The organism is Bradyrhizobium semiaridum (assembly GCF_020329505.1).
In the GTDB taxonomy this organism is placed as follows: domain Bacteria; phylum Pseudomonadota; class Alphaproteobacteria; order Rhizobiales; family Xanthobacteraceae; genus Bradyrhizobium; species Bradyrhizobium semiaridum.
In genome coordinates this window covers 228,985-285,857 of sequence record NZ_JAGKJJ010000006.1, presented here as the reverse complement: position 1 = coordinate 285,857, position 56,873 = coordinate 228,985, and the positions used below count along the sequence as shown (strand labels likewise).

50 protein-coding genes (2 of these 50 only partly in view) are annotated in these 56,873 nt (G+C 65.0%); 32 read left to right on the top strand and 18 right to left on the bottom strand.

Annotated features, from left to right (window positions below; translation table 11 throughout):
* The 7 genes from J6500_RS10165 to ligA form a co-directional block, all read left to right on the top strand.
* A protein-coding gene (locus J6500_RS10165; protein WP_225712553.1) for a cell division protein FtsQ/DivIB crosses the window boundary here: on the top strand, nt 1–209 show its final stretch. The gene continues 802 nt to the left of window position 1, outside the view; only the last 209 of its 1,011 coding nucleotides appear in the window; the start codon falls outside the window, past its left edge; it ends in the stop codon at nt 207–209.
* Nucleotides 206–1,522: a cell division protein FtsA gene (ftsA, locus tag J6500_RS10160; RefSeq protein ID WP_225712552.1), complete on the top strand. Its 1,317-nt coding sequence runs from the start codon at nt 206–208 to the stop codon at nt 1,520–1,522. The genes J6500_RS10165 and ftsA overlap by 4 nt, the downstream gene beginning before the upstream one ends.
* Before the next feature lie 88 nt (nt 1,523–1,610).
* Nucleotides 1,611–3,395, top strand: a complete 1,785-nt coding sequence (gene ftsZ / locus J6500_RS10155) for a cell division protein FtsZ (RefSeq protein WP_225712551.1) — start codon at nt 1,611–1,613, stop codon at nt 3,393–3,395.
* Nucleotides 3,396–3,744: 349 nt separating this feature from the next.
* Nucleotides 3,745–4,707 (top strand): UDP-3-O-acyl-N-acetylglucosamine deacetylase, encoded by a 963-nt coding sequence (lpxC, locus tag J6500_RS10150; protein WP_225712550.1) that lies wholly within the window; start codon nt 3,745–3,747, stop codon nt 4,705–4,707.
* Nucleotides 4,708–4,957: 250 nt separating this feature from the next.
* Nucleotides 4,958–5,866: an outer membrane protein assembly factor BamD gene (locus J6500_RS10145; protein ID WP_225712549.1), complete on the top strand. Its 909-nt coding sequence runs from the start codon at nt 4,958–4,960 to the stop codon at nt 5,864–5,866.
* Nucleotides 5,867–5,879: 13 nt separating this feature from the next.
* Nucleotides 5,880–7,550, top strand: a complete 1,671-nt coding sequence (recN, locus tag J6500_RS10140; protein ID WP_225712548.1) for a DNA repair protein RecN — start codon at nt 5,880–5,882, stop codon at nt 7,548–7,550.
* 7 nt (nt 7,551–7,557) lie between these two features.
* Nucleotides 7,558–9,705, top strand: a complete 2,148-nt coding sequence (ligA, locus tag J6500_RS10135; protein ID WP_225712547.1) for an NAD-dependent DNA ligase LigA — start codon at nt 7,558–7,560, stop codon at nt 9,703–9,705.
* 23 nt (nt 9,706–9,728) lie between these two features.
* Here the strand turns inward: ligA and J6500_RS10130 are convergent, their stop codons facing one another.
* Nucleotides 9,729–11,006: a multidrug effflux MFS transporter gene (locus J6500_RS10130; protein ID WP_225712546.1), complete on the bottom strand. Its 1,278-nt coding sequence runs from the start codon at nt 11,004–11,006 to the stop codon at nt 9,729–9,731.
* A 257-nt stretch (nt 11,007–11,263) separates the two neighbouring features.
* On the bottom strand, nt 11,264–13,096 hold the full coding sequence (locus tag J6500_RS10125; protein WP_225712545.1) for an aminopeptidase P family protein: 1,833 nt from the start codon (nt 13,094–13,096) through the stop codon (nt 11,264–11,266).
* A gap of 213 nt (nt 13,097–13,309) precedes the next feature.
* On the opposite strand from J6500_RS10125, the gene J6500_RS10120 reads away from it, so the two are divergent.
* Entirely contained in the window at nt 13,310–13,495 is a 186-nt protein-coding gene (locus J6500_RS10120) for a hypothetical protein (protein ID WP_225712544.1), read from the top strand.
* Nucleotides 13,496–13,624: 129 nt separating this feature from the next.
* Here J6500_RS10120 and J6500_RS10115 read toward each other — a convergent pair whose 3' ends face one another.
* Nucleotides 13,625–14,509, bottom strand: coding sequence for a 50S ribosomal protein L11 methyltransferase (locus tag J6500_RS10115; RefSeq protein WP_225712543.1), 885 nt, complete (start codon nt 14,507–14,509; stop codon nt 13,625–13,627).
* 168 nt (nt 14,510–14,677) lie between these two features.
* On the opposite strand from J6500_RS10115, the gene J6500_RS10110 reads away from it, so the two are divergent.
* On the top strand, nt 14,678–14,842 hold the full coding sequence (locus tag J6500_RS10110; RefSeq protein WP_225712542.1) for a Flp family type IVb pilin: 165 nt from the start codon (nt 14,678–14,680) through the stop codon (nt 14,840–14,842).
* Between the two features lie 204 nt (nt 14,843–15,046).
* Here J6500_RS10110 and J6500_RS10105 read toward each other — a convergent pair whose 3' ends face one another.
* Nucleotides 15,047–15,949, bottom strand: coding sequence for an IS1 family transposase (locus J6500_RS10105; protein WP_225712541.1), 903 nt, complete (start codon nt 15,947–15,949; stop codon nt 15,047–15,049).
* Nucleotides 15,950–16,056: 107 nt separating this feature from the next.
* Here J6500_RS10105 and J6500_RS32200 point away from each other — a divergent pair, with 107 nt between their 5' ends.
* The 4 genes from J6500_RS32200 to J6500_RS10085 all read left to right on the top strand — a co-directional run bounded on the left by J6500_RS32200 (nt 16,057) and on the right by J6500_RS10085 (nt 18,473).
* A complete protein-coding gene (locus J6500_RS32200) occupies nt 16,057–16,353 on the top strand; it encodes a type II toxin-antitoxin system RelE/ParE family toxin (protein ID WP_225712540.1) in 297 nt (98 codons plus the stop codon).
* Nucleotides 16,353–17,501, top strand: coding sequence for a helix-turn-helix domain-containing protein (locus tag J6500_RS10095; RefSeq protein ID WP_225712539.1), 1,149 nt, complete (start codon nt 16,353–16,355; stop codon nt 17,499–17,501). The genes J6500_RS32200 and J6500_RS10095 overlap by 1 nt, the downstream gene beginning before the upstream one ends.
* Nucleotides 17,502–17,510: 9 nt before the next feature.
* Complete coding sequence (locus tag J6500_RS10090) at nt 17,511–18,017, top strand: hypothetical protein (protein ID WP_225712538.1); 507 nt, start codon at nt 17,511–17,513, stop codon at nt 18,015–18,017.
* 249 nt (nt 18,018–18,266) lie between these two features.
* Entirely contained in the window at nt 18,267–18,473 is a 207-nt protein-coding gene (locus J6500_RS10085; RefSeq protein ID WP_225712537.1) for a hypothetical protein, read from the top strand.
* Between the two features lie 76 nt (nt 18,474–18,549).
* Here J6500_RS10085 and J6500_RS10080 read toward each other — a convergent pair whose 3' ends face one another.
* A complete protein-coding gene (locus J6500_RS10080) occupies nt 18,550–20,151 on the bottom strand; it encodes a phytoene desaturase family protein (protein WP_225712536.1) in 1,602 nt (533 codons plus the stop codon).
* A gap of 196 nt (nt 20,152–20,347) precedes the next feature.
* Between J6500_RS10080 and J6500_RS10075 the strand changes: the two genes are divergently transcribed.
* The gene (locus J6500_RS10075) at nt 20,348–22,609 is read left to right on the top strand and encodes a spermidine synthase (protein WP_225712535.1); all 2,262 of its coding nucleotides are present in this window, start codon (nt 20,348–20,350) and stop codon (nt 22,607–22,609) included.
* A gap of 27 nt (nt 22,610–22,636) precedes the next feature.
* On the opposite strand, the gene J6500_RS10070 is transcribed toward J6500_RS10075, so the two are convergent.
* Entirely contained in the window at nt 22,637–23,224 is a 588-nt protein-coding gene (locus tag J6500_RS10070; protein ID WP_225712534.1) for a TetR/AcrR family transcriptional regulator, read from the bottom strand.
* A 158-nt stretch (nt 23,225–23,382) separates the two neighbouring features.
* Here J6500_RS10070 and J6500_RS10065 point away from each other — a divergent pair, with 158 nt between their 5' ends.
* Complete coding sequence (locus J6500_RS10065; protein ID WP_225712533.1) at nt 23,383–23,937, top strand: DUF308 domain-containing protein; 555 nt, start codon at nt 23,383–23,385, stop codon at nt 23,935–23,937.
* Between the two features lie 29 nt (nt 23,938–23,966).
* Here J6500_RS10065 and J6500_RS10060 read toward each other — a convergent pair whose 3' ends face one another.
* Entirely contained in the window at nt 23,967–24,806 is an 840-nt protein-coding gene (locus J6500_RS10060) for an alpha/beta hydrolase (protein ID WP_225712532.1), read from the bottom strand.
* A 249-nt stretch (nt 24,807–25,055) separates the two neighbouring features.
* On the bottom strand, nt 25,056–25,838 hold the full coding sequence (locus J6500_RS10055) for a L,D-transpeptidase (RefSeq protein WP_225712531.1): 783 nt from the start codon (nt 25,836–25,838) through the stop codon (nt 25,056–25,058).
* A 287-nt stretch (nt 25,839–26,125) separates the two neighbouring features.
* On the opposite strand from J6500_RS10055, the gene J6500_RS10050 reads away from it, so the two are divergent.
* On the top strand, nt 26,126–26,458 hold the full coding sequence (locus J6500_RS10050) for a hypothetical protein (RefSeq protein WP_225712530.1): 333 nt from the start codon (nt 26,126–26,128) through the stop codon (nt 26,456–26,458).
* 112 nt (nt 26,459–26,570) lie between these two features.
* Here J6500_RS10050 and J6500_RS10045 read toward each other — a convergent pair whose 3' ends face one another.
* The 5 genes from J6500_RS10045 to J6500_RS10025 form a co-directional block, all read right to left on the bottom strand.
* On the bottom strand, nt 26,571–27,332 hold the full coding sequence (locus J6500_RS10045; RefSeq protein ID WP_225712529.1) for an ABC transporter permease: 762 nt from the start codon (nt 27,330–27,332) through the stop codon (nt 26,571–26,573).
* Nucleotides 27,329–28,252, bottom strand: coding sequence for an ABC transporter ATP-binding protein (locus tag J6500_RS10040; RefSeq protein ID WP_225712528.1), 924 nt, complete (start codon nt 28,250–28,252; stop codon nt 27,329–27,331). Before J6500_RS10040 ends, J6500_RS10045 begins: the two co-directional genes overlap by 4 nt.
* A 155-nt stretch (nt 28,253–28,407) precedes the next feature.
* Nucleotides 28,408–29,067, bottom strand: a complete 660-nt coding sequence (locus J6500_RS10035; protein WP_225712527.1) for an OmpA family protein — start codon at nt 29,065–29,067, stop codon at nt 28,408–28,410.
* Nucleotides 29,067–29,480 (bottom strand): hypothetical protein, encoded by a 414-nt coding sequence (locus J6500_RS10030; RefSeq protein ID WP_225712526.1) that lies wholly within the window; start codon nt 29,478–29,480, stop codon nt 29,067–29,069. Before J6500_RS10030 ends, J6500_RS10035 begins: the two co-directional genes overlap by 1 nt.
* A gap of 63 nt (nt 29,481–29,543) precedes the next feature.
* Complete coding sequence (locus J6500_RS10025; RefSeq protein WP_225712525.1) at nt 29,544–32,147, bottom strand: ATP-dependent helicase; 2,604 nt, start codon at nt 32,145–32,147, stop codon at nt 29,544–29,546.
* A gap of 278 nt (nt 32,148–32,425) precedes the next feature.
* On the opposite strand from J6500_RS10025, the gene J6500_RS10020 reads away from it, so the two are divergent.
* On the top strand, nt 32,426–32,599 hold the full coding sequence (locus J6500_RS10020; RefSeq protein WP_225712524.1) for a DUF1328 domain-containing protein: 174 nt from the start codon (nt 32,426–32,428) through the stop codon (nt 32,597–32,599).
* 29 nt (nt 32,600–32,628) lie between these two features.
* On the opposite strand, the gene J6500_RS10015 is transcribed toward J6500_RS10020, so the two are convergent.
* Nucleotides 32,629–33,147 carry a thioesterase family protein gene (locus J6500_RS10015; RefSeq protein WP_376707786.1) on the bottom strand — a complete coding sequence of 173 codons (519 nt, stop codon included), beginning with the start codon at nt 33,145–33,147 and terminating at the stop codon, nt 32,629–32,631.
* Between the two features lie 126 nt (nt 33,148–33,273).
* Here J6500_RS10015 and J6500_RS10010 point away from each other — a divergent pair, with 126 nt between their 5' ends.
* From J6500_RS10010 to J6500_RS10000, 3 genes are all read left to right on the top strand, one after another.
* Complete coding sequence (locus tag J6500_RS10010) at nt 33,274–34,698, top strand: FAD-binding oxidoreductase (RefSeq protein ID WP_225712522.1); 1,425 nt, start codon at nt 33,274–33,276, stop codon at nt 34,696–34,698.
* Nucleotides 34,699–34,801: 103 nt separating this feature from the next.
* A complete protein-coding gene (locus tag J6500_RS10005; RefSeq protein ID WP_225712521.1) occupies nt 34,802–35,194 on the top strand; it encodes a hypothetical protein in 393 nt (130 codons plus the stop codon).
* 214 nt (nt 35,195–35,408) lie between these two features.
* A complete protein-coding gene (locus J6500_RS10000; RefSeq protein ID WP_225712634.1) occupies nt 35,409–36,953 on the top strand; it encodes a glycoside hydrolase family 17 protein in 1,545 nt (514 codons plus the stop codon).
* Between the two features lie 13 nt (nt 36,954–36,966).
* Here J6500_RS10000 and J6500_RS09995 read toward each other — a convergent pair whose 3' ends face one another.
* From J6500_RS09995 to J6500_RS09985, 3 genes are all read right to left on the bottom strand, one after another.
* Nucleotides 36,967–38,646, bottom strand: coding sequence for a SulP family inorganic anion transporter (locus tag J6500_RS09995; RefSeq protein WP_225712520.1), 1,680 nt, complete (start codon nt 38,644–38,646; stop codon nt 36,967–36,969).
* A gap of 194 nt (nt 38,647–38,840) precedes the next feature.
* Complete coding sequence (locus tag J6500_RS09990) at nt 38,841–39,572, bottom strand: cytochrome c biogenesis CcdA family protein (RefSeq protein ID WP_225712519.1); 732 nt, start codon at nt 39,570–39,572, stop codon at nt 38,841–38,843.
* Nucleotides 39,573–39,975: 403 nt separating this feature from the next.
* Entirely contained in the window at nt 39,976–40,719 is a 744-nt protein-coding gene (locus J6500_RS09985) for a FadR/GntR family transcriptional regulator (RefSeq protein WP_225712518.1), read from the bottom strand.
* A gap of 217 nt (nt 40,720–40,936) precedes the next feature.
* Between J6500_RS09985 and J6500_RS09980 the strand changes: the two genes are divergently transcribed.
* The 11 genes from J6500_RS09980 (at nt 40,937) to J6500_RS09930 (ending at nt 55,768) form a co-directional block, all read left to right on the top strand.
* Complete coding sequence (locus J6500_RS09980; protein WP_225712517.1) at nt 40,937–41,968, top strand: TRAP transporter substrate-binding protein; 1,032 nt, start codon at nt 40,937–40,939, stop codon at nt 41,966–41,968.
* A 4-nt stretch (nt 41,969–41,972) separates the two neighbouring features.
* Complete coding sequence (locus J6500_RS09975; protein ID WP_225712516.1) at nt 41,973–43,829, top strand: TRAP transporter large permease; 1,857 nt, start codon at nt 41,973–41,975, stop codon at nt 43,827–43,829.
* A gap of 12 nt (nt 43,830–43,841) precedes the next feature.
* Nucleotides 43,842–44,819 carry an NAD(P)-dependent oxidoreductase gene (locus J6500_RS09970; protein ID WP_225712515.1) on the top strand — a complete coding sequence of 326 codons (978 nt, stop codon included), beginning with the start codon at nt 43,842–43,844 and terminating at the stop codon, nt 44,817–44,819.
* A gap of 161 nt (nt 44,820–44,980) precedes the next feature.
* A complete protein-coding gene (locus J6500_RS09965) occupies nt 44,981–46,177 on the top strand; it encodes an ABC transporter substrate-binding protein (protein ID WP_225712514.1) in 1,197 nt (398 codons plus the stop codon).
* Between the two features lie 22 nt (nt 46,178–46,199).
* Nucleotides 46,200–47,057: a branched-chain amino acid ABC transporter permease gene (locus J6500_RS09960; protein WP_225712513.1), complete on the top strand. Its 858-nt coding sequence runs from the start codon at nt 46,200–46,202 to the stop codon at nt 47,055–47,057.
* The gene (locus J6500_RS09955) at nt 47,057–48,856 is read left to right on the top strand and encodes a branched-chain amino acid ABC transporter ATP-binding protein/permease (protein WP_225712512.1); all 1,800 of its coding nucleotides are present in this window, start codon (nt 47,057–47,059) and stop codon (nt 48,854–48,856) included. The genes J6500_RS09960 and J6500_RS09955 overlap by 1 nt, the downstream gene beginning before the upstream one ends.
* Nucleotides 48,837–49,583 (top strand): ABC transporter ATP-binding protein, encoded by a 747-nt coding sequence (locus J6500_RS09950; RefSeq protein WP_225712511.1) that lies wholly within the window; start codon nt 48,837–48,839, stop codon nt 49,581–49,583. The genes J6500_RS09955 and J6500_RS09950 overlap by 20 nt, the downstream gene beginning before the upstream one ends.
* A 224-nt stretch (nt 49,584–49,807) precedes the next feature.
* Nucleotides 49,808–53,047, top strand: a complete 3,240-nt coding sequence (locus tag J6500_RS09945; RefSeq protein ID WP_225712510.1) for an adenylate/guanylate cyclase domain-containing protein — start codon at nt 49,808–49,810, stop codon at nt 53,045–53,047.
* Between the two features lie 7 nt (nt 53,048–53,054).
* Nucleotides 53,055–53,651, top strand: a complete 597-nt coding sequence (locus J6500_RS09940) for a hypothetical protein (protein WP_225712509.1) — start codon at nt 53,055–53,057, stop codon at nt 53,649–53,651.
* On the top strand, nt 53,652–54,290 hold the full coding sequence (locus J6500_RS09935) for a hypothetical protein (protein WP_225712508.1): 639 nt from the start codon (nt 53,652–53,654) through the stop codon (nt 54,288–54,290). It abuts the gene before it with no gap.
* Between the two features lie 185 nt (nt 54,291–54,475).
* Nucleotides 54,476–55,768 carry an MFS transporter gene (locus J6500_RS09930; RefSeq protein WP_225712507.1) on the top strand — a complete coding sequence of 431 codons (1,293 nt, stop codon included), beginning with the start codon at nt 54,476–54,478 and terminating at the stop codon, nt 55,766–55,768.
* A gap of 6 nt (nt 55,769–55,774) precedes the next feature.
* Here J6500_RS09930 and J6500_RS09925 read toward each other — a convergent pair whose 3' ends face one another.
* Entirely contained in the window at nt 55,775–56,386 is a 612-nt protein-coding gene (locus J6500_RS09925; RefSeq protein ID WP_225712506.1) for a TetR/AcrR family transcriptional regulator, read from the bottom strand.
* A gap of 164 nt (nt 56,387–56,550) precedes the next feature.
* Here J6500_RS09925 and J6500_RS09920 point away from each other — a divergent pair, with 164 nt between their 5' ends.
* Nucleotides 56,551–56,873, top strand: the 5' portion of a protein-coding gene (locus J6500_RS09920; RefSeq protein WP_225712505.1) for a cytochrome P450. 910 nt of this gene lie beyond the right edge of the window; 323 of the gene's 1,233 nt are visible here — the first part of the coding sequence; its start codon is at nt 56,551–56,553; its stop codon lies off the right edge, out of view.

Here is a 56,873-nt window from a genome sequence, read left to right as displayed (position 1 = left end):
TCCGCCTGCCCGAATACGACGTCGGCAACGCGCTTGCCGCGCTCTCCAAGCTCGACAAGGAGGAGCGGCTGTTCTCGCGCGATATCGTCGCCGTCGACATGCGCCTGCCCGACCGGCTGGTCGTGCAGCTGTCCGAGGAGGCCGGCAAGGCCCGCGACGAACTGTTCAAGGACAAGAAGACCAAGAAGAAAGCCGGTGACTCCGCATGACCGGCCTCGATCGCAACCTGACCCCAAAGACCCGCCCGATGCCGAAGCGCACCGCGTTGGTGGCTTCGCTCGACGTCGGCTCAAGCAAGATCGCCTGCATGATCGCGCGGCTGAAGCCGTCCCCGCCGAACGAGGCGCTGCGCGGCCGCACCCATGCGGTCGAGCTGATCGGCTACAGCCAGATCCAGTCGCGCGGCGTCAAGTCCGGCGCCGTGGTCGATCTCACCGAATGCGAGAAGGCGGTGCGCCATGCCGTGGCGCTCGCCGAGCGCATGGCCAAGGTCCGTGTCGAGTCCGTACTACTGTCGGTCTCGGGCGGCCGGCAGCATGGTCAACTCGTTGAAGCCGCTGCCGATATCCGCGGCGGCTCGGTCACGGCAGACGATATCAGCCGCGTCACCTCGGCCGGCATGCGCCACGCCACCGGCTCCGGCCGCACCGTGCTGCACGCACTGCCGGTCGGTTACGCGCTCGACGGCGTCAAGGGCATCCGCGATCCCAAGGGCATGGTGGCGCGGCAGTTCGGCGTCGACATGAACGTGGTGACGGGCGATGCGACCGTCGCCAAGAACTTGATGCTGGTGGTCGAGCGCTGCCATCTCAACGTCGAGGCGATGGCATCGAGTCCCTATGTCGCAGGTCTCTCGGTGCTGACCGACGACGAAGCCGATCTCGGCGCTGCCGTCGTCGAGATGGGCGCGGGCACCACCACAATCGCGACATATTCGGGCGGACGCTTCGTGCATGCGTCGGGATTTGCGCTCGGCGGGCAACACATCACGATGGATCTTGCGCGTGGCATCGGAGCGTGCATTGCGGATGCCGAGCGAATCAAGACTTTATACGGCACAGTGCTGACCGGCGGCTCGGACTCGCGCGAGCTGATGTCTGTGCCCGCCGCAGGCGACGACCGGGAGACGCCGCAAATCGTATCCCGCGCCACGATCGCGAATATTGTCCGGCATCGTGCCGAGGAGATTTTCGAAATGGTCCGTGACCGGCTCGCGGATTCCCCGTTTGCGGCAGAGCCGCGGGCGCGGGTCGTGCTGAGCGGCGGCGCCTCGCAGCTCACCGGCACCGTGGAGCTCGCCACCCGCATCCTGAACCGCGAGGTCCGGATCGGCCGTCCGCTCGGCTTCGGCCGCCTGCCGAACGAGGCGAAGGGCTCGTCGTTCGCGGTGCCGACGGGCCTGCTCGTCTATCCGCAATACGCTCATCTTGAACATGTCGAACCGCGGCGCACGCGGCAGCTCAGGACAGGGACTGACGGTTACTTCGGAAAGGTCGGACGATGGCTTCGCGAGGGCTTCTGATGACCGCACCCCGGCTCATTGCATTTTCACCAACTCCCGCGGCCTGCGGCCGGGGCGAACCCACGCGCGCGTAACGAGAGAGGCAACCATGGCACTCAATCTGACCCCCCCTGACATCAGCGAGCTGAAACCGCGCATCACCGTCTTCGGCGTCGGTGGCGCGGGTGGCAACGCCGTCAACAACATGATCACCGCCGGCCTGCAGGGCGTCGACTTCGTCGTCGCCAACACCGATGCGCAGGCGCTGACCATGTCAAAGGCGCAGCGCATCATCCAGATGGGCACCGCCGTCACCCAGGGTCTCGGCGCCGGCTCGCAGCCCGATGTCGGCGCCGCCGCGGCGCAGGAGGTCATCGACGAGCTGCGCGATCATCTCAGCGGCGCCAACATGGTGTTCGTCACCGCCGGCATGGGCGGCGGCACCGGCACCGGCGCCGCACCCGTGATCGCCAAGGCCGCGCGCGACATGGGCATCCTCACCGTCGGTGTGGTTACCAAGCCGTTCCACTTCGAAGGCCAGCGCCGCATGCGCACCGCCGAGTCCGGCATTGCCGAACTGCACAAGGTGGTCGACACGCTCTTGATCATCCCGAACCAGAACCTGTTCCGGGTCGCCAACGAGAAGACCACCTTCGCCGACGCCTTCGCGATGGCCGACCAGGTGCTCTATTCCGGCGTCGCCTGCATCACCGATTTGATGGTCAAGGAAGGTCTGATCAACCTCGACTTCGCCGACGTCCGCGCCGTGATGCGTGAGATGGGCAAGGCGATGATGGGCACCGGCGAGGCTACCGGCGAGAAGCGCGCGCTGACCGCGGCGGAAGCCGCGATCGCCAACCCGCTGATCGACGATTCCTCGATGAAGGGCGCTCGCGGCCTCCTGATCTCGATCACCGGTGGCAAGGACCTCACGCTGTTCGAGGTCGACGAAGCCGCAACCCGCATTCGCGAGGAAGTCGATCCCGACGCCAACATCATCGTCGGCGCCACCTTCGACGAGTCGCTCGACGGCATCATCCGCGTTTCGGTGGTTGCGACCGGCATAGAGCAGGCTGCAATCGCCCGCGCCCAGGCTCCGGCCGCGCCGGTGGCCGGCGGTTCGCCGGAGAGCCGGCTGGCCGACCTGACCGCGCGCCTGCGGGCCGACAATCAGCGCCTCGCCGATCGCGCCCAGAAGCTGGAACCGCCGACCGGCGTGACGGTGACCCCGATTGCCGCGCAGGCGCCCGCCGCCCCCGCGCAGCAGCGCCCGGCCGGCAATGTCGAGCGCGCCGCGCTCGCGGCGATCGCCGCCGCGGTCGCCCCGGACAGCACTCCGCCGATGCAGCAGGCTTCCTACGGCGACGTCACCGTGCGCCCGATCGCGCAGAAACCGAGCCTGTTCCCGGACCACGATGTGACCCAGGCCGAGCAGCACGAGCCGATGCCGCCTGAGACCTTCATCCCGCAGCCGGCGGAACGGTCCCCCGTCCGCACTCCCCGGATGCCGAAGTTCGAGGACCTGCCGATGCCGGCCCAGGCCGAGATCCGCCAGGCCAGCGGCGGCGAAGCCCAGGAGGAACATCCGCAGAAGACCCGGCTGTCGCTGCTGCAGCGCCTCGCCAATGTCGGCCTCGGCCGCCGCGACGAGGAGAGCGAGCCGCCCATCTCTGCGCGTTCCTTCGCCCCGGTGATGCCGCCGCTGCCCGACCGCAAGCAGGCCCGGAGCGTTGCCCAGCAGATCGCGGCGAACGAATCGCCGGTGTCGGAATATGCAAAGCGCCCGGCTCCGCAGGGATTGGACGCCCATGGCCGCCCCGCACCTGTTGCGCCGGCGCCACAGGGCGACGACCATCTTGATATCCCGGCCTTCCTGCGCCGGCAGGCAAACTGAAGTTTGTTACAACTTTGGCGACCAACGAGGCCCCGGCGGGAACCGCCGGGGCCTTCGTCTTTGGGCCAGACAGGGGTCTTCGGCGTCGAAACAAGCAACTGATTTTAAATGATTAATTATTCTTTCTGTGGTCAGGTGGCGGTCCTTGTGAGGCCCTGTGCGCTGCCGCAATTTGGTTAACCTTGGGCGTGAATGCGGCGGAGATGGGGTAACAATCCGTAAAGAAGCGTGAGTTGGCGCGGTTCGGGGCTCTGACTATGGTCTGCCGTGACTTGGGGAGCTCAAGCGAGTCGGCCTTGGGGAAATTGGCCTCTCGAATTGAGTGAAGTCGGGTAGTGGGCATTATCGAATGAAGTTCAGCCGTCAAACCACGCTTCGGTCGCAAGCCACCGTGACGGGCGTCGGCGTTCATTCTGGTCTTCCTGTCAATCTCACGCTGGGCCCTGCACCTGTCGATGCAGGCTTTATTTTTGTCCGCACCGGACTCGATGGTGCCGACCGCGAAATTCAGGCCACCGCCGACGCCGTGATCGCAACCGACTTTGCGACGGTGCTGGGTGACCGCGAGGGGCCGCTGGTTTCAACCGCCGAGCATGTGCTGGCCGCGCTGCGCGGCATGGGCGTCGACAACGCGACCATCGAGGTCGATGGCTCCGAAGTTCCGATCATGGACGGCAGCGCTGCGCCCTTCGTCGCCGCGATCGAGCAAGCCGGCATCGTCACCCAGCCCGCCATCCGCCGCTTTATCCAGGTGCTGAAGCCGGTGCAGGTCAAGATCGGCGAATCCGTCGGTGAGCTGCGTCCGTTTGCCGGCGGGTTCCGCGCCGAAGTCGAGATCGATTTCACCAACCCGGTGATCGGCCGCCAGACCTTCTCCTTCGACCTGTCGCCGGAAGGTTTCCGCCGCGAAGTCGCCCGGGCCCGTACCTTCGGCTGCATGAACGACGTGGCGAAGCTGTGGGGTGCGGGCTTTGCGCTCGGCGCCAGCTTCGACAACACCGTGGTGTTCGACGACACCCGCCTCCTCAACACCGAGGGCCTGCGCTACGCCAACGAGTGCGCTCGCCACAAGGTTCTCGATGTGATCGGCGATCTGTCGCTGGCCGGCCTGCCGCTGCTCGGCATCTATCGTTCGAAGCGCGGCGGTCACAAGCTCAACCATGCGGTGCTCAAGGCGCTGCTGGCCGACCGCAGCGCCTGGCGCGTGGTCGAGGCAGAGACCGCACGGCGCCCCGCGCGCAGCCACGTCGAAGCCGGCGCCGGCACGGTGGGCGGCCTGGTCGCCCCGGCCTACGGCCCGGACGTGTCCTGATCCGTCGCCACCGAAGCGCTCTGTCCCGATTTCCGTAGTATCCACAGCAGGGTGGCGGCTGGGCCGGCCGCCTTATTCCGGGCGAAATGGCGACGTAGTCGATTGGGCAACGACTGTTTTTCGGCTAAACCGGCCTGCGGTTGCTCGATACGCAGCCAATGGCACGGACTATATTGCGTCCATGATCGCGGTTCATGGATGGAGTGGGCTCCGCCGTTAACCGCATCAAAGGCGTCAGGTCTTATACTTCATGTCGGCAACGCGTATGACGCTCGAACCACGCCACCTTTTTGACGTCCCCGGCCTTTCGCGGGCAGCGCGCGCGCTGCGCTTCGCGGCGGGCCTGATCGTGCTGGCGCTGCCGCTCTCAGGCTGCGGCACCGGTGCGCTGTGGGACAAGTTCATGGCCAAGGACGACACGTTCGTCGATGAGCCCGCGGACAAGCTCTACAATGAGGGCTTGTACATGATGAACGAGAAGAAGGACACCAAGGCCGCCACCAAGAAGTTCGAGGAAGTCGACCGCCAGCATCCCTATTCGGACTGGGCGCGCAAGTCGCTGCTGATGTCGGCCTATGCCGCCTACCAGGGCGGCGACTATGACGGCTGTATCGGTTCGGCGACCCGCTACGTCACGCTGCATCCGGGCAGCCCGGACGCGGCCTATGCCCAGTACCTGATCGCGGCCTCGCATTACGACCAGATCCCGGACATCTCTCGCGATCAGGGCCGCACCGAGAAGGCGATCGCGGCGCTGGAAGAGGTGGTGCGCAAATATCCGACCTCGGAATACGCGACCTCCGCCAAGGCCAAGCTGCAGGCCGCGCGCGATCAACTCGCCGGCAAGGAAATGTCGGTCGGGCGCTACTACATGCAGAAGCGCGACTTCACCGCGGCGATCAACCGCTTCAAGACCGTAGTCACGCAGTATCAGACCACGCGCCATGTCGAGGAGGCGCTGTTCCGCCTCACCGAGGCCTATATGGCGATCGGCATCGCCGGCGAGGCGCAGACCGCCGCCGCCGTGCTCGGCCACAATTTTCCTGACAGCCGCTGGTACAAGGACGCCTATAATCTAGTAAAGTCCGGCGGTCTCGAGCCGAGCGAGAATCAGGGTTCCTGGATCAGCAGGACCTTCAAGAAGATAGGCCTCGGCTAGGAATTGTCCTCGCATGCTGGCGCGTCTGTCGATCCGTGACATCGTCCTGATCGAACGGCTCGATATCGAATTCTCCCGTGGCCTTGCGGTGCTGACCGGCGAAACCGGCGCCGGCAAATCCATCCTGCTCGACGCCTTCGCGCTGGCGCTCGGCGGCCGCGGCGACGCGACGCTGGTGCGCCACGGCGCAGAGCAGGGGCAGGTCACCGCCGTCTTCGACGTGCCGAAGGGGCACCCGGCGGCGAAGATCCTCGCCGAGAACGGCCTCGACGATAACGGCGAGATGATTCTGCGCCGCGTCCAGCTCGCCGACGGCCGCACCCGGGCCTTCATCAACGACCAGGCGATCAGCGTGCAGACCCTCAAGGCGGTCGGCGCGGTTCTGGTCGAGATCCACGGCCAGCACGACGAACGCGCGCTGGTCGACGCGGCCACCCATCGCCAGCTGCTCGACGCCTTTGCCGGGCTCGAGAAGGACGTCGCGGCGGTGGAAGCGCTGTGGGATGTCAGGCGCACCGCCAACGTCGATCTCGATGCACACCGCGCCGCCATGGAGCGCGCCGCCCGCGAGGCCGACTATCTGCGCCACGCCTCGCAGGAGCTGAAGGCGCTGGCGCCGAAGGAGGGCGAGGAGACCGAGCTCGCGGGGCGCCGCACCACCATGATGCAGGGCGAGAAGATCGCGACCGATTTGCGGGAGGCGCAGGAGGCGATCGGCGGCTCGCATTCGCCGGTGGCCTCGCTGTCGGCCGCAGTGCGGCGGCTGGAGCGCCGCGCCGCCAATGCCCCCGCGCTGATCGAGCCCGCGGTGAAGGCGATCGACGCTGCGATCAATGCGCTGGAGGAAGCCGACCAGCATCTCAACGCCGCGCTGGCCGCGACCGATTTCGATCCTGCCGAGCTCGAGCGTATCGAGGAGCGGCTGTTCGCGCTGCGCGCCGCCTCGCGCAAATATTCGACGCCGGTCGATCTGCTGGCTGCGCTGGCCACCCAATATGCGGGTGACGTCGCACTGATCGACGCCGGCGCCGACCGGTTGAAGAAGCTGGAGGCGGCCGCCCGGGAGGCCGACCAGCGTTACGGCGCGGCGGCGGCCAAGCTGTCGGCGGCCCGGATCAAGTCGGCCGAGAAGCTCAACAAGGCCGTCAATGCCGAGCTGGCGCCGCTCAAGCTCGAGCGTGCCAAATTCATGACCCAGGTCGAGGCCGATGCGGCCTCGCCCGGGCCGCAAGGCATCGACCGCGTCGAGTTCTGGGTACAGACCAATCCGGGCACCAGGCCGGGACCGATGATGAAAGTCGCCTCCGGCGGCGAGCTGTCGCGCTTCCTGCTGGCGCTGAAGGTCGTGCTGGCCGATCGCGGCTCGGCGCCGACGCTGGTGTTCGACGAGATCGATACCGGCGTCGGCGGTGCGGTGGCCGATGCGATCGGCTCCCGCCTGGCGCGCCTCGCCGGCAAGGTGCAGGTGATGGCGGTGACGCACGCGCCACAAGTCGCAGCCCGTGCCAGCCAGCATTTGCTCATCTCCAAGGACGCCCTCGACCGTGGCAAGCGCGTCGCCACCCGCGTCAACGCGCTGGCCGCCGACCACCGCCGCGAAGAGATCGCGCGCATGCTGGCCGGTGCCGAGATCACGGCGGAGGCGAGGGCCGCGGCGGAGCGGCTGCTGCGGGCGGCGAGCTAGCTCCGCCATGGCCACCAAGACGAAGAAAGCGCTGGTCGACGTCGGCGAGCTCACCAAGGCCCAGGCCAAGGTCGAGCTGACGCGGCTGGCGCTCGAGCTGGAAGGTCACGACAAGCGCTACTACCAGGACGACGCGCCCAGCGTCACCGATGCCGAATACGACGCGCTGCGGCAGCGCTATAACGCGATCGAGAAGCGCTTTCCGGAATTCGTCACCGCGCAGTCGCCGTCGCAGAAGGTCGGCGCAGCGCCGTCCGGGCGCTTCAGGAAAGTTCGCCATTCGCTGCCGATGCTGTCGCTCGACAATGCGTTCGCAGAGGAGGACGTGGTCGATTTCGTCGGCCGCATCGCGCGCTTTCTGAAGCTGCCCGACGACAAGATCGATTTCTCGGCCGAGCCGAAGATCGACGGGCTCTCGATGTCGCTGCGCTATGAGGGCGGCGAGCTCGTCACCGCCGCCACGCGCGGCAACGGCGCCGAGGGCGAGGACGTCACCGCCAATATCCGCACGCTCGAGGATGTGCCGCAAAAGCTGAAGGGCCGCAACATCCCTGATATCTGCGAGGTGCGCGGTGAAGTCTACATGACCAAGAAGGCCTTCCTCGCGCTCAACGAGCGGCAGAAGGCGGCAGGCGACACCATCTTTGCCAATCCGCGCAACTCGGCGGCAGGCTCGCTGCGGCAGAAGGATCCTAGCATCACCGCCTCGCGGCCACTCGGCTTCTTCGCCTATGCCTGGGGCCAGATGAGTGCGCTGCCGGAGGGCACCCAGAGCGGCATGATCCACTGGTTCGAGCGCTGCGGCTTCAAGACCAATCCGTTGACCAAATTATGCCACTCGGTCGAGGAGCTGATCGCGTTCCATCGCAAGATCGAAGAGCAGCGCGCCGAGCTCGACTATGACATCGACGGCGTCGTCTACAAGGTCGACCGCATCGACTGGCAGGAGCGGCTCGGCTTCGTGTCGCGTACGCCGCGCTGGGCGATCGCGCACAAATTCCCGGCCGAGCGTGCCATGACCGTGCTGCGCGACATCGAGATCCAGGTCGGGCGCACCGGCTCGTTCACCCCGGTCGGCAAGCTCGAGCCGGTCGGCGTCGGCGGCGTCATCGTGCAGAACGTCACGCTGCACAATGAGGACTACATCAAGGGCATCGGCAACAAGGGCGAGGTGCTGCGCGAGGGCCGCGACATCAGGATCGGCGACACAGTCGTGATCCAGCGCGCCGGCGACGTGATTCCGCAGGTGGTCGACGTCATCATCGACAAGCGGCCGAAGAGCGCCAAGGAATTTCACTTTCCCAAGAAATGCCCATGCCCGCTGCACACCGACGTGGTGCGCGAGGAGACCGCGACCGGCGAGGAAGGTTCGCGGCTGCGCTGCAGCGGCGAGTTCGCCTGTCCCTACCAGAAGATCGAGCACCTGATCCTGTTCGTGTCGCGCCGCGCCTTCGACATCGACGGCCTCGGCCAGAAGCAGCTGCAGTACTTCTTCGACGAGGGCTGGGTGAAGGAGCCCGCCGACATCTTCACGCTGCCCAAGCGCAACGCCAAGCTGAAGCTGGAGGAGATCGAGGGCTACGGCGAGACCTCGGTGCGCAACCTGTTCGCCGCGATCGACAGCCGCCGCAAGATCGGGCTGGAGCGATTCATCTACGCGCTCGGCATGCGCCATGTCGGCGAGACCACTGCGCTGGCGCTGGCCCGCGGCTACGGTTCGTGGGATGCGTTCCACGACGCTTGCCTCAAGGTCGCCAAGGGCGACGAGGAGGCGATTGCCGAGATGGATGCGCTCGACCAGATCGGCGACACTGTGATCAAGAGCATCGCAGACTATTTCGGCGAGAGCCACAATCGCGGCATCGTCGAACGGCTGACTGCGGAGCTCGACGAGATCGTCGACGCCGAGAAGCCGAAGAGCAATTCGGCGGTCGCCGGCAAGACCGTGGTGTTCACGGGATCGCTGGAGAAGATGACGCGCGACGAGGCCAAGGCCACCGCCGAGCGGCTGGGCGCCAAGGCGGCCGGCTCGGTGTCGAAGAAGACCGATTATGTCGTCGCGGGGCCGGGCGCCGGCTCGAAGCTCGCGGAAGCCCAGAAGCACGGCGTCACGGTGCTGACCGAGGACGAGTGGCTGAAGCTGATCGGGGAGTGAGGGCACGCGGGACGACCCGCCGCTCACATCATCCCGCTCTCTTCCTCCTCCGCCTTCTCGATCAGTTCCTCGCTCACCACCAGTTTCCGCCGCGGCACGATGAAGATCATCGTGGCGGCGCAGGCGAGCGAGATCGCTGATATCGCCGCCATCAGCGGCAGCGTCGAGGTGGAGTGGCCGCCGAGATAGGCGCCGAACTGCGAGATCAGTGCGCCGATGCCCTGCTGCAGGAAACCCATCGCGCCCGAGGCGGTGCCGGCGGCTTCGGGGCGGACGCTGATGGCGCCGGCTGCGGAGTTGGCCATCACGAAGGCGTTGGCGACCATCACGATCATCTGGGTGCCGAACAGCCAGAGCGGCGCCTGGTTCAGCCCGAAGATGCTCCAGGTCAGGTTCAGGAGGCTGCCGCCGACCTGCAGCGCGAGGCCGAACCATATCAGCTTCTCCAGCGAGTGGCGCGGCGCGAACCGCACGCACAGGAGATTGCCGACGAAGTAGCCGAAGCCGGTCATCGCGAACCACGCGCCGTATTCGGCGCTGGTCCGGCCCATTTGCGTCACCACGATGTAGGGACCGCCGCCGGCAAAGGCGAAGATGATCTGCGAGGCCAGCACCTGGCACAGCAGATAGCCGACGAAGGCGCGGTTCGTCATCAGTCTGCCGAGGTCGCCGCGAAAGCTCGACGTGTCGGCCCGATCACGCCTGGTTTCCGGCAGTGCCAGCGCGATGAAGATCGCAGTGATCAGCGACGCCGCGGTGATGAAATAGAGGATGGCGCGCCAGCCGAACGTGGTCTCCAGCAGGCCGCCGGTGAGCGGGCTGACCATCTGCGCGATCATCAGCGCGGCGACCACGAGGCTGATCATGGCGCCGACCCGCTCGCGAGGATAGAGATCGCGGATGATGGCGCGGCTTATCACCATGCCGCTGGCGCCGCCGAGCGCCTGGAAGAACCGCGCCGCGATCAGCTGCGGCAGCGTCTCGGCGAATACCGAGCCGATGCCCGCAGCCACCATCAGGCCAAGGCCGGCGAGCAGCACCGGGCGGCGCCCGAACCGGTCGGACAGCGGCCCCATGATCAGCTGTGACAGCGCGATGCCGACCATGTAGAGCGACACCGTCATCTGCGCGATCGAGATGTCGCGGCCGAACGTCGTGGCGAGCACCGGCAGCGCCGGCACCAGCATGTAGAGCGAGATCGGCGCCACGCCCGTCATCACGACGAGCATCAGCAGCATGACCTTCGATGTCGCGATGTTGTCTGTGGCCGCGTCGGGCGGCTTGCCCATCACGCCGTGCATTCAGGTCCGGTCCAGTGTTGTGAATCGACTGTAGCGATCCCGGCTGCGCGGAATACGGGTGTTTCGGCATGCGCCCATGCCGAAACCGAAAGGCGAGGCGGAAATTTCGTCTCGCGCAACAAGCCCCACTGTCGTCCTCCGCGTAAGCGGGGGACCCAGTATTTCAGAGGCAGTCGTTGTTGAGCCGATAGGTCCCGGCGTACTGGATCCCCCGCATGCGCGGGGGATGACGCCGAGTGTGTGGATGCTTGTGCGTGCTATGCCTTCAACTCCGCCGTCGCGTCATCCAGCCACAGCTTCGTGGCGTCGTCGTCGAGCTGCGGCCGCACCGTCCGATTCACGCGCGCGTGGTAGTCGTTGAGCCATGCCAGTTCGCCTTCGCTCAGCATGCTGACATCGATCAGGCGGCGGTCGATCGGCGCCAGCGTCAGCGTCTCGAAGGCGTTGACCGGCTTCTCCGCGCCTTTGATGTCGGTGCCGATCACGAGCTCGAGGTTCTCGATCCGGATGCCGTAGGCGTCGGTCTTGTAGTAGCCGGGCTCGTTGGACAGGATCATGCCGCGCTTCAGCGGCGTGGTGCCGAGTTTTGAAATGCGCGCCGGCCCCTCGTGCACGCTGAGATAGCTGCCGACGCCGTGGCCGGTGCCGTGCTCGAAATCGATGCCGGCCTGCCAGAGATATTGCCGCGCCAGCGTGTCGAGCTGGGCGCCGGTGGTGCCGTCGGGGAAGATCGCGCGGGCGATCGCGATGTGGCCGCGCAGCACGCGGGTGAAGCGGTCGCGCATCTCCTCGGTCGGCGTGCCGATCGCGATGGTGCGTGTGACGTCGGTGGTGCCGTCCTCATATTGCGCGCCGGAATCGATCAGCAGCAGATCGCCGGGCTCGATGCGCCGGTTGCTTTTGCGCGTGACGCGGTAGTGCACGATGGCGCCGTTCGGTCCGGTGCCGGAAATGGTCGGGAACGAGACGTCCTTCAGCGCGCCGGTGTCGCGGCGGAAGCTCTCCAGCGCCTCGACGGCATCGATCTCGGTCAGCTTGCCCGACGGCGCTTCGCGGTCGACCCAGGCGAGGAAGCGCGTCAGTGCCACCGCGTCGCGCTGGTGTGCGATGCGCGTGCCCTCGATCTCGGTGATGTTCTTCACCGCCTTCAAGAGACTGACCGGATCGTTGCCGCGCACCGGCTTGCCGCCGGCGCCTGCGATCAGGCGGCTTAGTGCGTCGGCCGCGGTGGCGCTGTCGAGCGCGATCGAAGCGCCGCGCCTGGCGAGCTCGGTGAGTTTCGGCGCCAGTGCCGCCGGCTCCTCGACATCGGCCGACTGCTCGAGGTGGTCGTGCGTCGAGTTCGACAGCTTGCGGTGGTCGATGAACACCACGGGCCGGCCGTCCTTCGGCACCAGCGCGTAGGATAGCGGCAACGGCGTATGCGAGACATCCGCGCCGCGGATGTTGAAGGTCCAGGCCACCGCGTGGCTGTCGGACAGCACCAGCGCATCGACGCCGAGCTTGCTGATCTCGAGCCGGATCCGCTTCAGCTTCTCCGCCTCGATCTCGCCGGAATACTGCGCACCGTGGATCGTGACCGGGCCGAGCGGCGGAGCCGGCCGTTCCGTCCAGACCGCATCGATGGGGTTGCCGTCGACCGCGACCAGCTCGGCGCCGGCTTTGGCACAGGCCGCGGCCAGCCGCTCGGCTGCCGCAGATGTGTGCAGCCACGGATCAAATCCGAGGCGGTCGCCGGCGCCGAGATGCCGCGTCAGCCAATGCTCCGGCGGCGGTTCGACCAGCGGCTCGATCTCCCAGGCCTTGCGGTCGACCTGCTTGCCAGCCTGCAGGGTGTAGCGGCCGTCGACGAAAACCGCGGCTTCCTTCGTCAGCACGATCGCAAGCCCTGCTGATCCGGTGAAGCCGGTCAGCCAGGCGAGCCGTTCTTCCGACGCCGCGACATATTCATTCTGCTGCTGGTCGGCGCGCGGAACCACGAAACCGGTCAGCTTGCGGCGCGCCAGCTCCTCGCGCAAGGCGCTGAGGCGCGCGGTTAGCGCGACGCCGCTCTCGGGTTCCTCGAAGGTCTGGAAATGGGCTTCGAACATCGCCTTCGCACTCTCTTTCGGTGGATCGCGTCAGACGCCGCGCTCCGGTTGGTCCGGATCAACGCGGCCAGCACGATCACATTTTGGCATAACTTATGCTTGAATCGTGGCACCAACACCAGAAATGACGGAACGGCTTGACGCGCAAGCGGTTCGTCAAAACGTAACGGGAGCGCCCAGGAGTGTCTCAACTCAATGCCGAGGAGATGCACCATGCCGGCCTTCAGCTTTGAGAAGATTTCGCCGCCGGTCCGCCGCGGCCCGATCGCACCGATCGAACAGAAGCAGCGCGGCGTGATCGTCCAGATGCTGGACCGTTTCGTCGAGGCCCGCATCAGGCGCACGCTGAAGCGCGACAAGCCGGCCGACATCAGCCGCGACCCGCCAGCCTCCAAATAGCCGATTGCCGTCACCCGTCGAGATCGGACGCCTTTATCGCGGGCGCGGCGTTGGTGGGCTTCGTCAGTTACTCGATCGCCATCACCTTGCAGCAGAACGTGCAGTCGCCGCACTGTCTGCCGCTTGCGGTCATTGCATCCTGCGCAGCAACAAGCTGCTCCAGCCCTCGATCCTGAGATGCCGGAGCGGCACCAACCCGCGGGCGCGGTAGGCAGCGATCACCGCCGGTGCCTGGTGGGTCAGGAGACCTGAGAGAATGACTTGCGCCGACGAAGCAAGGTGCCGCGCCATCGGTCCGGCCAGCTGCCGGAGCGGGTTGGCCAGGATGTTGGCGAGCACCAGATCGAACGGGCCGTCCTCGGCAAAGCGCGGCGCGGCAAAGCCGGTGGCGCGGATCACGTCGACCAGATGCCCCGATCCGTTCAGCCGTGCGTTTTCGTCGGCAACCTGCACCGAGGGTGGATCGATGTCGCTCGCCAGCACCCGGCCATGCAGCGCTTTGGCAGCGGCGATCGCCAGCACGCCGGTGCCGGTGCCGAGATCGAGCACGCGGCGGGGCTGGTAGGCCTTCAGCACGTGGTCGAGCAGCAGCAGGCAGCCGCGGGTGGTGCCGTGATGGCCGGTACCGAAGGCGAGCGCCGCCTCGATTTCAATGCCGAGCTTATTGGGCGGTATCCTGTGCCGGTCGTGCCGTCCGTGGACGACGAACCGCCCGGCCGGGACCGGAACCAGGTCCTCCAGGCTCGCCTTCACCCAATCCTTCGCCTCGACGCAGTCGAAGATCAGATTGTCTGCGACGTTCTGTCGCACGAACTGTCCGACAAGGTTTCGAAGCAATTCCTTGTCCGGCGGCTCGGCAAAATGGACCGTGACATCCCAGCGGCCATCCGGCCGCTCGAAGGCAGCGAAGGCGGCCTGATCCTCGAAAAACGTCTCGGAAAGCGCGTCGATGACGCGTTTTGCCGTCGATTCATCCGGAAGGGTGATGCTGGCGCGATGTGTCGAGGGGGTCATTGCCTGCCGGTAGGGCGGTTTTGGCTAAAATTTCAACTTTGATTCAGTCGATTATCGCGAAAATTGACCCCTGCTCCGTAAAATCAACCTTAGATTTTGCCGTACTATTACGGTTCCGGAACCGGAACTGATCCGGCGTCCCATGCGAACCAAAGGGCAGGGCTTATCATGAAGGCTATTTTCGTTAGGTTTTTGCAGGACGAATCCGGCGCCACCGCGATCGAATACGGCTTGATCGCCGCGGGCATCGCTATCGCCATCATCGCCGCGGTCAACGGCGTCGGCACCGCGCTGAGCGGCAAGTTCGATACGATCAGCAGCTCGCTGAAATAAACAGACCACCAGGCGGCGTTCTCGGAGCACCGGGCGACCTTGTCGCTCGGTGTTTTTCTTTTGGCTGGCCGCCGATTGTTCAGTGGATGTCCACAAAACCATCCCGGCGTCTATCAACCGCTTGTCGACAATTTGTCGATCGAGTTGTCCGCCCGCGCTGCACGGCATTCAAGGCGCGTTGTCCCGCAGGAATCCGGTAGTGTCTCAGTTTGAATTCACAGGGTCTTCCCCAGAGCCTTCCACAGCCCGCTTCCTGTAGGGACCGCGCAAACCGGGCGCAGTCCGCTTGTCGATCAGCGTCACGGCATCTTCCATCTTCATGACGTGATCGACCAAGCCCGACGCCATCGCCGGGGTAGCGCCAAGCGTCTTATGAACTCGGCAGAAGTTGTAGAAGAAGAAGTACAGCGCCAGCGCGTGGCAATGGTTCTCGAACTTCTTTGAGAAGGCATTGGTCAGGCGGGTGAACCGGCGCATGGACATGCGCATGGTGAGGTTCTGGCGCTCGGCAAATGACGTGTTGATGAGGTTCGGGTCCGGGTTGCCCATGATGGGGTTCTTGATCGCACCAATGCACTTGGGCGGGCTATAGCGGCCGGGACCGGCGTAGTCCGTCGCGAAAATCTTGTTCAGCATCGCGTAGTCGGCATCAAAGCCCGCGTCCAAGACGGCCTTCAAATAGGCCTTGTGGCCGTCCGTGGTGAGCTGGACGCGGTTGGCAAGTCGCGCCTTCAGGTCATGCATGAAGGCCGTTCCAGTACGCGCGCCACGGTCGCCAACGTGCCAGGAAACGATCAGCTTGGAGTCGGCATCAATCGCCGTCCACGTCCACACGTCGCCAGCATCGTCCGGAGCGGACTTGGCGAACTTGACGTTCTTGGCCTTCGCATAGCTGAACGACCAGATTTCATCGCACTGGACAGCCTTGGAGGGCACGTTACGCACGGTCGCGTCGTGGAAGGCCGCACAAGCCTCCCCGGCGTCCACCAGCAACTTCGTTACCGTATTGATCGACACGCCGGTAACTCGGCTGATCGACCGCATGCTGCTGCCCTCGCAGAGCATCGAGAGGATTTGGACGCGGGTTTCGACCGAAAGCCTGTTCATGCGTCGATCTGACCAAAAAAATCCGATTTTGTCAAGCATAAAGTTCATTTTAAGCCATTGCATTAAACGGCCTTGAACTATATAAGAATCAATGTCATACGGCGCGGATGGATATTGTGTTCGCAGACCCAATATTGGCGCTGATTGAGACGGAAGACGCGGGTCAAACGCGGCTTCCTGTCCCCGTCATCAAGTCCGCTAGGCGGAAATTAACCCTTATTCGTGCCGCGCCAGATGATCGTGCACTGAGGAACTGGAAAAGCTTGCACTACGAAAAACTGAAGGGGGATCGTGATGGCTATCGGTCAGTTCGGGTCAATGAGAAGTACCGGATCGTATTCTCACTCGATGAAACGACTAGGCCGCCCACCGTCACGATAATCGCTGTTGAGGATTATCACTGATGGCACACATCAAAATCGCGTCCGTGGACCATCCCGGCACATTCATTACGGAGGAGCTTGAGGCCCGTGGTTGGTCTCAGGTCGATCTGGCGTACATCCTTGGAATGTCGGTGCAGCAGCTCAACCCGCTTCTCACCGGCAAGGCCAATATCACCCCGGACTTGGCTGCCGCGCTGGGTGACGCCTTCGACATGCCCGCTGAGTTTTTCGCGAACTTGCAGAAGCTCTATGAACTGAATCGGGTCAAACCCGTCGATCCGGGCGTGCGCACGCGCGCATCATGGGTATCGCATTTCCCAGTTCGGGAAATGATAAAGCGTGGATGGATCGAAGACACCGAGCCTAGTCTGCTTGATCTGCAAATGCTCCGGTTCTTCGGCAAGAACCGCGTGGAAGACATCCCATTTGTCGGCGCCGGTCAAATCGTGGCTCATGCCGCTAAAAAGAGCAGCGGATACGAGAACACGACAGCCATACAATACGCTTGGCTGCATCGGGTAATGACGATCGCAAAGATGCAGGAAGCCCCGCTCTATTCGGAGGATGCTCTTCGAAAGGCTTTGGTGCGCATCAAGGCGCATTTGCAGGACAAGGACGATTTAAAACATATTCCGAGTATCTTGCTATCTTGTGGCGTCCGGTTTGCGCTGGTTGAAGCTCTGCCCAAATCAAAAATCGATGGCGTATGCGTTTGGGTTGATGGCCAGCCCGCTATCGGGATGACCACACGTCTAGACCGCTTCGACAATTTCGCTTTCGTGCTGCGCCATGAGCTTGAGCACGTCTTACAGGGCGACGGCCGAGAGGAGTCGTTTGCACCGGTGGACGAAATAGATGCCACTCATTTTGACGACAGCGCCGATAAGCCGGATGAGGAAAGACGGGCGGATGAAGCCGCAGTAGAATTTTGTATCCCAAAAGCGCAGTTGAATTCGTTTTTGGCCCGAAAGGGCGCGTTCATCTCCGAGCAGGACGTGATCGCGTTCGCCGCTCGCTTGGCAATCCACCCGGCGATTGTGGTTGGGCAGATTCAGCACAAGCGACAGAACTACGCTTGGCTTCGAAAGTACCAAGACAGCATCCGAAGCCACTTGATGGACTGGGAATTCGTGGATGGTTGGGGGCGACTGGTCCCGACCGGACTATAGGAGGCCAGAATGGCTAACTTCGACGATCAATTGCTGCGTGCATGGGATGAGTGGGAAGAAATCACTGGCGAGGCCGCCAATGATCCGGACGACTTTATAACCTGGGCCGTTGAAAATAGGCGGCTCGCGCCACGCCCGCAGGACGTGCGCAAATTTCTGCGAAAGCAGGTCTCACGGGTTTTGAGGCAAGCCACCCGCACTGATGAAGCAGGATTCTCATACAGAGCCAAGCAGTGCGTTATGCTCTTGGAGGACGACGGGCGTCAGCATCGCTTATGGTTTGATACTGACAAGGGCGGAACCCCGAACCTGCGGCAGAAGGCAACACGTCAGCGGCGGGATGGCATTGCGAGCGATGTCTACCGCGCCATCTGCGACATGGAGCACATGAACAAGGTGTTCCCCGACGACCCGCAACTATCTTTCTTCCTTGATTTTGCGGATGACGTTGCCGAGCGGCGGGCGGCCGATCTATTGAATAGGGATAGCGAAGACGATCAGGATGAGGCGGCTTAATGCCCCGTGGACCAAAGGGAGAGAAACGCCCCGGCGACGTGATCGGAGCCGCCATCATGGTTGGCCGGATCGCCACCGGAGAGATTGAAGAACCGGCCGGGAAGGCCCCTAAGCGCGCTAAGGGCGGCCGAAAGGGTGCCAAGGTTCGCGCACGGGCGCTCTCCCCTCAAGAGCGGTCAGAGATCGCCAGAGCTGCGGCAGCGGCCCGGTGGAAGAAAGGGTAGCTGTAAAACCGGCAGGGCGACGGCTATGGCCACCTTGGACGAAATGATTGCGCTGGCGGAAAAGCACGTTGAGAACGGTCGCCGGATCGTGGCCAAGCAGCGTGAGCGGGTTGAAAGCGGCAATAGCTACAACATCGCTCAGGCTCGGGAACTGCTGGAGCACTTCGAGCGGACGCTAGCGATATTCGAAAGCGATCTGAAACGGCTCTTGGATCAGCGAAATTCAAACTGAGACACTACCAGGAATCCGGCGGCTTATCCACGACTGATCCACCGCTTCTGCACAAAGCTGTCCACGGGCTTGCGCGTCACCCGAACAGCGCGCGATGGTCGGCAAGGATCGTGCGCGCGGCATTGTGGCCGGGAGCGCCGGTGACGCCGCCGCCGGGATGGGCGCCCGAGCCGCAATGGTAGAGGCCCCTCAAGGGGCCGCGGTAGTCGGCATGACCGAGCATCGGCCGTGCCGAGAACAACTGGTTCAGCGTCAGCGCGCCGTGGAAGATGTCGCCGCCGACGAGGCCGAACTGCCGCTCGAGGTCGAGCGGGGACAGGATCTGGCGGCCGATCACGCTGCCGGCAAAGCCGGGCGCGTAGCGGTCGACGGTCGCGATCATGAGGTCGGCGACTTCATCGCGATGGTCGTCCCAGGATTTGCCGTCAGGCAGTTGCGGCGCGACGTGCTGGCAGAACAGGCTGGCAACATGCCGATCGGGCGGGCTCAGGCTGTCGTCGAGCGTCGACGGGATCAGCATCTCGACAACAGGCGCACGGCTCCAGCCGAACTCGCACGCATCGCGCCAAGCGCGGTCCATGTAGCCGAGGCTGGGCGCGATGATGATGCCGGCGGTGAGATGATCGCCGTCGCCCGGCAATGCGGTGAACGAGGGCAGGGCGCTGAGCGCGACGTTCATCCTGAAGGTGCCGGAGCCGTTGCGCCAGCGCGCGATGCGCGCGCGGAAGTCCGCCGCCAGCGCGCCATCAGGCACGAGGCGGGTGTACAGCAGTTTTGGATTGACGTTCGATGCGACATATTTGGCGCGGATGATTTCGCCATTGTCGAGCACGACGCCGCAGGCGCGATCCTTCTCGACGATCACCTCGCGCACGCCGGCATCGGTCGCGATCTCGGCGCCGTGGCTCCGCGCCGCCTGGGCCATCGCCTGTGTGATCGCGCCCATGCCGCCGATGGCGTGGCCCCAGACGCCCTTCTTGCCGTTCACCTCGCCGAAGGCATGATGCAGCATCACATAGGCCGAGCCGGCGGCGTAGGGGCTGGCATAATTGCCGACGATGGCGTCGAAGCCGAACAGTGCCTTGACGAGGTCGCTCTCGAACCGCTCGTCGAGCATCTCGCCGGCCGAGCGCGTGAACAGGTCGAGCAGGTTGCGCTGCTGCTCCAGCGACAGCCGCCGCAGGATGTTGGCGGTGCCGAGCGCGTTGAATGCCTCGCTCACGGCACCGAGGCCAAAGCCCTCGACGACGTTCGGCGGCGCGCGCAGCACGAACTGGCGCAGCACATCGGCGATGGCTTCGAGTTCCGCCGAGAATGCGCCTATGGTTTCGGCGTCGCGCTGGCTCAATCGAGCGACCGAATCCGCGGTACGGCCTTCGCCGGTCAAGAGGTAGCTGCCGTCCGGCGCCGGCAGGAAATTCTGGGCGCGGCGTTCGACGATCTTGAGCCCGTGCTCGGCAAGTTTCAGGTCAGACACAATCTGCGGGTTGAGCAGGCTCACCGTGTAGGCGGCGACCGAATTGCGGAAGCCGGGAACGAATTCCTCGGTGACGGCGGCGCCGCCGACCACCTTGCGGCGTTCCACGACCCTCACGCGCAGCCCCGCCATCGCGAGATAGGCCGCGCAGGTGAGGCCGTTATGCCCCGCACCAATGATGACGACGTCGGTTTCGTTCATGTCGGCTTCAACAGGGAATGGCTACATCATGCTCAAAATGATCCAGCGTGCTGTCGCGCCGCAGCGGCGCTGCGTCAAGTCCGCGTGACTGCGGTTTCTTGCCCGTGATACGGCCATATGCTCAACTCAGGATCTCCGGTGCACTCCCGCCGGACCGTCCGCCTCCGGCGCCCGCCGGGTTCATGCCGGAGCTTTCATGACGTCAGAGCCGTCTGCCTCGCGAAACCGGCTGGTGCTGGTTGTCTATACCGCCGCGATCTTCGTCAGCGCGCTGCTGCTGTTCTCGGTGCAGCCGCTGTTCACCAAGATGGTGCTGCCGCGGCTCGGCGGCTCGCCGGCGGTGTGGTCGGTGGCGATGGTGTTTTTCCAGTCATTGCTGCTCGGCGGCTACGCCTATGCGCATTTTCTGATGAAGGCGAAGCGCCGCGCGGTTCCCGTCGTGGTGCATCTGGTGCTGCTCGTCGTCGCGCTGCTGACGCTGCCGCTCGCGATCAGGAGCGGCTGGGGCGAGCCGCCGACTTCAGGCTATGCTCTGTGGCTGCTCGGCCTGTTCGCGGTCTCGATCGGCCTGCCGTTCTTCGCGCTCGCCGCCAACAATCCGCTGCTGCAGGCCTGGTTCGTGCGCACTGGCCATCCCGACGGCCCCGATCCGTATTTCCTCTATGCCTCCTCGAACATCGGCAGCTTCCTGGCGCTGCTGTCCTATCCGGTGCTGCTGGAGCCGGTGTTCACCCTGCGCAGCCAGAACCTGATCTGGACCTGCGGCTATGGCCTGCTGATCGTCCTGATTGCGGGCTGCGGCGCGCTGCTGCTGCGCGCGCCGGCCAATGCGGCCGCGCTCAACATGCCCGCCGACGATGCGAGTGCGCCGGCATCGCCCTGGCTGCTGCGCGCGCGCTGGATCTTCCTTGCCGCGGTGCCGTCGGGTCTGCTGATCGCCGTCACTGCGCATATCTCGACCGACGTCGCCGCCGCGCCGCTGCTCTGGGTGTTGCCGCTGTCGCTCTATCTGCTCACCTGGGTGCTGGTGTTCCAGTCGCGGCCGCTGCTGCCGCACAAATGGATGCTGCTGTTACAGCCGCTGGCGATTGCCGGCGTCGTGATTCTGCTCGCGGTCGGCGGCGAGCAGAACCTGCTGCTGACGCTCGGCGGCCACCAGCTCTGCTTCTTCGTTATTGCGATGGCCTGCCACGGCGAACTCGCGCGCACGCGGCCCGCCGCAAAATATCTCACCGGCTTCTATGTCGCGCTGTCGTTCGGCGGCATGGTCGGCGGGCTGTTCGCTGGATTGATTGCACCTTTCACCTTCTCATGGGTGGCCGAATATCCGATCCTCTTGGCGCTGGCGGCGCTGTGCCGCCCGACCGGCACGGAGCGGCTGCCGCGCTGGAGCAAATGGTACTGGCCCTTCCTCGCCGTGCTCGCGGTCGCGCTGATCGCACCGAGCTATTCTGCCGGTGAGACCTTCAATTGGCTCGACGACCGGCGGGTCTGGATGATCGGCGCGGTCGGCGTGCTCTCGGCGCTGCTGGCGCTCGGGCTCAACGCCAATCGGTGGAAGATCTTTGCCACCGTCATCGTGGCGCTAGTGCTGCTGCGCGCCTATCCGTCCGACGACGGCCGCGTCGAGACCGTGCGCAGCTTCTTCGGCGTGCACAAGATCGTGGTGACGCCGAACGGGCAGTATCATGTGCTGATGCATGGCACCACGATTCACGGCGCCGAGAAGTTCAAGAACGACGACGGCACGCCGGTGACCGGGCGACCGGAGCCGATCACCTATTATCACCAGGACGGCGGCATCGGCCGCGCCATCAGCGCGATCCGCGAGCGCAAGGGCGCGCCGCTGAAGGTCGCCGTGATCGGGCTCGGCTCGGGCACGCTGGCCTGCGCCTCGCAGCCCGGCGAGGACTGGAAGTTCTTCGAGATCGACCAGTCGATGGTCGATACCGCGCGCGACCCGAAATACTTCACCTACATCCAGAACTGCGAGCCGAACCTGAAGCCTGTCATCGGCGACGCGCGGCTGACCTTCACCAAGGAGCCCGACGGCATCTACGACCTCATCATCGTCGACGCCTATTCGTCGGACGCGATCCCGATTCACCTCGCGACCGAAGAGGCGATGGCGATCTACAAGCAGAAGCTGGCGCCGCAGGGCGCTGTCGTGATGCACGTCTCCAACCGGCATCTCGAGCTGTCCAGCGTCGTGGTCGGCATCGCCGACGCCAACGACATGAAGAGCTGGGTCTACAGCGAGGATTCCGGCCGCGACAACGAGTACATCTTCTCGACCTCTGTCGTGGTCTCGGCGCGCGAGGAGGCCGACGTCGGCAAGCTCGCATCATCCGACGTCTGGACCGAGACCGAGGCCGACGAGAAGCAGCGGGTCTGGACCGACGACTACTCCAACGTGCTCGGCGCGGTGTGGCGTCGCCTGCGCGACGGCGAGCAGTAGCGGCCGCGCGCTGCCTACCCCGGCCGCCTAGCGACCCTGTACCAGGAGCTTGGCAATTTGTGCGTTGACGATCGCGGCAAACAGCTCGGGATCGCCAAAAGCCCGCGCGGACAGCATCGCACCATGCACCGATGCCATCAGCACCTGGGCTTCATCTTCCGGCCCCTGGTCGAGCCGGAACACATGCTGCTCGGCTCCTGCCTGTAACACCGACGCAAGCCACTTCGCCAGACTGTGGAAGTGCGCGCGGACGCGGGAGGCGACGTCGTCCGGCAGCATCTGCATCTCGCCGGCAAGCATCGCGCAGACGCAGAACGGCAGCGAAGCATCGCGAATGCAGGTCTGCCAGAAGTTCAGATAGGACTGCACTTGGTCGGCCGGGTTTGCGGACTGCGCCTGAAGCGACTTCAAGCCCGCTTCCACTTGCTGCCGGTAGCGATCCACCAGCGCCGCGACCAGCTCGGCCTTGGTCGGGAAATGGTGGTGGATGCTTGCCTTCCGGATGCCGATCGCATCCGAAATGTCGGCATAGCTGAACGCGTTGTAGCCTCCCGCGACGATGAGGGACTGCGCGACGTCGAGGATTTTGTCTGCGGTCGAGGTCATTGATCTCACGTCGTCGCCAGTCTTGCGACTCGTCTGTCTGAATGGATTGCAGCGCGCCCGTCTTCACACGGTCGTGTCGGGCGGCCGGATTGACTCCTCCCTTGTACCTACCTACTAGTAGGCTGTCATCTTCCTACTAGTAGGTAGTTACCCGGGAGAATCCGTCAATGCAAAGTCAAACACCCCAAATCAGCTGGCTTCGATCCTATTACTTCGGACGCGCGGTCTTCTCGATCGCCTGGATTGCTGCTGCCGTCTTGTTCCGCGGGCAGCCGGTCGTCGTCGCCTTCCTGCTGGTGATCTATCCGGCATGGGACGCCGTCGCCAATCTGGCGGACGGCCAGGTCAATGGCGGCCTGATAGCCAACCCGTCGCAGACGTTGAATGTCGTGGTCAGCACGGTGACGGCGCTCGCCGTGATCGTCGCGGTGAGCCACAGCGCCTACGCCGTGCTGGCGGTGTTCGGGGTGTGGGCGATCCTGTCTGGCCTTCTGCAACTCTCCACCGGCGCGACGCGCTGGCGCCGCTACGGCGCGCAATGGGCGATGATCCTCAGCGGCGCGCAGTCGGCCGTCGCCGGCGGCTACATGATCAGCCAGTCCCTCGGCAGCGTGACGCCGACGATCCTGGACATCGTTCCGTATGCCGGGTTCGGTGCGTTCTACTTCCTGCTGTCGGCGATCTGGCTCGCCGCGACGGCCAATCGCAACGCGCATGCGTAGGCCCGGCTGATCGCATCGGCGCGCGCCGGCTACTTCTTCCCGGCCGGCGCGTTGGCCGAACTCGGCGCGGCCGCGGTCAGCAGCGGGATCGTCGACGGCGGCTCGTCCTCGTCGAGGAATTGCTGCACCTTGGCCTGGATCGACGATTTGGCGCTTTCGGGGCCGCGATCGCTGAGATCGTTGTGCTGAAACTCGGTGTTGACCACCTTGATGCCGGCCCTGGCGCAGGTCTCGTCGTCGGGCACGACACCAGGATCGGCCTTGAAGTGCGGATCCTTCGAGCGGAACGAGAGGATCTTGATCTTGCCGTCGGTGATAAAGGGCACGCGCAGATTGTCCAACGTGACCACCTTCTTCACCAGTTCGGGATGCTGCTTTGCGAAGAACATCGAGATGTCGCCGCCGTTGGAATGGCCGATCAGCGTCAGATGCCGATAATCCGCGTTCGGATAGAGCTTCTTGAGCTCATCGATCGCGTGCATGATGTTGAACGCGCCGCGATTGTACTGCATGCGGCGGCCGACATATTCCTCGCCGATCTTGGTCACCATCGGCGCATCGGTCTCGAGATCGTGCTGAATGCTGATCACAAGGTAGCCGCGCGAGGCGAATACGTTGGTCAGGAACGAGTACTCGGTGTTCTTGACCGTGTTGCCGTGGCTCAGGATCGCGACCGGCAGCTCGATCATCTCGGCCATGGACTGCATTTCGCGGTCGCGGCGGACGGCGACCTGCACCGTCACGTTGCGGTCTTCGCGCAGGATGTCATGAAACGTCAGCGTCGCATGACGGATGGCCCACCGGTCGGTGGTAAAATAGGCCGCCATCGCCACAGCGCACAGGCAAAGGACAATGATGCCCCGTTTCATTGTAATCCCTGATATTTCGCAACGACGCGCACTGGCTCTGACATCATCAGGCACTCCGCGGCCAACGGCCTGTACCGGCCGGGCGGGCGCTGTGGTGCGGAATATCGGGCTAATTTTACATTCAGATGACTGCGAAACGATATGCCGCGGCAGGCGCACACGGTGCGCCGGCGAGGCGGTCACAAACAGGTGAAGAGATAGCGATACCGCCCGCCCTCCATCCCGTCGTGAGCGGATGAGAGGACCAGTTCAGTCCTGGTAGGTAAAGAACCCGCGCGGCTGATAATACGTCCGCGGTTGCGGCTGGTAATACTGCGGTGCTGCGTAACCCTGGTTGCCGTAGTACTGCTGCTGACCATAACCCTGCGCGTCGTAGACGCGGCGGGTGGTACGCGGCGCCGGATAACGCTGGTCGGTCGAGCTGCCGTCAGCCGGATAGATGTAGCCGTCGTCGGCGCGCGCCTGCGCCGGATATTCCCGCGGCTGCGGCGTCAGCACGACCGGATCGCCGGCGGTGGCCTGGGTTTGCTGATCGTATTGCTGCGGCGCCTGGCGCGCGACGGCGGTGCCGTTGCGGCCGCGCGGATTCCGCGCCAGTGCAACCTGCGACGAGCCGGTCAGCGTCACCGTGGTGTTGAGCACGCCTTCCTTTTGGACCAGCGCGTAGAGCGTCGAGGCATTGGCGCGCGACAGCCGCACGCAGCCATGCGAGGCCGGCGTGCCGAGACGGCTCACCGAGTCGGTGCCGTGGATTGCGTGTCCGACCTTGGTGAAGAAGATCGCGTGCGGCATCGGTGCGTCGTCGAATTCCTTGGAGTAGTGATCCTCTTCCATGCGAAAGGCGCGGAAGGTGCCGTTCGGCGTTTCGCGCGAGGGAATGCCGCTGGAGACCGGCCAGTGGTAGCGCGCCACGCCGTCGACCGCGACGGTCATCTGCTGATTGTCCTTGTCGATGGTAACGTCGACCTTGGCTTGCGCGGCGCCGGCGGTGAGTAGCATCACGGACGTGAATGCAACGAGGAACGAACGCATTTTACCTTTGGCCTCCAGGCTGATCACAGCGCCGCGGCTCTCCGTCCCCGGCATCGAATATGCCCGGAATCAGAGTTTGGTTCCAGTGGCGTACCAGGCCATCGTTAATCCGGCGCGCGGCGCAAGCAAGGCCGAACGCGGGCTCGTGCGCCCGCCGCGTGCTGACTTTTTCGCGAGCGCGCCGCGACAACGGCTCCAAATGGCCGTCAACACGCAACCATTTGGCCGCATGGGCGTTTCACAATCCCGCCCGGTGACGCATTCGCGTCGCGATCCAAGGAATAGAGATGAACAACACCAAGGTTAAGACCGCGGCCGTCGTCCCAGCCGGCCTTTCCGCGCGGCTCCTGCTTGCCGTTGCCGCCCTCGCGTTCGCGCTGCTGGCGATCCCTCATGCCGGTCACGCCCAGGGCATCGTCCGCGGCGCCCATGAGGGGGCCTATGAAGGCAACCGGATCGCCGGGCCGGTCGGCGGCGTGGTTGGTGGCGCCGTCGGCGCCGGCGTCGGCGGTGCCGTGGGGGCGGTCAAGGGTGTGTTCGGGATTCCGGATCGTGGCTGGCGTCGCGGCCACCGCTGCCGCGGCTATTACCGCCACGGACATTTCTACTGCTATCGGTAGCGAGCGCTTGTAGCCCGGATGGAGCGGAAGCGAAATCCGGGGGCCGCTCCGTTCGCGGATGCCGACCCGGATTGCGCTGCGCTGCATCCGGGCTTCGATATCCCGTCGCAAGTCAGTTCTTCAGCCGATAGCCGGTCCGGAAGATCCACGCCACGATGGCCATGCAGATCACCAGGAAGCCGATGGTCATGCCGAGACTCACGGCGACGCTGACATCGGCGATCTCGAAGAAGCTCCAGCGGAAGCCGGAGATCAGATAGACCACCGGATTGAACAGCGTGATGGTGCGCCATCCCTGTGGCAGCATGTTCACCGAATAGAAGCTGCCGCCGAGGAAGGTCAGCGGCGTCACCACCAGCATCGGGATCATCTGCAGCTTCTCGAAACCGTCGGCCCAGATGCCGATGATGAAGCCGAACAGGCTGAAGGTGACGGCGGTCAGCACCAGGAAGGTCAGCATCCAGATCGGATGATTGATGTGCAGCGGCACGAACAACCCGGCGGTGGCCAGGATGATCAGGCCGAGGATGATCGACTTGGTGGCGGCGGCGCCGACATAGCCGATGACGATCTCGAGATAGGAGATCGGCGCCGAGAGGATCTCGTAGATCGTGCCGGCGAATTTCGGGAAGTAGATGCCGAACGAGGCGTTGGCGATGCTCTGCGTCAGGACCGACAGCATCACGAGGCCCGGCACGATGAAGGTGCCGTAGCTGACGCCCTCGACCTCGGTGATGCGCGAGCCGATCGCAGCGCCGAACACCACGAAATACAGCGAGGTGGAGACCACGGGCGAGACGATACTCTGCAGCAGCGTGCGCCAGGTGCGCGCCATTTCGAACAGGTAGATCGCCTGGATTGCGCGGTAGTTCATGGCACCCTCACCAGGCTGACGAAGATGTCTTCGAGGGACGACTGTTTCGTATCGAGATCGGAAATCCGGACGCCGGCGTTGCGGAGATCGCTGAGCAGGCTGGTGATGCCGGTGCGGTCGCCCTTGGTGTCGTAGTCGTAGGTCACGGCGCGGCCATCGGCGGACAGTTCGAGGTTGTAGACCGCGAGCGTCTCCGGAATCGCATCGAGCTTGTTCTGCAGTTGCAGGGTCAAATGCTTCTTGCCGAGCTTCTGCATCAAGGTCGCCTTGTCCTCGATCAGGATGATCTCGCCCTTGTTGATGACGCCGATGCGGTCGGCCATCTCCTCGGCCTCCTCGATGTAATGCGTGGTCAGGATGATGGTGACGCCGGAGGCCTGCAGGGTCCGCACCACCTCCCACATGCCCTTGCGCAACTCGACGTCGACGCCGGCGGTGGGCTCGTCCAGGAACAGGATCTGCGGCTCGTGCGACAGCGCTTTGGCGATCATCACGCGGCGCTTCATGCCGCCGGACAGCGTGATGATCTTGCTGTCCTTCTTGTCCCACAGCGAGAGGTCCTTCAAAACCTTCTCGATATGCGCCGGGTTCTTCGGCTTGCCGAACAGGCCGCGGGAAAAGCTGACCGTGGCCCAGACCGACTCGAAGGCATCGGTGTGCAGCTCCTGCGGAACCAGCCCGATCATCGAGCGCGCCGCACGATAGTCGCGGATAATATCATGGCCGCCGATCGAGACGCTGCCCTGGCTCGGGTTGACGATGCCGCAGATGATGCTGATCAGGGTGGTCTTGCCGGCGCCATTCGGCCCGAGCAGGCCGAAAATCTCGCCGCGCTTGATATCGAGGTCGATGCCCTTCAGCGCCTTGAAGCCGGAGCCGTAGGATTTCGACAGATTGGAAACGGAGATGATCGACGACATGAAGGGGCGATGGCGTGATGAAGGGGAATTGTGCGGATTGCGGCCCCGGGGCGGGGCGGAAATGGGGTTACCCGCAGATAGGGACGTCCGATCCGTTCTGCAATCACCCGCCGGGGCAGAAAATTCTTCCCGCAGGGCGCGGCGGAAAGGCGCAACTAGTGCTTCTTCTTCACCGGCTTCTTGGCGGCGACGGCCGGTGCCGGGGCGGCGGGTTCGGTGTCGGCGACCTTGGAAGCCGTCATGATCTGCAGCTGGGCGTTGGCCGGACCGTTGGCACGGGCGGGGTCGAGCAGTTGCTCTTCGCCGAGCCCGATCGGCAGCAGCCGCTTCGGCGCGATCTTGAAGGTGTTGACGAGGATGTCGCGGATCGCATCGGCGCGCCGCTGGCTCAGCAGTGCGGCATTGTCGCGCCTGCCGCCCGACTCGACATGGCCGACGATCAGGAAATTGTAGGGCAGCAGCGATGAATGCGTCAGCGCGTCGGCGATGCGGCCGATGGTCTGGTAGGATTCCGGCAGCACGATCGGCGTGTCGACGTCGAACTTGATGTCGAGATTGATGGCCGGCAGCTTGTCGAGATCGGGCGCGATCGGTGGACGCTTCTGCGGCGGCGGCTCGTTCTTGCCGCGCGAGCGCGACCGCTCCAGCACCTGCTGGCGCAGCGCCGGCAGGTCGACGTCGGTGGGGGCCTCGTAATGGTTGAGCTTGGCGATGATGTCGTCGCGCGTGACCGCGGTCTGCGCATGCGCGGGCGGCGCCAGCAGCAGCGCGCCGAGCAGGCCGAGATCGCGCAGACGGCGCACGAAAGGACGCATCACTGATACCCCGCGTCCGTGATCGCCTGGGCGCAATTGCGGCTGACGCCCTTGGCGGCGACGAGGCAGGGTACCGATTTGCTGGTTTCCTTGGTCGAGCCGCCGCACACCTTGACGATTTCGCGGGTGCAGGCATTGGCGACGGTGACGCGCGCCGCGATCCGCTTCTGGATCGCGTCCAGCGTCGAGAGATAGCTCTCCTTGCAGGTCGGTGACATCACGTCGCGGTTGCGCGACAGGCACTCCTTGAGGCGGTTGGAGTCCAGATTTACGCCGCGGCAATTGGCGCTAATGTCGGCGCCGCAGGCTTTGGCCAGCTGCGCTGCGGCATCGCCAAAGCTCAACGTCTCCGCGGCCGCGAACGACGGCGCAGTGAGAGCAACGACAAAAAGCAAGAAGCGTCCCCGGACCATGGAGCCATCTGAACCCATGAAATCAACTGGGGTCAAGGGCTACCGACAGAGAAAGCCGCTCTGTCACACCCGTTCCACAAAGCTGTCGACGACCTTCTTCTCGCCGGCCTTCTCGAAGGCGATGGTCAGCTTGTTGCCGTCGATCTTCACCACATGGCCGTAGCCGAATTTCTGGTGAAACACGCGGTCGTCCAGCGAGAAGTCTGACACCGTGCCGGTGGATTTTGCCACCAGTTCGCCCTCGATCACGACAGGGCCGCGCCGGCTGGACCCGCCGGATGAGAATGACGACTGCCGCTCCTCGAAGCCGCCGCTGCGTCCCCCGCCGCCGCGGGTGCGGTTGGCCTGGGCGCGCTGCCAGCCCGGGGTCGTGTAGCTGGAGCCGAATGATTCGAGGTTGTCGAAGCGCGAGGCGCCGTAGCCGCCGCTTCCGCCCCAACCGGAGCCGCCCTTGGATTCGGTGATCTCGACATTGTGCGCGGGCAGTTCGTCGAGGAAGCGCGAGGGGATCGTGGTCGACCAGGTGCCGTGGATGCGGCGGTTGGTGGCGAAGTAGATTTTGGCGCGGCGGCGGGCCCGCGTCAGCCCGACATGGGCGAGGCGGCGCTCCTCCTCGAGCCCGGCGCGGCCCTGTTCGTCCAGCGTGCGCTGGCTCGGGAACAGGCCTTCCTCCCAGCCGGGCAGGAACACGTTGTCGAATTCGAGGCCCTTGGCCGAATGCAGCGTCATCAGCGACACTGCTTCCTCGCCGGCTTCGCCGTCGCGGTCCATCACCAGCGAGATGTGTTCGAGGAAGCCTTGCAAGTTCTCGAACTCCTCCATCGAACGGACGAGTTCTTTCAGATTGTCCAGCCGGCCCGCAGCATCCGCCGAGCGGTCCTTCTGCCACATCTCGGTGTAGCCGCTCTCGTCGAGCACGATCTCGGCGAGCTCGGTATGCGAGGTGACTTCGGACTGCGCCCGCCAGCGGTCGAACTGCATCACGAGCTCGCGCAGCGAACTGCGTGCCTTCGGCTTCAGCTCGTCGGTGTCGACCACGGCACGCGCCGCCTCGAACAGCGGAATGCGGCGCTTGCGGGCGTGGTCGTGCAGCATCTGCACCGTGGCGTCGCCGAGGCCGCGTTTGGGCACGTTGACGATGCGCTCGAACGCGAGGTCGTCGGCCGGCGAATTGATCGTGCGCAGATAGGCCAGCGCGTCGCGGATTTCGGCGCGCTCGTAGAACCTGGGGCCGCCGATCACACGATAGGGCAGGCCTAGCGTGACGAAGCGGTCCTCGAACTCGCGCATCTGGAACGAGGCACGCACCAGGATGGCGACATCGTTGAGATTCTCCCCGGCGCGCTGCAACTCCTCGAGCTCCTCGCCGATCGCGCGCGCCTCTTCCTCGGAATCCCAGGAGCCGGTGACGGTGACCTTTTCGCCGTCAACGTCTTCGGTGCGCAGCGTCTTGCCGAGCCGGCCCTCATTGTGCGCGATCAGATGCGAGGCCGCGGCGAGGATGTGGCCGGTCGAGCGGTAGTTGCGCTCGAGACGGATCACTTTTGCACCGGGGAAATCGTGCTCGAAGCGCAGGATGTTGTCGACCTCGGCGCCGCGCCAGCCATAGATGGACTGGTCGTCGTCGCCGACGCAGCAGATGTTTTTGGGTGGACTCTTCTCCCTCTCCGCGCTTGCGGGGAGAGGGTCGGGGTGAGGGGGAGTCTCCGCGAGTTCGGTGCGCGGAGAGTCCCCCTCACCCGGATCGCTCTGGCGCGCAATTGCGCTGCCGAGCGATCCGACCTCTCCCCGCAAGCGGGGCGAGGTAAGGTCTCCCGGAATCACCTCCGACAGCGCGCGGCCCGGCCGCGCTGGCGCCTGCGACAGCAGCCGCAGCCACAGATATTGCGCGACGTTGGTGTCCTGATATTCGTCGACCAGGATGAACTTGAAGCGGTTCTGGTAGCCGCGCAGCACATCCGGGTTCTCGCGGAACAGGCGGATGTTCTCCAGCAAGAGATCGCCGAAGTCGGCGGCGTTCAGGATCTTCAACCGCTCCTGGTAGGTCGCGTAGATCTTGCCGCCCTTGCCGTTGCCGAACGAGGCGGCCTCGCCCGATGGCACTTGTGACGGGAGCAGGCCGCGGTTCTTCCAGCTGTCGATCAGTCCGGCCAGCATCCGCGCCGGCCAGCGTTTGTCGTCGATGTTCTCGGCCTGCAGCAGCTGCTTGAGCAGCCGCACCTGGTCGTCGACGTCGAGCACCGTGAAATTGGATTTGAGCTGCACCAGCTCGGCGTGGTGACGCAGGATGCGGCCGCCAATCGAGTGGAAGGTGCCGAGCCACGGCATGCCCTCGACGGCCTGGCCCAGCATCTGGCCGAGCCGCAGCTTCATCTCGCGTGCCGCCTTGTTGGTGAAGGTCACCGACAGGATCTCGTGCGGCCGCGCGCGGCCCTGGCTCAGGATGTGCGCGATGCGTGTGGTCAGCACCCGCGTCTTGCCGGTGCCGGCGCCGGCGAGCACCAGCACGGGCCCGTCGAGCGTCTCGACCGCCTCGCGCTGCTCCGGATTGAGGCCGGCAAGATATTGCGGCCCGCCCGCAGCCGCCCGCGCACGCGCGGCGATGCCGCCAGCCACCGGCTGGTGCTCGGGAACGCCGTGATGCGGCAATTTACTCGGCTCGGTCATGCGCGAATCGTTGTGGCCCCACGATGGCACCGCGGGACGGTGAAGGGGAGCCTCTTAACAGGGATTGAGGGCCATATAGGGCCTGATCGGCCATTTTGACAGGTTTATCGCGCGCCACAGGAACGATCCGCGCAGCAATCCACAGCGCGGCGGGTTCCGGAAATCGGCGAAAATTTCGCGGTTTCGCGGTCAGGAACCGGCGTTTGTCCGCTGGATTGTCTCAGCAGACACGGCGTCGGGCTCCGGCCCGCGTACTGCAACGAGACAGAGGTTGGATCATGCTGAGCTGGGTCGTCACATTCCTGGTCATCGCCCTGATCGCGGGCATTTTGGGCTTCGGCGGCATCGCCGGCGCATCGGTCGAAATCGCCAAGGCCATCTTCTTCATCGCCGTCATCCTGTTCCTGGTGTCGGCGGTGGTCGGATTGCTGCGCGGCCGTACAAGGGTATAGCGGCGCGCGCGGTGCTCTGATGCGCACTGCTACTTCCTCGAGGGCATTGCCACGTTGCGGCCGATGCCCTCGGGCCGCGCCACGCCTGCATAGCTGTCCACGATCGCCTGCGCGCGGGCGCGGATGTCGGGTGGAAACGGTGCCACCTTGCGCGCCTCCATGTCGATATGGAGCGTCAGATTCTCCGACGTCGCCGACAGCCAGCCTTCATCGGCGTGGCGCAACTCCTCGAATGTGTGCAGCCGCTTCTCGTCGGCGCCGAGCAGGTAGACCAAGAGCTGCACGGGATCACCGAGGTGAATCTCTCTCAGATAGCGCACATGGCATTCTGCGGTGAAGGTCGAGCACTGCCGCGCCTTCATGTAGGCGGGACCGATGCCGAGCTGTAGCCACATCTCGTCGATGGCGCGGTCGAACATCACGTTGTAATAGGCCATGTTGAGATGGCCGTTATAATCGATCCATTGCGGCTCGATCTGCATCACCGAGGAGCGGAACGGGGCGGGCGGTAGCGGTACCTCGCCGGTGGTAGTCACTGTGGTCATCATCCCATCCCGGTTTGACGTTGAGCATGAGCCCTTCTGCGCCGCCGGCGTTGATTTTTTCAAGTCAGGCTCCCTTGACCCCTTATACAAGCTTTGCCACGGTCGGCTAAAGGTGGGAGGAAATTTGAAGTGGCGACGACGATTTCGAGCAATGTGACGCGACCCGAACCGCAGGCCCTGAAGCGCGCTGTCGACGCGCTGGCGGCGCGGTTCGGCAACCGGCTCGTCACATCGCAGGCGGTGCGCGAGCAGCACGGCCACACCACCACCTGGCTACCGAACCAGCCGCCGGATGCGGTGGTGATGGCGCAGGAAACCGCCGACATCCAGGACGTGGTGCGGATCTGCGCGCAGCACCGCGTGCCCGTGATCGCCTTCGGTACCGGAACGTCGCTGGAAGGCCAGGTCAACGCGCCCGCGGGCGGCGTCTGCATCGATCTGCGCGACATGAACAGGGTGCTCGAGGTGCATGCCGAGGACCTCGACTGCGTGATCCAGCCCGGCGTGACGCGCAAGGCGCTGAACGAGCATCTGCGCGACCTGGGCCTGTTCTTCCCGATCGATCCCGGCGCCGACGCCTCGCTCGGCGGCATGACCTCGACCCGCGCCTCGGGCACCAACGCGGTCCGTTATGGCACCATGCGCGAGAATGTGCTGGCGCTGAAGGTGGTGCGGGGCGACGGCGAGATCATCACGACAGGCACCCGCGCGAAGAAGTCGTCGGCCGGCTACGACTTGACGCATCTGTTCGTCGGCGCCGAGGGTACGCTCGGCATCATCTCCGAGCTCACCATCCGCCTGCGCGGCATTCCCGAGACCATCGCGGCGGCGGCATGCTCGTTCGATACCGTGCGCGGCGCCTGCCAGGCCACGATCCTTGCGATCCAGACCGGCATCCCGGTCGCGCGCATCGAGCTGCTCAACGCTGCGCAGGTCAAGGCCTGCAACAATTATTCAAAACTGTCGCTGCCGGAGATGCCGCTGCTGCTGCTCGAATTCCACGGCAGTGAGGTCGAGGTCGCCGAGCAATCGAAGAATTTCCGCGATATCGCTGCCGAATGCGGCGGCGGCGACTTCTCCTGGACCACCAAACCGGAGGACCGCACCAAATTGTGGCAGGCGCGGCACGACGCCTATTGGTCGGTGAAGGCGCTGCGGCCCGGCGACCGCATCGGCGTCGTCGCGACCGACGTCTGCGTGCCGATTTCGCGGCTCGCTGATTGCGTCACCGAGACCGAAGACGACCTGACGCGGCTCAACCTGCTGTCGCCGATCGTCGGCCATGTCGGCGACGGCAATTTCCACTGCTCGCTGGTCTGCGACATCGACAATAGGGACGAGATGGCGCGCGGCGAGGAATTCATGCATCGCCTGGTCGAGCGTGCCCAGGCGATGGGCGGCACCTGCACCGGCGAGCACGGCATCGGCCAGGGCAAGCAGAAATATTTGAAGGCCGAGCTCGGCCCCGAGGCGCTCGACGCGATGCGGGCGCTGAAGCAGGCGCTCGATCCGCAAAACATTTTCAACCCCGGAAAGATCGTTCCCGTTGCTTAGAGCATGATCCGCAGTTTTCCCTCGCGAAAGATGCACAGCGTTTGCGCGGGGATCGTGCTCAAAAATTTGAATTGTCTCGATCTTCCGGCCACAGGATGTGGCGATGATGTGGTTCAAGAAGACCAGGCCGTCGGATGTCTGGGATGAGCCCGTCGCCGAGCCGCTCGGCGATATCGAGGCTGCGCAGCGGATTCGCACCATCTGCCGCGCCGCCGCCGACAGCGCCGAGCAGGTCGGCAACCCGGAAGCGCGGTCGGCCAAGAAACAGCAGATCGAACGCGAGCGCTACGAGCGCGCCGCCAAGGCCGTGATGGAAATCGCGATGAAGATCTCCGACGAACTGGTGCGCGACTCCGCGGTGCGCGAGATCGTCGGCCTATGCATGAAGGCCAACAACATGAAGACGGCCCGCGCGCTGTTTCGCGCCATCCACGCCGCCTCGATCAAGGACGAAGTGCTGAAGGAGCATCCGTCCCTCGCCGACGAGCCGGAGTGAGCTGCCGGGCTGGGCGCACGCTCCTGAAGTCATCACGTCCGTTTTACCCCGACACGACGAAAAACACGGCTACGGTGCAAACTCCTACGCAAGCACGAGCTTCGGTCGGCCTCGCATTAGAAATGTCCTGCAAATCATTGCTGCAAGGAAAACGGAAGTGGCCTCTCTCCGCATCTCGCTGCCGCTTCTCCTGATATCCCTCGGTGCGATTGCCATGGCGTGGGCGTGGCTCGCCACGCCGATCAGTCTGCTGCGCGCACCGATCGATCCGAATGCCAAGCTGCAATGCATATCCTATGCGCCGTTCCGCAGCCATCAGACGTCATCGGCGACGACGCAGGTGTCGCGCCAACAGATCGCGGAAGATCTCGTCGAGCTTGCCAAGATCACCGAGTGCGTCCGCACCTATGCGGACGATCTTGGTCTCGACCAGATCCCGGAAGTTGCCGCCGGGCTAGGGCTGAAAGTCATTCAGGGAATCTGGCTCAGCAAGGACCGGCAGAAGAACGCGACGCAGATATCGACCGCGGTACGCCTCGCCCGGCAATATCCGGACACGATCATCGCGCTCGTGGTCGGCAACGAGGTTCTGCTGCATCGGGAAATGTCGGTTTCCGACCTCGCCACCCTGATCCACTCGGTGAAGGCGCAAGTGCCGGTGCCCGTCACCTATTCCGACGTCTGGGAATACTGGCTACGCTATCGGGAGCTTGAAAGCGCGGTCGATTTCGTCACCGTTCATATCCTGCCTTATTGGGAGAACATCCCGATCCCGGCGGAATCCGCCGTCGCCCACGTCGATGCCGTGCGCAGGCGCGTCGCGTCGGCCTTTCCAGGCAAGGAAATCCTGATCGGCGAAACCGGCTGGCCGAGCGAGGGGCGGATGCGCGGTCCGTCGTTGCCGTCGCGCACCAACCAGGCCCGCGTGGTGTCGGAGGTGCTCGAACTGGCCCGGCGGGAGCATTTCCGCGTCAATTTGTTCGAGGCCTATGACGAATCCTGGAAGCACGAGTTCGAGGGTACGGTTGGCGGATCCTGGGGCCTGTTCGATGCCGCATCGCGCATGCCGAAATATCCGCCCGGCGTCCCCATCAGCAATTTTCCGTCCTGGAAGCTGCAAATGGGCAGTGGAATGGTGCTGGCACTCCTGGTGTTCGGCGCGGCATGGCTGACCCTACGGCGCAAGCCCTGGCAGCCCGCGCCGGCCGCATGGGTTGCGGTGGCAATATCGGCGACCACGGCCGGAATTCTGTTTGGCGTCGCGGTCCAGAAGACGGTGCATGAAAGTTACGGAGCTGGCGCTTGGCTGCTGTGGGGCACGCTTCTCGTTGCGGCCACCGCTTCCCCCGTGTTCGGTGCCAGCGCCTTGATATCGGGGCGCGCGCCGCCTGCATTTCTGGAATTGCTGGGTCCGGAGGAGGACCGGACCCCGTCGCTGCTCGCGGCCGTGCACGGATTGGTCTGGATCGTCGTCGTCATGATCGGCGCGCAGACCGCGCTCGGCTTCGTGTTCGACCCGCGCGAAAAGGACTTTCCCTACGCGGCTCTCACCATGGCGGCGGTCCCGTTTGCCGCCATGACGCTGCTCAACCACCCCCGCAAAGCGAGGCGCCCCGTGGCGGAATCATTGTTCGCCGGCGTGTTCCTGGTGGCGGCGGTCTATACCTGCTGCAGCGAAGGGCCGGAGAACTGGCAGTCGCTGTGGACGGGGGCGGCCTACCTGCTGCTTGCACTGACGCTGTGGCGGGCGCGCACCTAAATGCGTCGAGCATTCAGCTCGCTTCGCCCAATGCGCGCACCGCTTCATCGACGCTGCGGAAGACATGGTCTCTCGGCAGGACATCGTAGAGGCGGAAGCGCTCGAACGCATCCTGTGCGCGGGTCGATTCGAGCCGGGCGACGGCGACCGTCACGTCCTGCTCGAGGCATTCGCGGAACAGATCGTGCAGCGCCTGCGCCGCGGTGAAATCGATCTCGATCACGCCGCTGGCCTCGATCACGAGCAGATGCGGCTTCGGCGACCTGCCGATCGTCTTGAGCACGTCGCTGTGGAAACCTTCGGCGTTGAGGAACGACAGCGGCGCCTGCAGGCCGACGACGGCGATGCCGGCCTTGCGTTCGCCGGTGACATGGCCCGCCGGCCACCAGATCGTGGTGCCGGGCAGGTGCACGAACTCGACCAGCCCACCCCGTGTCGTGGTCCAGATGCCGTGCAGCAGCGACAGCGCAATGCCGACAGTGACACCTTGCTCGATCGGCAGCACGATGATCGCCGCCGCCGTCGCCACCACCAGCAGGAATTCATAGAACGACTGCCGGAAGATGGTGACGATCTGCGTTACGCGGATGATGCGCAGCGCGACGAACAGCAGAACGCCGCCCAGCGCTGCATCCGGCACGTACTGCAAAAGCGTCGCGCCGAATGCCAGCAGCGTGAGCACGATCGCCGCGGCGAACAGCCCGGCAAGCTGGGTCCGCCCGCCGGTCTCCGACACGATCCCGGTGCGCGGCGGCGAGGCGTTGACCGGAAAGGCGCCGAACAGGCCGGAGAGCACGCTGCCGGCGCCGGCACCGAGGAAGTCGCGGTCGACATCTGCCGGCTTGTCGGGGTCCGACAGGAACGAGCGCGTCGTCGCGGCGGTCTGCACCATCACGACCACCGCGATCAGCAGCGCCAGCGATAGCAATTTGATCCAGCGCTCCGGCGCGACCTCGGGAAGCGATGGCATCGGCAATCTCGCGGGGACGGCGCCGACCACCTTGACGCCCTTGCTTTCGAGATGGCCGGCGATGACAGCGACGGTCGCCGCGACGAGGCCGATCAGCGCGCCCGGGATCCGCGCGCTGATCTTCTCCGAGCCGGCGACCAGCGCCAGCACGCCGAGACCGATCGCGACCGTATAGGGGTTGGTCTGGCCGATCTTCTCGGCGAGAACGCCGAGCTTGTACAGTGTGGGCCCGTCCGGCGTGGTCACGCCGAGCACGCCGGGCAGTTGCGAGACCAGGATGTGCACGGAGATGCCGGCGAGGAAGCCGACCGTCACCGGCGTCGACAAGAGGTTGGCGACCCAGCCCAGGCGGAATAGGCTGCCGCCGACCATGATCGCGCCGACCAAAATCGCCAGCGCCATCGCGAGCGACTGATAGTCGGGCGAGCCGGCGGTTGCCATCAGCGCCAGCCCGCCGGCGAAGATCGGCGTGATGGTGGAATCGGCGCCGCAGGACAGGAAACGGTTGGCGCCGAACAACGCAAAGCCGATCGAGCCGGCGATAAAGGCGAAGAAGCCGATCTGCGGCGAGAAACCGCCGAGCCGCGCCGTCGCCATCTGTTCGGGGATTGCGATCGCCGCCAATGTCAGGCCCGCGATCAGGTCACCCGGCAGATCGCTCGGCCGGAAACCGGCGAGCGAACGGAAGACCGGCCAACTGTGTGTCGGATGATCCTGGCCCATTGCTCCGGTATCTCCTCGCGAGTCTGCGCGGGGAAATAGTCCGACATCGCGCAGCCAAAAGCCAGCGGGGAGAGGTGTGCACGCGCGAAGGAGCAACACTTGTCGTGATGGCGAGCGAAGCCAAGCAATCCATCACTCTGTATATGCGGTGGAATGGATTGCTTCGCTGCGCTCGCGATGACGAAGGAGGGGCCTTACCCGATATTCTGCAGCGCCGGAAAGGTCTCCAGCAGCCAGATGCTGACGTTTGACACCGCGCCGGTCAGGAAGCCGATGCCGGTGATCACCATCAGCACGCCCATGGCGCGCTCGACGGTGTCGAGATGGCGCTTCATCCGCGCGAATAGCGACGAGAAATGCTTGATCGTGAAGGCCGCGAGTAGGAAGGGGATGCCGAGCCCGGCCGAGTAGACCGCGAGCAGGCCGGCGCCCTTGGTCACCGTGGCCTCGGCGGCGGCGATCGAGAGGATCGCGGCGAGGATCGGGCCGATGCACGGCGTCCAGCCGAAGGCGAAGGCCAGCCCCATCACGTAGGCGCCCCACAGCCCGACCGGTTTTGGTGCGGTCATCCGCCCCTCGCGCATCAGAAGGCCGATCCGGGTGATGCCGAGGAAGTGCAGGCCCATGATGATGATGACGATGCCGGCCAGGATCGACAGCTCGGCCGACCAGGCCCGCACCAGGCCGCCGACGAACGACGCGCTGGCGCCGAGCGCCACGAACACGGTGGAGAAGCCGAGCACGAACATCAGCGCCGCCGCCATCACCGCGCGCTTGGAGGCCGCCGTCGCGCCGTCCTGGTTGACCTGCTCGATGGTCGCGCCGGTCAGATAGATCAGATAGGGCGGCACCAGCGGCAGGACGCAGGGCGACAGGAAACTGACAAGTCCGGCGATTAGCGCCGCCGGGATCGAGACGTCGTGCATCAATCAACCTTCGAAGGTAACTCTCCTGTCATGGCCTCTACGCCTTAAACAATCCAGAAATTTCGTCGCCGGCGCATTCAACTATGGTCACAGGCCCGTGTGCGGAGCCATAGGGCGCCGATTGGGCATTCGATGTTCCGGGACGGGATCGTCGGCGAATCTTCATTCGTCATTCCGGGGCGACGCGCAGCGTCGAGCCCGGAATCCATCGCGCCGCAGCGTGGTGGATGAATGGATTCCGGGCTCGCGCCAAGCGGCGCGTCCCGGAATGACGAGATGGAATTTGGTGCCAAAAGTGAGTTGCCGATCCGTCCACACGGGCATCACAAGCCCTGCAACAAATTCCGTGTCGTCCTGGCTTTCGTCAGGACGACGAAGTGGGAGATATGCGTGCTCCTCACCGTCACGGCCGTTTGGCAGGCCGCGCCGGCGCCTCGAACTCGCGGCCCCTGATCCGTACCAGATCGTCGGCGGAGTGCTGCAGCAGCACCACCGTCGCGTCGCGGGCGCCATCCGCATCGCCGGTGGCGATGGCGTCGAGCACGGCGCGGTGCTCGATCAGGGCGCGCGGACGGTGCGCGCCGGGCGCTGCAATCGTAAAGCTCTGGCGCAGGGTGATCTCGAACATCTGCGCGATCGGCCAGAAGAACTCGTTGCGGGTGGCGAAATAGATCGACTGGTGGAAGGCGATGTCGGCCGCGACGAACGCCTCGTTGGTTTCAGCCGCGTCCATGCCGTCGCAACCGGCGCGGATGCGCGCGATGTCGTCCTCGGCGGCGTGCACGGCCGCCAGTGCCGCGGCGCCGGGCTCGACTGCGGTGCGCAGCTGGAACAGCTTTGCCAGATAGCGGTCGATGTCGGCGGTTTCGAGATGCCAGCGTAGCACGTCGGGATCGAGCTGGTTCCACTGCTGGGGCGGACGCACCCGCGTGCCGCTCTTCGGCCGCGATTCGATCAGGCCCTTGCCGGTGAGGGTGCGGATCGCCTCGCGCACCACGGTGCGGCTGACATCCATCATCTCGCAAATCTGCATTTCCGGCGGCAGCGCCTCGCCGACGCCGATCTCGCCGCGCACGATGCTGCTGCCGACGCGGTCGGCGACCTGGCTGTGGACATTCCGATGCAACGCACTGGATGTCTGGAACATCGGGGCCTCACTGCGACTGAAGCGTGCGCTGCCGTCGTGCCGCGCCCTTCCAAGATCCGGCTGCGCCCTGCGCAACCCCCGTTGCGCTCTTGCGCAACCCACCTCCTTTTGTCATACATTATGACAACAAGGCTGCCAAGCTCGCCAAGTCCTACGCGACAGGTCGAACGCGGCGGGCAAACAATGCGTTAGCCGACTGTTCCTGGGGAGGAGCACCATGACGACCAAGCGCGCGAGCCGCCGTCTAGTCTTGCAGTCGTCAGTCGCAGCCGGCGCGTGGCTCGCCGCCGCTCCCGCGCTGATCGGCCGTGCCGAAGCCGCGGCCATGAAGATGCGCTGCTCGTCCTCGCTGCCCAACGATCCGAAATACGCCAACGGCCGTGTCTACTACGACAACCTCGTGAGGCAGATCAAAGCCAACGGGCTCGGCGGCCAGATCGACGTCACGTTCTTCCCCGACAACCAGCTCGGCCAGGAGATCGATGTCATCAACTCGGTGAAGCTCGGCGTCATCGATTTGATGGTGTCGGGCTCGTCGATCTCGGCCAATCTCGTGCCGCTGGTCGGCACCTTCGACCTCGGCTACCTCTTCACCAGCTTCCAGCAGCAGACCAAGGCGTTCGACGCCGGCGCCGCGAAGCCGATCGAGGATGCGCTGCAGAAGGGTGCGGGCATCCGCATCATCGCCTGGGCCTATAATTTCGGCGCGCGCAGCGTGCTGGCGAAGAAGCCGGTGAAGACGCCGGAGGATCTCGCCGGCCTGAAGATCCGCACGCTGCCCAATCCGATCATCACCGAATGCCTGCGCCTGATGGGTGCGGCGGCGACGCCGCTGGCGTTCGGCGAGATCTACACGGCCTTGCAAGCCGGCGTGCTCGACGGCCTCGAGCACGATCCGCCGACCATTCTAGCCAGCAAGTTCTACGAGACCTCTAAGCATTATGCGCTGACCCAGCACATCTTCTCGCCGCTCGCGGTGTATTTCAGCGATACCACTTTCAACCGCATGGACCCCAAGCTGCGCGAGGGTTTCCTCGATGCCGCGAAGAAGGCCGCGGCCGACACCCGCGCGCACGGCCTTGCGGTCGAGAAGGAGGCGCAGGCGACGCTGATCGAGAAGGGCGTCACCGTGGTCGAATGCGACAAGGAGGCGTTCCGCAAGCGCGTGCTGCCGCAGACCGACAATTTCATCAAGGCACGGCCCGAGGCGAAGGCCGTGATCGACATGATCCGCGCTACCCAGGCCTGAGCCGATGTCGGTCGCCGCAGTCGCCGAAAGCCGCAGCGGCTCTCGGATCACGGCGCCGCTGGTCGCCGTCAGCGATGCGATCGCCGCGATCCTGCTCGCCGCCGATCTCCTCGTGGTCTGCGTCTCGGTGCTGGCCCGCTTCCTGTTCAATGCCCCGGTCGAGTGGTCCGACGACGTCGCCCGCGGTCTGATGGTCGGCTCCAGCTTCTTCGGCGCAGCCAGCGCGCTGGCACGCAGCGAGAACCTCGGCGTCGCCTTCTTCGTCGACATGCTGCCGTCGGGCGTGCGGCGCGTGGTCGACGCCGTCGGCGCGCTGCTCGTCACCATCATCTCGGCCTATGTCGCCTTCAACGCGCTGAAGATGGGCTGGCTGACTACCGGGCAAACATCAGGCTCCGGCCTGCCGCTGGAATGGACATTCTATCCGATGGGCGTCGGCGCGGTGTTCATGACGGTCTTCGCGCTCGAGATCCTCTGCGGCCGTTCGCTACGCGACATGATCGCGGGCATCGTCGCGACGGCGGTCATCGCCGTGCTCTATCTCGCCTGGGATGCGCTGGCACCGGAGACGGTGCCGTCATCGCAGGCGCTGATGCTGGTCGGCTTTTTCCTGACGTTGTTCGGCGGCCTGCCGATCGGATTCGCGCTGGCGCTGGCGGCGCTGATCTTCATCTGGGTCGAGGGCACGCTGCCCGGCGTGATCTTCGCCCAGCAGATGGCGCGCGGCATCGACAATTTCGTGCTGCTGGCGATCCCGTTCTTCATCCTGGTCGGCTATTTGATGGAAGCCAATGGCATGTCGGTGCGGCTGATCGAGCTGTTGCAGCGCGCGGTCGGCAAGATGCGCGGCGGGCTCAATGTCGTGATGGTGCTGTCGATGGTGCTGTTCTCGGGCATCTCGGGCTCGAAGATGGCCGACGTCGCGGCGGTCGGTTCGGTCCTGATCCCGGCGGCGCGGCGCTCGCGGCAGAACCCGGGCGGCGCGGTGGCGCTGCTCGCGGCCTCCGCGGTGATGGCGGAGACGATCCCGCCCTGCATCAATTTGATCATCCTCGGCTTCGTCGCCAACCTCTCGATCGGCGGCCTGTTCGTCGCCGGCATGCTGCCGGCCGCCCTGATGGCGCTGGCGCTGATCGTGGTGTCGATCATCTTCGGCAAGCGAACTGCGGCAGCCGAAGCCGCCGAGCCGCGTGCGGCAGTGTCGGGCCTGTGGACCGGCGCGATCGCCTCGTTCGGGCTGATCTTCATGATCTTCTTCGGCTTCAAGAGCGGCTTCGCCACCGCGACCGAAATCTCGGCCTTCGCTGCCGTCTACGCTATCGCCGTCGGCAGCCTCTTGTTCCGCGAGCTCGGCATGAGGAGCCTCGCACACTGCTTCGTGCAATCGGCGACGCGCTCGGGCCTGGTGCTGTTCATCGTCGCGGCGGCGCAATCGCTTGCCTTCATTCTGACGCTGCAGCAGGTGCCGCATGAGGTCGGCGACTTCATGCTGGCGATCTCGGGCAGCCATGGCGTCTGGCTGTTCATGCTGATGTCGATCGTGGTGCTGGTGGTGATGGGCTCCGTGCTGGAGGGTGCCGCAGCGCTGATCATCTTCGGGCCGCTGCTGCTGCCGGTCGCCGTCAAGCTCGGCATCGATCCCCTGCATTTCGGCGTCGTGCTGGTGATCTCGATGGGGCTCGGACTCTTTGCGCCGCCACTTGGTCTCGGGCTCTACGGCGCCTGCCTGATCGGCAACGTGCCGATCGAGCAGACCATCAAGCCGATCATGGGCTATCTCGGCCTGCTGCTGCTGTGCCTGCTGGTGATCGCCTTCGTGCCGTTCATCAGCACGGCGCTGCCGCATGCGATGGGCTATTAGGGACGGAACATCGTGAAGGTCCTGCTTACCCATACCCCGCAGATGCGCCGCAACTATTACGGCGAGCGCAGTCTGGCCGGCCTGCGCGCGCTCGCCGACGTCAAGCTGCACGAGGGTGATGCGGCGCTCGATGCGATCGCGCTGGTGAGGGCCGCTGAAGATGCTGACATCATCGTCGCCGACCGGATGACCGCAGGCCCCGGCGAAATCTTCCCACGTCTGCCAAAGCTGCGCGCCTTCGTGCGCTGTGCCGTCGACATCCGCAACGTCGATGTCGCGGCGGCCTCCGCCATGGGCGTGCTGGTGACGCGAGCGAGCCCGGGCTTCGTGCAGTCTGTCGCCGAGCTCGCGCTCGGCTTCATGATCGACCTGTCGCGCGGTGTCTCGCGTGCCACAGCGGACTATCACGGCGGGAAGCAGCCCGAGGTCGTGATGGGCCGGCAACTGGCCGGCAGCACGATCGGTATCATCGGCTATGGCAGCATCGGCCGCTATCTCGCCGGCATCGCGAAAGTGCTGGATATGGAGGTGCTGGTCGCCGATCCGTTCGTCAGGATCGACGACGCCGCGATCCGGCATCTGCCGCTCGACGATCTGCTGGCGCGCGCAAATTATGTCGTGTGCCTTGCGATCGCCAATGAGCATACCGAAAACCTGATCGGGCAGGCGGCGCTGGCGCGAATGCGGAAGCACGCTGTCTTCATCAATTTGTCACGCGGCAACCTCGTCGACGAGACCGCGCTCGCCGCGGCGCTACGGGATGGCCGCATCGCCGGCGCAGCGCTCGACGTCGGCCGCGCGCCGGACCAGATGCCGACGCCGGAGCTTGCAAGGCTGCCCAATGTGATCGCGACGCCGCATGTCGGCGGACTGACGCCACAGGCGATCGAGCATCAATCGTCTGAGACGGTGCGCCAGGTCGCAAGGATCATCGCCGGCGAAAGCCCCGTCGGCGCCGTCAACGCCGAGCATTGGACGCGGCGGCCGTAGCCATGAGCGCACGGCATCCATCAATTCCGCAGAAGCGGCTGGACAAGCCGTTCGCATCCAGCTCAAACTCGACCCCACCAAACCGCGGCCCCTGAGCTGCGGACAGAAAATGAACGGACGTCCGCAGCTAACGACGGGCGCATCAAGAGGGAGTGCATCACATGGCCATTTCACGCCGTGACGTTTTGTTGGGCAGCGCCGGTGCACTCGGCGCCGTATCCTTCTCCTTCCCAGCCCCCGCCATCGCACAGTCGGAACCGATCAAGATCGGCTGCTTGGCGGCGATCACCGGCCCAAGCTCGGCGCCGACGGTCGGCTTCAACCGCGGCGTCAATTTCGCGGTCGACGCGATCAATAATGCGGGCGGGGTGAAGGGCCGCAAGATCGAGATCGTGATGCGCGATACCCAGGGCGATCCTACCAAGGCCGTCAATGCCACCCAGGAGCTGATCAGCCAGGCCAAGGTGCACGCGATGTGGGGGCCGCTGAATTCCGGCGAGGCGCTGGCGACGACGCCGATCATGGCGCGCGCCAAGATGCCCGACATTCATCCCTGCGTGGTCGAGAGCCTGATCGATCCGGTCAAGTATCCGAACGCGTTCCGCATCGCTCCGTCCAACAACCAGTGGGACGACGCGGTGCGCAACTATTGCCTGAAGATCCTCAAAGTGAAGAAGGTCGCCGTGATCGGCGATACCACCGGCTACGGCGTCACCGCGGTCGGCGCCTCGGTCGCGGCGTTCAAGAAGGACGGCGCCGAGGTGGTCTATCAGGCCAATGTCGATGCGACCCAGCCCGACATGACGCCGGACATGCTGCGCGCCAAGAACGCCGGCGCCGAGGCGATCATCGTGTGGAGCGTCTCGACCGGCATGGAGGCGCGCATGTTCAACACCCGCGCCACGATGAACTGGGACGTACCCTTCGTCGGCCATCCCTCGATGGCCTCGGGCGAACTCGCCAGCCTCGTCGCCAAACCGGAGAACTGGAAGAAGGTCTACGCCATCGGCTACAAGAGCTGCAGCTATGACAGCGCCGGCAAGCTGCCGCCGAAGAGCGAGGATCTCGTGGCGCGGCTCGCCAAGGCCAACGTGGCGCTCAACGACACGCTGCTGTGGTGGGTCGCCGGCGGCATGGACTGCATCGAACTGATCGCGAAAGCGGTGGCGGAAGGCGGCTCGACCAACAGCGCCGACATCATCAAATACTGGAACACGCTGTCGAGCTATCCCGGCTATTTCGGCAATTATCGCTTCTCGCCGACCGAGCATAACGGCTACCTGACCGAGGAGATCGTGATGTCGGAGGCCTCTACGGCCAAGAACGGCACCTTCGCGCTCGCGCCAGGGTACAGTTGAGCCAAAGGCGAGGGCGCCGCCGATGCTCGCCTCGATCCTTGCCTCGGGCCTTGCGGCCGGCGCGATCTACGCGCTGGTCGGTGTCACCTACAACACGATGTTCTCGACCTCACGGGTGATGAGCTTCACCGCCGGCCAGCTCGCGATGCTGGGCGGCGTGTTCGGTTCGATGTTTACGCTGAAGCTCGGACTGCCTGTCGTCGTCGGCTTCGTGCTGACGCTGGTGTGCTGCGCCATCATCGGCATCATCACCGAGTTCGTCGCGGTGCGGCCGGTGCTGAAAAGCCTCGACCAGCACCTCTACGTGCTGTCGACCCTGGCGGTCGCGCTGATGATCCAGCAGATCGCGGCGATCAAATGGGGCACCGAGCCGCAGCCATTCCCGCGCATCGCGGGCTGGGGCGAGGGCGTATGGGATGAAAAATTCTGGCTGCCGGTCGTCGCCTGCGCGTTCACGATTCTCGGCCTCGAATATCTCTACCGCCGCACGCTGGTCGGCCGCGCCTTCCTCGCCATAGCGGAGGACAATTTCGCGGCGCGGGCGCTCGGCCTGCCCGAGCGCAACCTGCGCATTGCGAGTTATGCCCTCGCCGGCGTGGTCGGCGGCATTGCCGGATATTCCGGCGGGCAGCTGTTGCTTGCCTTCTTCGCCAACGGCGCGCTGCTCAATTTCTACGGCTTCGTACCGGTGGCGCTCGGCGGGCTCGGCAACAATCGCGGCGCGATCATTGGCGGGCTGGCGCTCGGCCTGTTCCAGCAGGCCGCGAACTTCCTGGTCGGCGGCATCTTCTCCTCGGTCGCGGTGTTCACGCTGTTCATCATCGTTCTGCTCGCCGCGCCGCAGGGGCTGTTCGGCGTCTCGACCGCGCGGAGGGTCTGATGACTGCGGTCACCGACGCTCCGTCGCGAACCGAAAGCGGCGCTTGGCGCGCGGCGCTGCCGCATGTCGCGCCGTTCCTCGGCATCCTCGCCGCGGCATTTCTGCTGCCGTTCGTCAGCAACGACTATTGGGTGCTGATCGGCACGCGCGCGGCGATCTACTGGGTGCTGGTCTCCGGCCTCAATCTGGTGGTCGGCTTCGCCGGCCATCTTGCGATCGGGTATGTTGCGCTGCTGACGCTCGGTGCCTACACCACCAGCGTGCTGGTCGCCGGCAATGTGACGCCGGCTATACCGGTGTTCGCGGCGCTGCCAATTGCCGCTTGCATCGGCGCGATCTTCGGCGTGATCGTCGGGCTGCCGGCGCTGCGGCTGCGCACCTTCTATTTCGCCATGTCGACGCTGGGCTTTGCCACCATCGTGACCCAGATCGCGCTGGCTTGGCAGAGCGTCACCGGCGGCGGTATCGGCATTGCCGGGCCGGAATTTCCGGCGCCGTTCAACACGCCATGGGGCTTTTATAGTCTGTGCATCGCATGCGCTGCTATCACGACCTGGATGAGCGCCAACATCGCGCGCAGCCGCTTCGGCCGCGCGCTGATCGCGGTGCGTGATGCCGAGGTCGCGGCCGAGGCCAGCGGCATCTCCAAGCCGAAAATGCTGATCGCGATCTTCCTGTTCGCCGGTGCGCTGGCGGCGATCGCCGGCGGCCTGTTCGCGACGCTACAGACCTACATCACGCCCGATGCCTTCACCTTCGACCTGTCGGTGCTGTTCTTCATTGCGATCCTGATCGGCGGTCGCGGCTCCATCCTCGGTCCGATGCTCGGCACCATCATCCTGACCATCCTGCCGGAGATCGCGGCGCCGCTCGCGGCGTGGTCGACCTTCCTCTATGCGGTGCTGCTGCTGGTGATCGTGCTGGTGATGCCGGGCGGCATCGCGGCGCTGCTCGATTTCCGCAACCGCCGCCCGCTCGCCAGGAACCGCGCCATCGTGCCGCGCCCGGCGGCGCTCGCCGACATCGTGCGCCGACGCGACGCCGGAAAGACGCTGCAGCTGCGCGGCATCGCGCTGAGCTTCGGCAACGTGAAGGCGATCGACGGCCTCGATCTCGACGTCGTGCCCGGCCGGATCCACGGCCTGATCGGCCCGAACGGCAGCGGCAAGACCACGACCTTGAACGTGATCTCCGGCTACTACGCGGCCAAGGCCGGCAGCATGACACTCGGCGGCGAGGCGCTGCCCGCGGGCCAGCCGGTGCTGCGCGCCGCGCGCGGCATTGCGCGCACCTTCCAGACGCCGCGCGTGATCGGCGAGGCCTCGGTGCTGCAGAACGTCATGATCGGCGGTTCGATCGAGGGCAGGGCGACATTCGCGGAGGCGATGCTGGCGTTGCCGCGCAACGGCGCGGACGAGCGCCTGCTGGCTGACAAGGCCCGTGCACTGCTCGGTGTCGTCGGATTGGAGGCGCTCGCCGAAGTGCGCGCCGATCGCCTGCAGCACAGCGAGCTACGCTTCATCGAGATCGCGCGGGCGCTGATGCTCGATCCGGATTTCCTGCTGCTCGACGAGCCCGCGGCGGGCCTCGCCAATGACGAGATCGAGCGGCTGGCCACGTTGATCAAGGCGGTCTGCGGCCGTGGCACCGGCGTGCTGCTGGTCGAGCATCATGCCGATCTGATCTTCGACATCTGCCACCAGGTCACCGTGCTCAATCTCGGCCGCACGCTGGCGGCGGGAACGCCGGCCGAGATCCGCGTGCACAGGGAGGTCGTCAGTGCTTACCTCGGCGGCTGAACCTCTGCTCTCGGTGAGCGCGCTGGAATCCGGCTACGGCAAGATCCGCGTGCTGCATGGCATCGACATCAGGATCGCGGCCGGCGAGGTGGTGGCGCTGCTCGGCCCCAACGGTGCCGGCAAGACCACGCTGCTGCGTGCGATGTCGGGGCTGCTGCCGGTCAATGCCGGACAGGTCCGCTTCGACGGCCGCGACATGACCAACGCCACGCCGCGCGATGCGGCGCGCGCCGGCCTCGTCCATGTGATCGAGGGCCACCGCGTGTTCACGCAGATTTCCGTCACCGACAATCTGCTGCTCGCCGGCTACGATCTGCCGCGGGCCGAGCGCGCGGCGCGGGTCGAGGAGGCGCTGTCGTTCTTCCCCGAGATCGCCGAGAAGCGTCACGAGCGCGGCGGCGCGCTGTCCGGCGGACAGCAGCAGATGCTGACCGTGGCGCAGGGCCTGGTCCGGCGGCCGCGGCTGCTGATGCTGGACGAACCCTCCGCCGGCCTGTCGCCGGTGCTGGTCGACCGCGTCCTCACCGTGGTGCGCCGGCTGCGCGAGCAGGGCACCTCCGTGCTGCTGGTCGAGCAACTCCTGGAAAAGGCGCTGGCCTCGGCCGATCGGGTCTACGCCCTGGTGCAGGGTGCGATCGCGCTGGAGGCGCCGACCGGCGAGAGCGATTTGCCACACCGGCTCGAGCGCGCTTATTTCGGCCACGAAAGCCATGCATTGCAGAGCTAGCCGGCTGCAACTTGAGTGCTCGGCGGGCCGCCGTTCGCAACTTAGGATCGGACGAAAGCCATGCGCCGGAGCGTCGCAATCTGCGCGTGCGCCATAAAATGGCACGACAGATGCAGTCAGCTTTGCTAAGATTCGCAACAATACCCGATTGTTGATCGTTCTCGCGTTGGTTTTATGGCTTGTTGCGGTTGCCTGCGTCTGCAGCTCTCTTCAAGAGGCCTACGATGCAATGTTTGCGTTGCGGTTGTCAGAACAAGGCGACCAATGAGTATTGCGAAGGGTGCGGGGCCTCTCTCGGAATTGCGTGTGAAGCTTGCGGCCACCTGAACGGATCGAGCAGCCGCTTCTGCGGCAAATGCGGCGCTGCGCTGGTCACGGCGATCGACGCGGCCCACGCGCAGCCGTCGCATGAACGCGCGCTGAGGAGCCTGCACGCCAAGGGCGGCGAGCGGAAGCACCTCACCATCCTGTTCGCCGACATCAGCAACTCGACCGGCATCATCGACAGCCTCGGCGATCCCGAACTCGGCATGCGGCGACTGCAGCCGGTGCTCGACCTCATGAACGAGGCCGTCCATCGCTACGGCGGTGTCGTCAACAAGGCGCAGGGCGATGGCGTCATGGCGATGTTCGGCGCGCCGCAGCCCCATGAAGATCACGCGGTGCGGGGCTGTCTGGCGGCCCTCGCCATGCAGGATGACGTCAAGCGGCTGCATGACGTCGATCTGCAGATCCGCGTCGGCGTCCATACCGGCGAGGTCGTGTTTCAGGCCATCGAGCACGGCATCTACCAGACCTATGACGCCGCGGGCGCCAATGTGCACCTCGCCAGCCGCCTGGAACACCTTGCCGAGCCCGGGACGATCCTGATCTCGCGGGAGACCTATGCGGTCGCACGGCAGTTCGTCGAGGTCGAGCCGCTTGGCGAGCAGACCATTCGGGGGCTCGCGGCCCCGGTCGAGGTGCTCAAGCTGCGCGGACTTCAGCACGCGCCATCGAGCGGCGTGTTCCGAACCGGACGGCGGCTAAGCCCACTGACCGGGCGCGGCGACGAGTTCGCCGCTCTGACGGCCGAACTCGAGAGCACCCGCCGGGGTGACGGCCGCGTGGTCGGCGTTGTCGGCGAAGCCGGCATCGGGAAGAGCCGGCTTTGCTTTGAATTCGCCGAAAATTGTCGCGGCCGGGGCATCCGTGTTTTCGAAGCCCGCGTGCTCGCGCACGGCCGCGCAACGCCGTTTCAGCCGGTGCTGGCGCTGTTCCGCGATATCTTCGGCTTGCGCATCAAGGAGGAAACGCCTGATGTTTCGCGCCGTCGGATCCTCGACCGGCTGGCCGGAATGCCGGTCTCCGATCATCTGGCGCCGGTGCTGCTGGAGTTCCTCGGCCTCGCCGATCCGCACCAGCCGGCTCCAAAACTGGATCCCAAGGCGCGCAAGACCCAGCTGCTCAACTTCGTCGGCGAATTGGTGCGCTCCGCACCGCGCGACAACGTGACGGTCGTCTTGATCGACGATCTGCACTGGATCGATGCGGCCAGCGAGGAGTTCGTCGAGGCGCTTGCCGACGCCGTCGTCGGGACCACGACCATGCTGCTGGTCAATTTCAGGGCGGGATTTACCGCGCCGCTGATGCAGCGATCGCACTACCGTCAGATCAACATGGCGCCGCTCGAGCCCGCGGAGGCGCAATCGATCCTGCGCGACCATTTCGGGACCGACCCGTCGCTCGCGCTGTTGAGCAGGAACATCGTCGAGCGCGCGCACGGCAATCCGTTCTTTCTCGAAGAGCTGATGAACGTGCTCATCGAGCGCGGCGATTTCGAGGGTGAGAAGGGTGCCTATCGCCTGAAGGGCGGCATCGACACCATCCCGCTTCCGACCACCGTGCAGGCGGTCGTCGCGGCGCGCATCGATCGGCTCGACGAGCGTGCGAAACGCGCCCTCGAGGTCGCGTCGGTGGCCGGGCGCGAAATCTCGCTGGCGGTCCTCGATGCCGTAGCCGGACTGGTGCAGGCCGACCTGCTGGAAGCAGTCGGACATTTGCGTCGGGCCGAGCTGCTCTACGACGTGCCGCCCTTCGAGCAGCGGCTGATCGCGTTCCGTCATCCGCTGATCCAGGAGGTCGCGTATCTGTCGCTGCTGCACGAGCGGCGGCGTGAGCTGCACGCAGCCGTCGCGCAGGCCATCGAAAAGCTGTTCAAGGAACGCGCCGAGGAGCGCGCGTCGCTGCTCGCCTACCATTGGGAGCATGCCGGCGAGCACCTGAAGGCTGCGCAGCAGCATATGCGCGCCGCGGTCTGGGTCGGCGCCAACGATCCGAGTCAGGCCCTGCGCAGCTGGAAGAAGGTGCGTGAGCTATTGATGCACCAGCCCGCGTCGCAGATGACCGACTATCTGAAGATGATGGCTTGCGGCCAGATCGTGAATTTCGGCTGGCGCGAGGGAATTCCCGCCGCGGATGCGCAAGTCTATTTCGAAGAGGCTCGCGGCATTGCACTCGCGATCGGCGATCTGCGCGCCAACACGCTGATCCACGCGGCCTACGGCCGGATCTTGGCGAATGGCGGTTCGGCCGACGAATATGTCGACAGGGTGCTGGAAGCCAAGGCGCTCGCCGACAGCAGCACCGATACCAGCGTCCAGGTGACGCTGAAGGCCGTTCTCTGCCATGCGCTCCGGCTCTCCGGCCGCATGTCGGAGGCGCTGCAGATGAACCTGGAAGCGGCCGCGCGTGCCTCGGAGATCGTGAAGTCCGACCGCGAGACGCTCGGCTTCGACGTCGAGATCTGGCTGACCGCGATGCGCGGGCAGACGCTTGTGATGCTCGGGCGCGGCTCCGAGGCGCGGCCGCTGCTCGACCACGTGCTGCAACTGGATGGCAGCCAGGTCGACGCCATTCACTACGTCATTCCAAGCCTCGCCTATGTCGACCTTGCGTGGTCCGAAGGCGACGTCGGGTTGGCCCAGCACCACGCCGATCGTGCCTTCTCGCTCGCGATGAAGAGCGGAAACCCGTATCTGCGGGTCTATGCCCAGGCCAGCCGCGGCTTGGCCCATTTGGTAGCCGGCCGCATCTCCGCGTCGATCGAGGATCTGGAGGCGGCGCTCGACTTTGCGCGATCCCGCAAGGCCGGTCTCGAGAACGAGGCACGCATCCTGGCGGATCTGGCGAATGCATATCGGTTGAAAGGCGACACGGCCACGGCATTGTCCGTCGTCGATGAGGCGATCGCGGTTGCGGTCGAGCGGCATGCGCGCATTCCGGAATGCCTCGCACGGTCGGTGCGGGCCGATCTCTTATTGCGATCCGACAGCAGCGAAGAAGCGGCCGAGGGCGCAAAGGAATTGGACCGCGCTACGGCGCTGCTTGAGGAGACCGGGGCGATGATTTTCGCGCCCTTCGTCGGTGCCGCGGGAAAGACCGTCAGATCGATTCGCAGTTCGAACGAAGCCAATAACAGTTGATGACCTCATGCTGTTTGCGAATACCACCGGCGAACCGCTCGGCAAGGGAAGCGCCCGCATCTGCCGGCACCAGCTCCTTTACGAGATCCTGACTGATTTCAGGCAGGCATTTCCAGAGCTGCGCTTCGAACTCGATGAAGCAAGCACGACCGTCAATGCGCAGGCGTTCATTCGTGGCAACGACCGTGTCGTCCGCCTCTACGGCGGATTGGCCTATCACGCCTCGATCGGTGCCGACGGGTTGATATTCACCCTGCTTCACGAGGTCGGGCATCACCTGTCGAGGGGCGGACGGCTCGCCGCCAATGCCGAACTCGGCTGCGAGTGCGCGGCGGATCGCTGGGTTTTGACCGATGGCATGGCCCGGCTGAAGAAGAGGACAGGGCGGATGTTCTCGATCGAGCAGGCCGTCGCGAGCGTTGAGAGCATAGCGCCCGCCGTTTGCGGCGCGACGGTCCGCAAGCGTGGTCCAAGCGTGTGCTGGGCCGATCATTGGCCTTCGCGAAAACGCATACTCGTTCGACCGGAATCCGCGCCGGCTATTCCGCGGTGTTATCTGTCTGAATTTTTGCGTGTCGGTCAATTTGCACAAGGGAGAAGATGAATGGGTGCCCTACTTCCCGTCGGCAGCGGTCCCGATGCTGAAATCGTGGACCGGCTGAATGAGCTGTTCAGCGGTACGGAACTGGCGTCGCTTCGCCGGCACAACAAGAAGGAAAAGCTGTTCGACGCGAACCACCGATTGTGGCGGGTGGCGTTTCGCATCGGCGCCTACCCGAGCCGGGACTACGGCAGCGACGACGCCAAGCGGAAATGGTTCTTCTTCCTCCATCATGTGCTGACGCAGGATACGCAGGATGCGATCAAGAGAATCCTCGGCGATGCAATGACCCGATCTGCCATCAGGGCGGTCAAGTTCTCGGTCGAGGAAAACAGTCAGGTCCGTCATCCGCATCTGTTCCCAAGCAACAACGAGCCGCTTGCGAACTATCTGAATACGGCCGGCAATACCTATCTGGTCCATCTGGTCGTGAAAGGTCCGATGGATGACAGCGCGGAGGATCCGCCCGGCGACAACGATCCCGATCATGGCGAACAGCCGATCAGCTGGCCGAAGCTCGAGCTGCGCAGGCCGGCCTTCAGACGAACCAAATCGGGCCGCGGGAAGAGGCCTGTCAAGAAGAAGGTCGGCAGCAAGAGGAAGGCCGGCAAAAAGGCGGCCAAGCGACCGCGCAAGCGTTGACGCGGCGATCACGGCGGTCGATTGTGCGGGCAGGGGCCGGCGGATGCGCCGGCCCCTCTGTCTCCAGGTCGCCTGTCTCCAATTCGTCGTGACATCCGGCTGGCGGCAGCGCTTGCTGCCGGCCGCCCGAACTCCGCTACGGGGCCGTCACTGCCCGTTCCGTTGCGGAAAGAATGCTGCGTCCGATGCGACTCCCATTTTTCTACGGCTGGATCATCGTCGCGGTGACGTTCGTCACCATGGCGATCGGCGTCAATGCGCGGACGGCGTTCTCGCTGTTCTATCCGCCCATCATCACCGAGTTCGGCTGGGAGCGCGGCATTACCGCGGGCGCATTCTCGTTCGGCTTCATCGCCTCGGCGATCGCAAGCCCCTTGATCGGGCGGCTGATGGACCGCGGCGGGCCGCGTGCCGTGATGGAACTCGGCGTCGTCCTGATGGCATCGGGGCTGCTGCTGGCGCCGCTGACCACGCAGCCCTGGCACCTTTATCTGACGATCGGCGTGCTGGTCGGCTCCGGCAGCGTCTGCCTCGGCTATTCCGGCCAGTCGCTGTTCGTGCCGAACTGGTTCATCCGGCGTCGCGGCCTTGCGATCGGGCTTGCCTTTGCTGGCGTCGGCATCGGCTCGGTGACCTTGCTGCCCTGGGTGCAGCACATAATCGAGCAGACCAGCTGGCGCACCGCCTGCACGGCGATGGGCATCATGGTGCTGGTCGTGCTCGCGCCGATCAATTTGTTGCTACACAAGCGGCCGGAAGATATTGGCCTTCAGCCCGACGGCGATGACGCGCCGACGGCGACGTCGGCCAGGCCTGCATCCAACATCGTCGATCCGGTTTGGGCCGGCACCGACTGGACGCTGCCTCGCGCGCTGCGCACCGCGCGGTTCTGGTGGATCGCGGTCGGCTATTTCTGCGGCCTGTACATCTGGTACGCGGTGCAGGTGCACCAGACCAAATTCCTGCTCGATATCGGCTTCAGCTCGAACGTCGCCGTCTGGGCGCTCGGCGTCGTCAGCATGATCGGGATTCCCGGCCAGATCTGGCTCGGCCATCTCTCCGACCGGATCGGCCGCGAATGGGTTTGGGCGATCTCCTGCTTCGGCTTTGTCATCTGCTTCGCCGCGCTGGTCGCCCTGAAATACTGGCCGGTGATGCCGCTGGTCTGGCTGATGGTGCTGACGCAGGGCGCGCTCGGTTACGGCCTCACCTCGGTGATGGGTCCGGTCGTGCTGGAGATCTTCCAAGGCAAGCACTACGGCAGCATTTTCGGCACCGTGATGCTCGCCGCGCTCGCCGGCGGCGCCGCCGGGCCATGGATCACCGGCCAGCTCTACGATCTGTCGGGCAGCTATACGAGCGCCTTCACTCTCGCCATCGTCGCCAGCCTGCTGTCGGCATTTGCGATCTGGCAGGCCTCGCCCGGCAAGGTCCGTGCCGTCGCCGGGCAGATGCACAAGATCGCGCTCAACGCTTGAGCGATACTACGCCGACGAACCGGCGATCGCCCGCCGGAGGTCGGTGATCGCGCGCAAGAAACTGTCGGGCGGCGTGGTCTCGGGATCGATCAGGCGGTGCAGGCGGAAACCGTCTTCCAGTGCCAGCACGATGGCGCCGGTCCATTCTGGATCGAGCATCGCGTTGCGGCCGCCGTTCTTCGCAGTGGTCGTCACGATATCCGTGATCAGCTTGCGCCGCGCGCGCAGCCGCTTGGCGAGTTCGGGCCGGCGCTTCTCGGCGCGCGCGACGAACAGGATCATCTCCATGTGCAGCAGCGGCGAGCGGCCGAGCGGATCCTGCTGGCTGCGATCCATGGTCCGCAGCGCCTCGAGAAAATCGGCGAGGTTCTTGTGCTTGGCGAGCAGGTCGAGACATCGTTTGATCGACTGTTCGACGTGATCCTCGAGCATCGCGAAGATCAGCTCGTCCTTGCTCTTGAAGTTCGAATAGAACGCGCCGCGCGTGAAGCCGGCCGCGGCCGCGACCGCCTCGATGCTTGCGCCGCCGATGCCCTGTTCCTCGAACACCTGCGCCGCCGCCTCGAACAGCTTCTCGCGGGTATCGTCCCGTGTCGGTCTGGTTCGAACCCTTGACATCGGTGCATTTTAGGGCAAAATGCAACTCGATACAAGAATGTATCGAGTTGCGCTGATACCGAGCCGACCGATATCGAAATGACCGGGCCGTCGAGCCCGGCCCGAGGATGACACCAAGGCGCGCCACAGTGCTGGCACCCGCGCAGCGAGCGAACGAGGTCACCATGAACGAGCACGTTCAGTCGACGAGCAGCGAGCCGCTTTTCAATCCGCTGGCACCCGAATTCATCCGCAATCCCTATCCGCATTACGAGCGGCTTCGCACCACGGATCCGATGCACCTCAACGCGCACGGCGCGTTCGTGGCGAGCCGGCACGCCGAGGTCAGCCTCGTGCTGCGCGACAAGCGCTTCGGCAAGGACTATGTCGATCGCACCATCCGCCGCTACGGTCCGAAGATCATGGAAGAGCCGGTCTTCCGCAGCATGAGCCACTGGATGCTGCAGCAGGACCCGCCGGATCACACCCGCCTGCGCGGCCTCGTGGT

What these genes read in the sequence shown, in the direction of transcription:
- ftsA (WP_225712552.1), top strand. Translation starts at nt 206, where the DNA reads ATGACCGGCCTCGATCGCAACCTGACCCCAAAGACCCGCCCGATGCCG.
- ftsZ (WP_225712551.1), top strand. Translation starts at nt 1,611, where the DNA reads ATGGCACTCAATCTGACCCCCCCTGACATCAGCGAGCTGAAACCGCGC.
- lpxC (WP_225712550.1), top strand. Translation starts at nt 3,745, where the DNA reads ATGAAGTTCAGCCGTCAAACCACGCTTCGGTCGCAAGCCACCGTGACG.
- J6500_RS10145 (WP_225712549.1), top strand. Translation starts at nt 4,958, where the DNA reads ATGTCGGCAACGCGTATGACGCTCGAACCACGCCACCTTTTTGACGTC.
- recN (WP_225712548.1), top strand. Translation starts at nt 5,880, where the DNA reads ATGCTGGCGCGTCTGTCGATCCGTGACATCGTCCTGATCGAACGGCTC.
- ligA (WP_225712547.1), top strand. Translation starts at nt 7,558, where the DNA reads ATGGCCACCAAGACGAAGAAAGCGCTGGTCGACGTCGGCGAGCTCACC.
- J6500_RS10130 (WP_225712546.1), bottom strand. Translation starts at nt 11,006, where the DNA reads ATGCACGGCGTGATGGGCAAGCCGCCCGACGCGGCCACAGACAACATC.
- J6500_RS10125 (WP_225712545.1), bottom strand. Translation starts at nt 13,096, where the DNA reads ATGTTCGAAGCCCATTTCCAGACCTTCGAGGAACCCGAGAGCGGCGTC.
- J6500_RS10120 (WP_225712544.1), top strand. Translation starts at nt 13,310, where the DNA reads ATGCCGGCCTTCAGCTTTGAGAAGATTTCGCCGCCGGTCCGCCGCGGC.
- J6500_RS10115 (WP_225712543.1), bottom strand. Translation starts at nt 14,509, where the DNA reads ATGACCCCCTCGACACATCGCGCCAGCATCACCCTTCCGGATGAATCG.
- J6500_RS10110 (WP_225712542.1), top strand. Translation starts at nt 14,678, where the DNA reads ATGAAGGCTATTTTCGTTAGGTTTTTGCAGGACGAATCCGGCGCCACC.
- J6500_RS10105 (WP_225712541.1), bottom strand. Translation starts at nt 15,949, where the DNA reads ATGAACAGGCTTTCGGTCGAAACCCGCGTCCAAATCCTCTCGATGCTC.
- J6500_RS32200 (WP_225712540.1), top strand. Translation starts at nt 16,057, where the DNA reads ATGGATATTGTGTTCGCAGACCCAATATTGGCGCTGATTGAGACGGAA.
- J6500_RS10095 (WP_225712539.1), top strand. Translation starts at nt 16,353, where the DNA reads ATGGCACACATCAAAATCGCGTCCGTGGACCATCCCGGCACATTCATT.
- J6500_RS10090 (WP_225712538.1), top strand. Translation starts at nt 17,511, where the DNA reads ATGGCTAACTTCGACGATCAATTGCTGCGTGCATGGGATGAGTGGGAA.
- J6500_RS10085 (WP_225712537.1), top strand. Translation starts at nt 18,267, where the DNA reads ATGGCCACCTTGGACGAAATGATTGCGCTGGCGGAAAAGCACGTTGAG.
- J6500_RS10080 (WP_225712536.1), bottom strand. Translation starts at nt 20,151, where the DNA reads ATGAACGAAACCGACGTCGTCATCATTGGTGCGGGGCATAACGGCCTC.
- J6500_RS10075 (WP_225712535.1), top strand. Translation starts at nt 20,348, where the DNA reads ATGACGTCAGAGCCGTCTGCCTCGCGAAACCGGCTGGTGCTGGTTGTC.
- J6500_RS10065 (WP_225712533.1), top strand. Translation starts at nt 23,383, where the DNA reads ATGCAAAGTCAAACACCCCAAATCAGCTGGCTTCGATCCTATTACTTC.
- J6500_RS10060 (WP_225712532.1), bottom strand. Translation starts at nt 24,806, where the DNA reads ATGAAACGGGGCATCATTGTCCTTTGCCTGTGCGCTGTGGCGATGGCG.
- J6500_RS10055 (WP_225712531.1), bottom strand. Translation starts at nt 25,838, where the DNA reads ATGCGTTCGTTCCTCGTTGCATTCACGTCCGTGATGCTACTCACCGCC.
- J6500_RS10050 (WP_225712530.1), top strand. Translation starts at nt 26,126, where the DNA reads ATGAACAACACCAAGGTTAAGACCGCGGCCGTCGTCCCAGCCGGCCTT.
- J6500_RS10045 (WP_225712529.1), bottom strand. Translation starts at nt 27,332, where the DNA reads ATGAACTACCGCGCAATCCAGGCGATCTACCTGTTCGAAATGGCGCGC.
- J6500_RS10040 (WP_225712528.1), bottom strand. Translation starts at nt 28,252, where the DNA reads ATGTCGTCGATCATCTCCGTTTCCAATCTGTCGAAATCCTACGGCTCC.
- J6500_RS10035 (WP_225712527.1), bottom strand. Translation starts at nt 29,067, where the DNA reads ATGCGTCCTTTCGTGCGCCGTCTGCGCGATCTCGGCCTGCTCGGCGCG.
- J6500_RS10030 (WP_225712526.1), bottom strand. Translation starts at nt 29,480, where the DNA reads ATGGTCCGGGGACGCTTCTTGCTTTTTGTCGTTGCTCTCACTGCGCCG.
- J6500_RS10025 (WP_225712525.1), bottom strand. Translation starts at nt 32,147, where the DNA reads ATGACCGAGCCGAGTAAATTGCCGCATCACGGCGTTCCCGAGCACCAG.
- J6500_RS10020 (WP_225712524.1), top strand. Translation starts at nt 32,426, where the DNA reads ATGCTGAGCTGGGTCGTCACATTCCTGGTCATCGCCCTGATCGCGGGC.
- J6500_RS10015 (WP_376707786.1), bottom strand. Translation starts at nt 33,147, where the DNA reads ATGATGACCACAGTGACTACCACCGGCGAGGTACCGCTACCGCCCGCC.
- J6500_RS10005 (WP_225712521.1), top strand. Translation starts at nt 34,802, where the DNA reads ATGATGTGGTTCAAGAAGACCAGGCCGTCGGATGTCTGGGATGAGCCC.
- J6500_RS10000 (WP_225712634.1), top strand. Translation starts at nt 35,409, where the DNA reads ATGGCGTGGGCGTGGCTCGCCACGCCGATCAGTCTGCTGCGCGCACCG.
- J6500_RS09995 (WP_225712520.1), bottom strand. Translation starts at nt 38,646, where the DNA reads ATGGGCCAGGATCATCCGACACACAGTTGGCCGGTCTTCCGTTCGCTC.
- J6500_RS09990 (WP_225712519.1), bottom strand. Translation starts at nt 39,572, where the DNA reads ATGCACGACGTCTCGATCCCGGCGGCGCTAATCGCCGGACTTGTCAGT.
- J6500_RS09985 (WP_225712518.1), bottom strand. Translation starts at nt 40,719, where the DNA reads ATGTTCCAGACATCCAGTGCGTTGCATCGGAATGTCCACAGCCAGGTC.
- J6500_RS09980 (WP_225712517.1), top strand. Translation starts at nt 40,937, where the DNA reads ATGACGACCAAGCGCGCGAGCCGCCGTCTAGTCTTGCAGTCGTCAGTC.
- J6500_RS09975 (WP_225712516.1), top strand. Translation starts at nt 41,973, where the DNA reads ATGTCGGTCGCCGCAGTCGCCGAAAGCCGCAGCGGCTCTCGGATCACG.
- J6500_RS09965 (WP_225712514.1), top strand. Translation starts at nt 44,981, where the DNA reads ATGGCCATTTCACGCCGTGACGTTTTGTTGGGCAGCGCCGGTGCACTC.
- J6500_RS09960 (WP_225712513.1), top strand. Translation starts at nt 46,200, where the DNA reads ATGCTCGCCTCGATCCTTGCCTCGGGCCTTGCGGCCGGCGCGATCTAC.
- J6500_RS09955 (WP_225712512.1), top strand. Translation starts at nt 47,057, where the DNA reads ATGACTGCGGTCACCGACGCTCCGTCGCGAACCGAAAGCGGCGCTTGG.
- J6500_RS09945 (WP_225712510.1), top strand. Translation starts at nt 49,808, where the DNA reads ATGCAATGTTTGCGTTGCGGTTGTCAGAACAAGGCGACCAATGAGTAT.
- J6500_RS09940 (WP_225712509.1), top strand. Translation starts at nt 53,055, where the DNA reads ATGCTGTTTGCGAATACCACCGGCGAACCGCTCGGCAAGGGAAGCGCC.
- J6500_RS09935 (WP_225712508.1), top strand. Translation starts at nt 53,652, where the DNA reads ATGGGTGCCCTACTTCCCGTCGGCAGCGGTCCCGATGCTGAAATCGTG.
- J6500_RS09930 (WP_225712507.1), top strand. Translation starts at nt 54,476, where the DNA reads ATGCGACTCCCATTTTTCTACGGCTGGATCATCGTCGCGGTGACGTTC.
- J6500_RS09925 (WP_225712506.1), bottom strand. Translation starts at nt 56,386, where the DNA reads ATGTCAAGGGTTCGAACCAGACCGACACGGGACGATACCCGCGAGAAG.